This is a genomic window from Micromonospora sp. LOL_025 (genome assembly GCF_048060285.1).
Taxonomy (GTDB): Bacteria; Actinomycetota; Actinomycetes; order Mycobacteriales; family Micromonosporaceae; genus Micromonospora.
Window position 1 is genome coordinate 112,153 of the sequence record NZ_JBHMIR010000008.1, and the last position, 55,857, is coordinate 168,009.

51 protein-coding genes, 3 pseudogenes and 2 riboswitches (2 of these 56 cut by a window edge) are annotated in these 55,857 nt (G+C 74.8%); of the genes and pseudogenes, 24 read left to right on the plus strand and 30 right to left on the minus strand.

Translation table 11 applies throughout. From position 1 onward, the window contains the following. On the plus strand, positions 1-12 hold the 3' end of the coding sequence (locus ACFHW0_RS13470; protein WP_416607612.1) for a VOC family protein. It extends 402 nt beyond the left edge of the window; 12 of the gene's 414 nt are visible here — the last part of the coding sequence; its start codon lies beyond the left edge, outside the window; the stop codon is at positions 10-12. A 33-nt stretch (positions 13-45) separates the two neighbouring features. Here ACFHW0_RS13470 and ACFHW0_RS13475 read toward each other — a convergent pair whose 3' ends face one another. After that, entirely contained in the window at positions 46-879 is an 834-nt protein-coding gene (locus tag ACFHW0_RS13475; protein WP_416607613.1) for an NUDIX hydrolase, read from the minus strand. A gap of 71 nt (positions 880-950) precedes the next feature. Here ACFHW0_RS13475 and ACFHW0_RS13480 point away from each other — a divergent pair, with 71 nt between their 5' ends. Next, complete coding sequence (locus tag ACFHW0_RS13480; protein WP_416607614.1) at positions 951-1,919, plus strand: Gfo/Idh/MocA family protein; 969 nt, start codon at positions 951-953, stop codon at positions 1,917-1,919. A gap of 52 nt (positions 1,920-1,971) precedes the next feature. On the opposite strand, the gene ACFHW0_RS13485 is transcribed toward ACFHW0_RS13480, so the two are convergent. From ACFHW0_RS13485 to ACFHW0_RS13495, 3 genes are all read right to left on the minus strand, one after another. Next, a complete protein-coding gene (locus tag ACFHW0_RS13485) occupies positions 1,972-2,976 on the minus strand; it encodes an anion permease (RefSeq protein WP_416607615.1) in 1,005 nt (334 codons plus the stop codon). 4 nt (positions 2,977-2,980) lie between these two features. Further along, on the minus strand, positions 2,981-3,607 hold the full coding sequence (locus ACFHW0_RS13490) for a DUF47 domain-containing protein (RefSeq protein ID WP_088998168.1): 627 nt from the start codon (positions 3,605-3,607) through the stop codon (positions 2,981-2,983). Between the two features lie 143 nt (positions 3,608-3,750). Next, positions 3,751-4,698: a PPK2 family polyphosphate kinase gene (locus tag ACFHW0_RS13495; protein ID WP_416607723.1), complete on the minus strand. Its 948-nt coding sequence runs from the start codon at positions 4,696-4,698 to the stop codon at positions 3,751-3,753. Between the two features lie 263 nt (positions 4,699-4,961). On the opposite strand from ACFHW0_RS13495, the gene sigJ reads away from it, so the two are divergent. After that, the gene (gene sigJ, locus ACFHW0_RS13500) at positions 4,962-5,927 is read left to right on the plus strand and encodes an RNA polymerase sigma factor SigJ (protein WP_416607616.1); all 966 of its coding nucleotides are present in this window, start codon (positions 4,962-4,964) and stop codon (positions 5,925-5,927) included. A gap of 22 nt (positions 5,928-5,949) precedes the next feature. On the opposite strand, the gene ACFHW0_RS13505 is transcribed toward sigJ, so the two are convergent. Next, entirely contained in the window at positions 5,950-6,456 is a 507-nt protein-coding gene (locus ACFHW0_RS13505) for a DUF402 domain-containing protein (RefSeq protein WP_416607617.1), read from the minus strand. Positions 6,457-6,525: 69 nt separating this feature from the next. Between ACFHW0_RS13505 and ACFHW0_RS13510 the strand changes: the two are divergent. Beyond that, positions 6,526-7,946, plus strand: a pseudogene (locus ACFHW0_RS13510) (ATP-dependent DNA helicase); the annotation flags it as partial. Positions 7,947-8,066: 120 nt separating this feature from the next. Next, positions 8,067-8,762: pseudogene (locus ACFHW0_RS13515) on the plus strand (ATP-dependent DNA helicase); the annotation flags it as partial. Between the two features lie 124 nt (positions 8,763-8,886). On the opposite strand, the gene ACFHW0_RS13520 reads toward ACFHW0_RS13515, so the two are convergent. After that, positions 8,887-10,254 carry an AI-2E family transporter gene (locus ACFHW0_RS13520; RefSeq protein ID WP_416607618.1) on the minus strand — a complete coding sequence of 456 codons (1,368 nt, stop codon included), beginning with the start codon at positions 10,252-10,254 and terminating at the stop codon, positions 8,887-8,889. An 88-nt stretch (positions 10,255-10,342) separates the two neighbouring features. On the opposite strand from ACFHW0_RS13520, the gene ACFHW0_RS13525 reads away from it, so the two are divergent. Together ACFHW0_RS13525 and ACFHW0_RS13530 are read left to right on the plus strand one after the other, a co-directional pair. Then, positions 10,343-10,681, plus strand: a complete 339-nt coding sequence (locus ACFHW0_RS13525; protein WP_121400053.1) for a GroES family chaperonin — start codon at positions 10,343-10,345, stop codon at positions 10,679-10,681. Between the two features lie 100 nt (positions 10,682-10,781). After that, positions 10,782-10,949, plus strand: coding sequence for a hypothetical protein (locus ACFHW0_RS13530; protein ID WP_165947924.1), 168 nt, complete (start codon positions 10,782-10,784; stop codon positions 10,947-10,949). Positions 10,950-11,013: 64 nt separating this feature from the next. On the opposite strand, the gene ACFHW0_RS13535 is transcribed toward ACFHW0_RS13530, so the two are convergent. Next, complete coding sequence (locus ACFHW0_RS13535) at positions 11,014-12,507, minus strand: PrsW family intramembrane metalloprotease (protein WP_416607619.1); 1,494 nt, start codon at positions 12,505-12,507, stop codon at positions 11,014-11,016. Positions 12,508-12,529: 22 nt separating this feature from the next. Next, a riboswitch (SAM riboswitch) is annotated at positions 12,530-12,650 on the plus strand. Between the two features lie 47 nt (positions 12,651-12,697). Here ACFHW0_RS13535 and ACFHW0_RS13540 point away from each other — a divergent pair. Beyond that, entirely contained in the window at positions 12,698-13,999 is a 1,302-nt protein-coding gene (locus ACFHW0_RS13540) for an aminotransferase class V-fold PLP-dependent enzyme (protein WP_416607620.1), read from the plus strand. Between the two features lie 84 nt (positions 14,000-14,083). On the opposite strand, the gene ACFHW0_RS13545 is transcribed toward ACFHW0_RS13540, so the two are convergent. Next, on the minus strand, positions 14,084-15,016 hold the full coding sequence (locus ACFHW0_RS13545; RefSeq protein WP_416607621.1) for a DMT family transporter: 933 nt from the start codon (positions 15,014-15,016) through the stop codon (positions 14,084-14,086). Here ACFHW0_RS13545 and ACFHW0_RS13550 point away from each other — a divergent pair. After that, the gene (locus ACFHW0_RS13550; protein ID WP_416607622.1) at positions 15,015-16,406 is read left to right on the plus strand and encodes a PLP-dependent aminotransferase family protein; all 1,392 of its coding nucleotides are present in this window, start codon (positions 15,015-15,017) and stop codon (positions 16,404-16,406) included. The two genes, ACFHW0_RS13545 and ACFHW0_RS13550, sit on opposite strands and share 2 nt — an antisense overlap. A 20-nt stretch (positions 16,407-16,426) precedes the next feature. On the opposite strand, the gene ACFHW0_RS13555 is transcribed toward ACFHW0_RS13550, so the two are convergent. Beyond that, entirely contained in the window at positions 16,427-17,683 is a 1,257-nt protein-coding gene (locus ACFHW0_RS13555) for an FUSC family protein (protein ID WP_416607724.1), read from the minus strand. 121 nt (positions 17,684-17,804) lie between these two features. Between ACFHW0_RS13555 and ACFHW0_RS13560 the strand changes: the two genes are divergently transcribed. Then, on the plus strand, positions 17,805-18,392 hold the full coding sequence (locus tag ACFHW0_RS13560; protein WP_416607725.1) for a metal-dependent phosphohydrolase: 588 nt from the start codon (positions 17,805-17,807) through the stop codon (positions 18,390-18,392). A 42-nt stretch (positions 18,393-18,434) separates the two neighbouring features. On the opposite strand, the gene ACFHW0_RS13565 is transcribed toward ACFHW0_RS13560, so the two are convergent. Beyond that, positions 18,435-18,815, minus strand: a complete 381-nt coding sequence (locus tag ACFHW0_RS13565; RefSeq protein ID WP_416607623.1) for a DUF4031 domain-containing protein — start codon at positions 18,813-18,815, stop codon at positions 18,435-18,437. Between the two features lie 67 nt (positions 18,816-18,882). Between ACFHW0_RS13565 and ACFHW0_RS13570 the strand changes: the two genes are divergently transcribed. Beyond that, positions 18,883-20,283 carry an FAD-binding oxidoreductase gene (locus tag ACFHW0_RS13570; RefSeq protein ID WP_416607624.1) on the plus strand — a complete coding sequence of 467 codons (1,401 nt, stop codon included), beginning with the start codon at positions 18,883-18,885 and terminating at the stop codon, positions 20,281-20,283. 25 nt (positions 20,284-20,308) lie between these two features. On the opposite strand, the gene ACFHW0_RS13575 is transcribed toward ACFHW0_RS13570, so the two are convergent. After that, positions 20,309-20,839, minus strand: a complete 531-nt coding sequence (locus tag ACFHW0_RS13575) for a hypothetical protein (protein WP_416607625.1) — start codon at positions 20,837-20,839, stop codon at positions 20,309-20,311. 90 nt (positions 20,840-20,929) lie between these two features. Beyond that, positions 20,930-22,747, minus strand: coding sequence for a glycerol-3-phosphate dehydrogenase/oxidase (locus ACFHW0_RS13580; RefSeq protein ID WP_416607726.1), 1,818 nt, complete (start codon positions 22,745-22,747; stop codon positions 20,930-20,932). 78 nt (positions 22,748-22,825) lie between these two features. Here ACFHW0_RS13580 and ACFHW0_RS13585 point away from each other — a divergent pair, with 78 nt between their 5' ends. Then, positions 22,826-25,429 carry a S8 family serine peptidase gene (locus ACFHW0_RS13585; RefSeq protein ID WP_416607626.1) on the plus strand — a complete coding sequence of 868 codons (2,604 nt, stop codon included), beginning with the start codon at positions 22,826-22,828 and terminating at the stop codon, positions 25,427-25,429. Positions 25,430-25,450: 21 nt separating this feature from the next. Here the strand turns inward: ACFHW0_RS13585 and ACFHW0_RS13590 are convergent, their stop codons facing one another. After that, on the minus strand, positions 25,451-26,041 hold the full coding sequence (locus ACFHW0_RS13590) for a dienelactone hydrolase family protein (protein ID WP_416607627.1): 591 nt from the start codon (positions 26,039-26,041) through the stop codon (positions 25,451-25,453). Between the two features lie 63 nt (positions 26,042-26,104). Between ACFHW0_RS13590 and ACFHW0_RS13595 the strand changes: the two genes are divergently transcribed. The 3 genes from ACFHW0_RS13595 (at position 26,105) to ACFHW0_RS13605 (ending at position 28,130) form a co-directional block, all read left to right on the plus strand. Further along, positions 26,105-26,773 (plus strand): helix-turn-helix domain-containing protein, encoded by a 669-nt coding sequence (locus ACFHW0_RS13595; protein WP_416607628.1) that lies wholly within the window; start codon positions 26,105-26,107, stop codon positions 26,771-26,773. 138 nt (positions 26,774-26,911) lie between these two features. Further along, the gene (locus ACFHW0_RS13600) at positions 26,912-27,841 is read left to right on the plus strand and encodes a GNAT family N-acetyltransferase (RefSeq protein WP_416607629.1); all 930 of its coding nucleotides are present in this window, start codon (positions 26,912-26,914) and stop codon (positions 27,839-27,841) included. A 91-nt stretch (positions 27,842-27,932) separates the two neighbouring features. After that, a complete protein-coding gene (locus ACFHW0_RS13605; protein ID WP_416607630.1) occupies positions 27,933-28,130 on the plus strand; it encodes a hypothetical protein in 198 nt (65 codons plus the stop codon). Positions 28,131-28,186: 56 nt separating this feature from the next. Here the strand turns inward: ACFHW0_RS13605 and groL are convergent, their stop codons facing one another. From groL to ACFHW0_RS13620, 3 genes are all read right to left on the minus strand, one after another. Then, positions 28,187-29,809, minus strand: a complete 1,623-nt coding sequence (groL, locus tag ACFHW0_RS13610; RefSeq protein ID WP_416607631.1) for a chaperonin GroEL — start codon at positions 29,807-29,809, stop codon at positions 28,187-28,189. A 274-nt stretch (positions 29,810-30,083) separates the two neighbouring features. Then, a complete protein-coding gene (locus tag ACFHW0_RS13615) occupies positions 30,084-31,172 on the minus strand; it encodes a hypothetical protein (protein ID WP_416607632.1) in 1,089 nt (362 codons plus the stop codon). A gap of 185 nt (positions 31,173-31,357) precedes the next feature. After that, entirely contained in the window at positions 31,358-31,561 is a 204-nt protein-coding gene (locus ACFHW0_RS13620) for a cold-shock protein (RefSeq protein WP_121400069.1), read from the minus strand. A 210-nt stretch (positions 31,562-31,771) separates the two neighbouring features. Here ACFHW0_RS13620 and ACFHW0_RS13625 point away from each other — a divergent pair, with 210 nt between their 5' ends. Further along, a complete protein-coding gene (locus ACFHW0_RS13625; RefSeq protein ID WP_416607633.1) occupies positions 31,772-32,305 on the plus strand; it encodes a GNAT family N-acetyltransferase in 534 nt (177 codons plus the stop codon). A gap of 52 nt (positions 32,306-32,357) precedes the next feature. Here ACFHW0_RS13625 and paaN read toward each other — a convergent pair whose 3' ends face one another. From paaN to ACFHW0_RS13645, 4 genes are all read right to left on the minus strand, one after another. Next, complete coding sequence (paaN, locus tag ACFHW0_RS13630; RefSeq protein WP_416607634.1) at positions 32,358-34,031, minus strand: phenylacetic acid degradation protein PaaN; 1,674 nt, start codon at positions 34,029-34,031, stop codon at positions 32,358-32,360. 52 nt (positions 34,032-34,083) lie between these two features. Beyond that, complete coding sequence (locus ACFHW0_RS13635; protein WP_416607635.1) at positions 34,084-35,103, minus strand: GNAT family N-acetyltransferase; 1,020 nt, start codon at positions 35,101-35,103, stop codon at positions 34,084-34,086. Positions 35,104-35,480: 377 nt separating this feature from the next. Then, the gene (gene thrC, locus ACFHW0_RS13640; protein ID WP_416607636.1) at positions 35,481-36,767 is read right to left on the minus strand and encodes a threonine synthase; all 1,287 of its coding nucleotides are present in this window, start codon (positions 36,765-36,767) and stop codon (positions 35,481-35,483) included. A 10-nt stretch (positions 36,768-36,777) separates the two neighbouring features. Further along, positions 36,778-36,913, minus strand: a riboswitch (SAM riboswitch). Positions 36,914-37,034: 121 nt separating this feature from the next. Then, entirely contained in the window at positions 37,035-37,463 is a 429-nt protein-coding gene (locus ACFHW0_RS13645; RefSeq protein WP_311411749.1) for a DoxX family protein, read from the minus strand. A gap of 174 nt (positions 37,464-37,637) precedes the next feature. Between ACFHW0_RS13645 and ACFHW0_RS13650 the strand changes: the two genes are divergently transcribed. Continuing rightward, the gene (locus ACFHW0_RS13650; protein ID WP_416607637.1) at positions 37,638-38,396 is read left to right on the plus strand and encodes a hypothetical protein; all 759 of its coding nucleotides are present in this window, start codon (positions 37,638-37,640) and stop codon (positions 38,394-38,396) included. Positions 38,397-38,416: 20 nt separating this feature from the next. Here the strand turns inward: ACFHW0_RS13650 and ACFHW0_RS13655 are convergent, their stop codons facing one another. The 3 genes from ACFHW0_RS13655 to ACFHW0_RS13665 form a co-directional block, all read right to left on the minus strand. Then, complete coding sequence (locus ACFHW0_RS13655) at positions 38,417-39,319, minus strand: hypothetical protein (RefSeq protein ID WP_416607638.1); 903 nt, start codon at positions 39,317-39,319, stop codon at positions 38,417-38,419. Positions 39,320-39,461: 142 nt separating this feature from the next. Further along, positions 39,462-40,337 carry an ABC transporter permease gene (locus ACFHW0_RS13660; RefSeq protein WP_416607639.1) on the minus strand — a complete coding sequence of 292 codons (876 nt, stop codon included), beginning with the start codon at positions 40,335-40,337 and terminating at the stop codon, positions 39,462-39,464. After that, on the minus strand, positions 40,334-43,201 hold the full coding sequence (locus ACFHW0_RS13665; protein WP_416607640.1) for an alpha/beta fold hydrolase: 2,868 nt from the start codon (positions 43,199-43,201) through the stop codon (positions 40,334-40,336). Before ACFHW0_RS13665 ends, ACFHW0_RS13660 begins: the two co-directional genes overlap by 4 nt. 363 nt (positions 43,202-43,564) lie before the next feature. Here ACFHW0_RS13665 and ACFHW0_RS13670 point away from each other — a divergent pair, with 363 nt between their 5' ends. The 7 genes from ACFHW0_RS13670 to ACFHW0_RS13700 are packed head-to-tail and all read left to right on the plus strand — an operon-like array spanning position 43,565 to position 51,872. Further along, positions 43,565-44,749, plus strand: a complete 1,185-nt coding sequence (locus ACFHW0_RS13670; RefSeq protein WP_416607641.1) for a hypothetical protein — start codon at positions 43,565-43,567, stop codon at positions 44,747-44,749. Beyond that, the gene (locus tag ACFHW0_RS13675) at positions 44,736-47,285 is read left to right on the plus strand and encodes a nitrate- and nitrite sensing domain-containing protein (protein WP_416607642.1); all 2,550 of its coding nucleotides are present in this window, start codon (positions 44,736-44,738) and stop codon (positions 47,283-47,285) included. Before ACFHW0_RS13670 ends, ACFHW0_RS13675 begins: the two co-directional genes overlap by 14 nt. Further along, entirely contained in the window at positions 47,282-47,752 is a 471-nt protein-coding gene (locus tag ACFHW0_RS13680) for a roadblock/LC7 domain-containing protein (protein WP_366640084.1), read from the plus strand. Before ACFHW0_RS13675 ends, ACFHW0_RS13680 begins: the two co-directional genes overlap by 4 nt. Next, positions 47,749-48,222, plus strand: coding sequence for a DUF742 domain-containing protein (locus tag ACFHW0_RS13685; RefSeq protein ID WP_416607643.1), 474 nt, complete (start codon positions 47,749-47,751; stop codon positions 48,220-48,222). Before ACFHW0_RS13680 ends, ACFHW0_RS13685 begins: the two co-directional genes overlap by 4 nt. After that, positions 48,200-48,937 carry a GTP-binding protein gene (locus ACFHW0_RS13690; RefSeq protein ID WP_416607644.1) on the plus strand — a complete coding sequence of 246 codons (738 nt, stop codon included), beginning with the start codon at positions 48,200-48,202 and terminating at the stop codon, positions 48,935-48,937. Before ACFHW0_RS13685 ends, ACFHW0_RS13690 begins: the two co-directional genes overlap by 23 nt. A gap of 45 nt (positions 48,938-48,982) precedes the next feature. Further along, complete coding sequence (locus ACFHW0_RS13695; RefSeq protein WP_416607645.1) at positions 48,983-49,531, plus strand: hypothetical protein; 549 nt, start codon at positions 48,983-48,985, stop codon at positions 49,529-49,531. A 22-nt stretch (positions 49,532-49,553) separates the two neighbouring features. After that, the gene (locus ACFHW0_RS13700) at positions 49,554-51,872 is read left to right on the plus strand and encodes an AAA family ATPase (protein WP_416607646.1); all 2,319 of its coding nucleotides are present in this window, start codon (positions 49,554-49,556) and stop codon (positions 51,870-51,872) included. An 84-nt stretch (positions 51,873-51,956) separates the two neighbouring features. Here ACFHW0_RS13700 and ACFHW0_RS13705 read toward each other — a convergent pair whose 3' ends face one another. From ACFHW0_RS13705 to ACFHW0_RS13735, 7 genes and pseudogenes are all read right to left on the minus strand, one after another. After that, on the minus strand, positions 51,957-52,271 hold the full coding sequence (locus tag ACFHW0_RS13705) for a gas vesicle protein K (RefSeq protein WP_416607647.1): 315 nt from the start codon (positions 52,269-52,271) through the stop codon (positions 51,957-51,959). A 1-nt stretch (position 52,272) separates the two neighbouring features. Next, positions 52,273-52,620, minus strand: a complete 348-nt coding sequence (locus ACFHW0_RS13710; RefSeq protein ID WP_416607648.1) for a gas vesicle protein — start codon at positions 52,618-52,620, stop codon at positions 52,273-52,275. Then, positions 52,580-53,086: a gas vesicle protein GvpG gene (locus ACFHW0_RS13715; RefSeq protein ID WP_416607649.1), complete on the minus strand. Its 507-nt coding sequence runs from the start codon at positions 53,084-53,086 to the stop codon at positions 52,580-52,582. Before ACFHW0_RS13715 ends, ACFHW0_RS13710 begins: the two co-directional genes overlap by 41 nt. A 3-nt stretch (positions 53,087-53,089) precedes the next feature. Further along, positions 53,090-53,845: a GvpL/GvpF family gas vesicle protein gene (locus ACFHW0_RS13720; protein ID WP_416607650.1), complete on the minus strand. Its 756-nt coding sequence runs from the start codon at positions 53,843-53,845 to the stop codon at positions 53,090-53,092. 212 nt (positions 53,846-54,057) lie between these two features. Continuing rightward, a pseudogene (gvpJ, locus tag ACFHW0_RS13725) lies at positions 54,058-54,186 on the minus strand (gas vesicle protein GvpJ); the annotation flags it as partial. 83 nt (positions 54,187-54,269) lie between these two features. Continuing rightward, the gene (locus tag ACFHW0_RS13730; RefSeq protein ID WP_416607651.1) at positions 54,270-55,517 is read right to left on the minus strand and encodes an SRPBCC family protein; all 1,248 of its coding nucleotides are present in this window, start codon (positions 55,515-55,517) and stop codon (positions 54,270-54,272) included. A gap of 2 nt (positions 55,518-55,519) precedes the next feature. Then, on the minus strand, positions 55,520-55,857 hold the 3' portion of the coding sequence (locus ACFHW0_RS13735; RefSeq protein ID WP_416607652.1) for a hypothetical protein. 154 nt of this gene lie beyond the right edge of the window; 338 of the gene's 492 nt are visible here — the last part of the coding sequence; the start codon falls outside the window, past its right edge; its stop codon occupies positions 55,520-55,522.

Consider the following 55,857-nt stretch of genomic DNA (forward strand, 5'->3'; position numbering starts at 1 on the left):
TTCGTGGCCTAGCCTCGCCGGCCCGCGCGCACGGGGCGACCACAGTCAGCCCAGCACGAACCGGGGCTCGCCGGTCCCGGGCACGTCCAGGCGGGGCGTGACCGGGGTGGCCGCGTCCCGGGTCGCCGCCGCGCGGGCGACGCCGGCCACGTCGCCGCCGGCCGCCACCTGGGCCAGGTTCACCAGGGTGGGCGGGAGCATGGTCAGCTCGCCGGCCTCCGCCCGGGCCAGGGCGTCCGCCGGGCGGGCCCACAGGGTGTGGTCGGCCTCCCCGGAGACGTCCCGGGTCCGCTGTCCCTCCGGCAGCAGGGCCACGAAGAAGTACGTGTCGAAGCGGCGCGGCTCGAACTCCGGCGTGATCCACCGGCTCCACGGCAGCAGCAGGTCCGACCGGAGGGTGAGCCCGCGCCGGGCGAGCAGGTCGGCGAAGCCGCCCCGGCGCTGCTCCAGCGCCACCCGGTCGGCCTCCCAGTCGTCACCGCTGACGTCGCCGACCACGGTCTGCGCGTCGGGGCCGGCGAGCAGGACCCCGGCCTCCTCGAAGACCTCCCGGGCGGCGGCGCAGACGACCGCCTGCGCGGCCTCGGGGGTCAGCCCCAGCCGCTCACCCCACCCGGCCGGCGTCGGGCCGGCCCAGTCCAGGTGCGCCTGCGAGTCCGAGGGGTCGACCCCGCCACCGGGGAAGGCGTACATCCCGCCGAAGGCCATCGCGGCGACCCGTCGGATCAGGTACACCTCGAAGTCGTCGTCGGCGGGGCGGAGCAGCAGCACGGTGGCCGCGACCCGGGGCGCCGCCGGGGTGCCGCCCTCGGCGCGGAAGCGGCGGGCGTGCTCCACGAGCGCCGGGGGTGCGGGGAAGCCGTCGGCGTCGATCGTCATGCGCCGAGCCTAGTTCCCGACGGGTGGATCGCCCCCGCCGCCGTCGGGTGATCTTCGCTAGCGTGGCCGGCATGACTCGATGGGGCATCCTGGCCACCGGCAACATCGCCGCCCGTTTCGCCGAGGACCTGCGCCTGGTCCCGGGCGCCGAACTCGCGGCGGTCGGCTCCCGCACGGCCGAGAGCGCGGAGCGGTTCGCGGCCCGGCACGGCGTGCCGCGGGCGTACGCCTCCTGGGCGGAACTCGCCGCGGACGACGAGCTGGACGTCGTCTACGTCGCCACCCCGCACGCCGCACACCACGAGGCGGCCATGACCTGCCTCGCGGCCGGCCGGGCGGTGCTGCTGGAGAAGCCGTTCACCCTCGACCTGGCGACCAGCGTCGAGCTGGTCGACACCGCCCGCGCGGCCGGGGTCTTCCTCATGGAGGCCATGTGGATGCGGACGAACCCGCTCGTCCGCCGGCTCTGCGCGCTGGTCGCGGACGGCGCGATCGGCACGGTGACCGGCGTGCGGGCCGACTTCGGGTTGGCCGGGCCGTTCCCGCCGGAGCACCGGATGCGGGCCCGTACGCTCGGCGGCGGCGCCCTGCTCGACCTCGGCGTCTACCCGGTCAGCCTGGCCCACCTGCTGCTCGGCGTGCCCGACCACGTCCGGTCCTGGGCGAGGCTGAGCCCGGAGGGGGTGGACGAGAACACCGGCGTCGTCCTCGGGTACGACTCGGGCGCGGTCGCCACCCTCAGCTGCGGCATGGTCGGGGCGACCCCGCTGGTCGCCTCGGTCACGGGCACCACCGGCCGGATCGACCTGCCCGAGCCGTTCTTCCGCCCCGGCTCGCTGACCCTGCACCGGGCCGGCGCCGAGCCGGAGACGATCAGCGGCGAGCTGGTCGGCGGCGGCTACCAGTACGAGGCGGCCGAGGTCCAGCGCTGCCTCGCCGAGGGCCTCCTGGAGAGCCCCCTGGTCCCCCACGCCGCCACGCTGGAGGTGATGGCGCTCCTCGACCTCGTCCGCGCCCAGATCGGCGTCTCCTACTCCTGACGGAAGAACGCGAAAGGGGCCCCTCGTCGCCGAGGGGCCCCTTTCGCGTACGTCAGCTGAACAGGGGGCGGACCAGGAAGTACATCAGGGCGCCGATCGAGCCGGCGGCCGGGAAGGTGAGGATCCACGCCCCGACGATGTTGCCGGCCACGCCCCACCGGACGGCGGAGAGCCGCTTGGTGGCGCCGACGCCCATGATCGCCGAGGTGATCGTGTGGGTCGTCGAGATCGGCGCGCCGAGGACCAGCGCGTTGAAGTAGAGCACGCCGCTGGCCACGGTCTCGGCGGCGAAGCCCTCCGGCGGCCGGAGGTCGATGATCTTACGACCCAGGGTCCGGATGATCCGCCAGCCACCGGCGTACGTGCCGGCGGCGAGCACGGCGGCCGACGTCCAGAACGCCCACTCCGGGATGAAGCTGGGGTCGTCCTGGTAGCCGCCGACGTAGAGGGCGAGCACCACGATGCCGATGGTCTTGGCGGCGTCCTGCATACCGTGGCCGACCGACATGGCGGCGGCGGACGCGGTCTGCGCCCAGCGGAAGCCGCGGTTGAGCCGGCCCGGGTGCCCCTTCCGGAAGATCCACTGCACGGCGATCATGACGACGTAACCGAGCACGAAGCCGACCATCGGCGAGAGGATCATCGGGATGATCACGTTCTCCCCGATGCCGGTCCAGAGCACCGTGCCGGACGCGGCCACGGTCGAGCCGACCAGGCCGCCGATCAGCGCGTGCGACGAGGACGACGGCAGGCCGAAGTACCAGGTGACCAGGTTCCACACGATCGCGCCGATCACGCCGGCGAAGACGATGCCGAGGCTCGCCGTGCCGGTGGGCAGTTTCACCAGGCCGCTGCCGACGGTCTTGGCCACCTCGGCGCCGAAGTGGGCGCCGATGAAGTTGCCGACCGCCGCCATGGCCAGGGCCACCCGGGGTGTGAGCGCCCGGGTGGAGATGCTGGTCGCGATCGCGTTGGCGGCGTCGTGGAAGCCGTTGGTGTAGTCGAACGCCAACGCCACCGCGATCACCGCCAGCACGGCGATGAGTTCGGGACTCACAGGATCAGGACTCCTTGACCGCGATGGTCTCGACGGTGTTGGCCACGTGCTCGAAGGCGTCGCAGGCGGCCTCCAACTCGTCGGCGACCTCCTTCATCTTCAGCACCGTCAGCGCGTCGTACTCGCCGGAGAAGAGGCGGACCAGCAGCATCCGGTACACCTGGTCGCCGTCGTTCTCCAGCCGGTTGCACTCGATCCAGTAGTCCTCGAGGTCCTTCATCGACTTCAGGCGCGGCATGGCGTCGGCGGTCAGCTTCGCCTGCGCGTCCAGGACGTTGACCATCTCGTGCATCTCGCGGGGCAGCGAGGGGAGCTTGGTCAGGCCGTAGAGGTAGAGCAGGTTGCCGACCGCCTCGAGGTGGTCCATCACGTCGTCGAGCAGCGACCCGAGGCGGTAGATGTCCTCCCGGTCGAACGGCGTGATGAAGGTCGAGTTGATCTTCTTGTACAGCTCGTGGGTGATCTGATCGCTGTCGTGCTCCACCTCGGTGAGCCGCTCGCTGACCGACTGCACCTCCACCCCGGGGAGGGCCAGCTCGTTGAGCAGCTCGGTGCCCTTCACCAGATTCTGCGCGGCCCTGGTGAAGAGCTCGTAGAAGGCGCCCTCGTTCGGGCGGAAGGAAAACTTCACAGCACGGACCTCGTCGTGTCGGTGGAAGGGTCGCGGTCGCCCGGAGGGTGCCCGCCTGGGAATGCTAGAAAACGACGGAACCGGGAATTGCGCGGCCTCCCCCTGGTCAGGCCACATTCACCGGTCGTTCACCTGCCGTTCATCTACGCCGTTCTCGCGGGTCCCAGCAGCCGCTCCCGTTCCCGCCGGACGTCGAAACCGGCAGGCGGATACCCGAGATCGAGGGTGTCGAACGTCTCGCGGAGCAGGTGCGCGACGGCCCAGTCGCGGTACCACTTGCGGTCCGCCGGCACCACGTACCAGGGCGCGGCGTCCGTGCCGCACCGGCTGAGGGCCTCGGCGTACGCGGCCTGGTAGTCGTCCCAGCGGGCGCGGGCGTCGACGTCCGAGGGGTCGTACTTCCAGTGCTTGCGCGGCTCGTCCAGCCGCTCCAGCAGCCGCCGGCCCTGCTCGGCGTACGAGATGTGCAGCATCACCTTCACCAGGGCCACCCCGGCGTCGACCTGCTCCCGCTCGAAGGCGTTGATCTCGTCGTACCGGGCCTGCCAGATCGACTCGGGCACCAGCGAGTCGACGCGCGCCACGAGCACGTCCTCATAGTGCGAGCGGTTGAAGACCCCCACCTGGCCGGGCGGCGGGAGCGCCCGCCGGATCCGCCACAGGAAGTCGTGCCGCAGCTCCTCGGGGGTGGGCGGGCCGAACGAGCGGACGTGCAGGCCCAGCGGGTTCATCGCGCCGGCCACGCGCTTGATGGTGCCGTCCTTGCCGCCGCAGTCCATCGCCTGGAGCACCAGCAGCACGCGGCGCCCGGCAGCCGCACCCGGCCCGTCCGCGCCAGCGCCCCGGCCGGCCTCCCGGGCCTTCGCGTCGGCGAAGAGCATCTCCTGCTGCCGGCCCAGTTCCGCGCCGACCAACCCGACCTGGTGGCGGGCCCACTCCTTGCGCCGCCGGCCGGTCACCTCGGGCCCGGGCAGACCGGGCGTCGACCGGGGATCGACCGCCCCGAGGTCGGCCGCCGCGCCCGGCCTCACCCGGAGCAACTCTCGCGTGCTCCCCCCGACCGGTCCCACGACCCCGTCGACCCGCTCCACACCCGCGCCGCCCACGTCCGGCTCATCAGTCGCTCGCACCCCCGGATCATCACCCACCCCCACCCCTCCCGCCCCCCGGGTCTCGCGATCATGGACTTGTGGTGGGCGAAATCCGCGCCTTGGCGCCTTATGCGGGGCACCACAACTGCATGATCGGCCCGCTCGGGGCGCGGGGGCGGGGGGGGCGGGGGGCGGGGGCGGAGAATGGGCGGGAGGGGTGGGGTGGGTGGGTGGGGTGGGTGGGAGCGGGCAGGGAGGGTGGCGTGGGGGATCTGGTGGGCGAGTTCGAGGTGGAGCGGGGGCGGCTGCTGGCGGTGGCCCACCGGATGCTCGGCAGCCGCAGCGAGGCGGAGGACGCCGTCCAGGAGACCTGGCTGCGGTACGCCGCCGCGCTCGCCGACCCGGCGGCCCGCGCCGAGATCCGGCACCTCGGCGCCTGGCTCACCACCACCTGCGCCCGGATCTGCCTGGACGTGCTCCGCTCGGCGCGGGTACGGCGGGAGGCGTACCCGGGCCAGTGGCTGCCGGAGCCCGTGGTGACGCCGCTCGACCAGGGCCCGCGTACCGACGGCTTCGCGCCCGACCCCGCCGAGCGGGCGGTCCGCGCCGACCAGGTCGGCACCGCCCTGATGGTGGTGCTGGAGCGGCTCGCGCCGGAACAGCGGGTCGCCTTCGTGCTGCACGACGTCTTCGCCGTGCCGTTCTCCCGGATCGCCGAGGTGCTCGGTACGACCGACGCCGCCGCCCGCCAGCTCGCCTCCCGGGCCCGCCGGGCGGTGCACGCGTCCGACGCGCCCCGGCACACCGCCGACGCCGCCGAGCAGCGCCGGGTGCTCGCCGCCTTCGTGGCCGCCGTCGAGTCGGGCGACCTGGACGCGCTGGTGCGGGTGCTCGCCCCGGACGTGGTCGCCATCGGCGACAGCGGCGGCCACTTCCCCGCGGCCCGGCGCCCGGTGGTCGGTGCCGACTCGGTGGCCCGCTTCGTCCTGGGCCTGTTCGGCCGCGCCGGCCGGTACGGCGGCACGCTGCGCGCCCGTCGGGTGCTCGTCGACGGCGTGGAGGGCCTGCACATGGAGAGCCCGCACCCGGACGGCCGGACGCTGCGGGTGGTCGCCGCCCTCGCGGTCGACGGCGGCCGGGTCACCGGGTTGTTCCACCAGCTCAACCCGGAGAAGCTGGGCGACCTGCCGCCGCTGGCGGCCGAGGACGGCTGGCCGCCGCGCTGGTGACGACCCCGGCCGGTGCCGGCGGTCAAACCACCAGGGCCAGCCACTTCCGGTACGACGTGGCGAACGGTTCGACGCCGTCGCCCAGCGCCCCGAGGAGCCACCGGGCCGCCGCCTCGGCCTGCGCCACCACGTCGTCGGGGTAGCCGAAGCGGGCCCGGTGCTCGGCGAACTCGTCCTCGTCGCGCAGCTCCACCAGGCCGGTGGCCCGGCGACGCACCACGTCGAGGTCGAGATCGACGAGGTGGACGGTGTCGCCGTTCTCCCAGCGGGCCGGGCTGGCGATGTCGCAGTAGACCTCGCTGGTCCGGGGCGGCGGGTTGAACATGCCGGTCCACCAGGCATGGTGCGGCACCAGGAGGACGAACGGGATCTGCTCCACCGACGGCCGGCCGTGGTAGACGGACTTCGTGCCCTCGGTCACGCCGAGCCAGACGCCGAGCTCGTCCTCGGCCAGACGGCGGGCCGGGTAGTCACGGTGGGCGCTGCCGTCGTACTTGCGGTAGATCACGCGGACCACGTCGCTCGGCATGAGTCGCACCCTAACCGATACCGCCCATCGCTCGCCGTACGGAAGTAACCGGACGCGGTCGGCGGGAGACCGTACCGTGACGACGCCACACCCGGATCGGCGCGGCCGGTGTCGGGGACGGCGGGTACCGTCGCACGGTGACTCCGCGCCTCGCCACCGGTTCCGCCGCCCCCTCGCCCCGCACCGGAGGCCGGCGGCGGGGCGCCCGGCCGAGCGGGGTGGAACTGCTCGCCGCCGCCGTCGGCGCGGTGCCGGGCGGGGCGGCGCGCCCCGGTCAGCAGCAGATGGCGACCGCCATCGAGGAGTGCGTGCAGGCGCGGGAGCACCTGCTGGTGCAGGCCGGCACGGGCACCGGCAAGTCGCTGGCCTACCTGACGCCGGCGCTGACCGTGGACGGCCCGGTGGTGGTCTCCACGGCCACCCTGGCGTTGCAGTCCCAACTGGTCGACCACGACCTGCCCCGGCTCGCCGACGCCGTGGAGCCGGTGCTCGGCCGGCGGCCCACCTTCGCGGTCCTGAAGGGACGGCACCACTACCTCTGCCTGGCCCGGCTGGACAACTCCACGGAGGACGAGCCGGAGGACACCCTCTTCGACGCCCCGCCCGCACGCCCCGGCGGCGGCACCAGGTGGCTCGGCGAGGCGGGTCGGCTCGGCAAGCAGGTCCAGCGGCTGCGCGACTGGGCGGAGAAGACCGACACCGGCGACCGGGACGAGCTGGACCCGGGCGTCGACGACCAGGCCTGGCGGCTGGTCTCCATGCCGGCCAGGGAGTGCGTCGGCGCGTCCCGCTGCCCGTTCGGCGCGGAGTGCTTCGCCGAGGCGTCCCGGGCCCGCGCCCGGGAGGCCGACATCGTGGTCACCAACCACAGCCTGCTCGCGGTGGACATGCTCGCCGGCCGGCACATCGTGCCGCCGCACAAGCTGCTCATCGTCGACGAGGCGCACGAGCTGGCCGACCGGGTCTCCTCTGCCGCGCAGGCCGAGCTGGTGCCGGAGCTGATCGACCGCTCCGCGAAGCGGGCCCGCCCGCTGCTGCGGCCGGACGTCGCCGAGTCGCTCACCGCGGCCGGCGACGCCCTGGCGGTCGGGCTGGCCGAGGCGCCGGCCGGGCGGATCACCTCGGGGCTGCCGTCCGCGCTGCGCGAGGCGTGCACCCTGCTCGACGCGGCCACCCGGGCGGCGCTCGACGCGATCGGCGAGGTCAAGTCCGACGACCCGGACCCGGTGCGCAAGCAGCAGGCCAAGGCCGTGCTCGACGAACTCTCCGCCACCGCGCAGCGGCTGCTGGAGGAGGCCGACCACGACGTCGCCTGGGTGGAGAAGAACGACAACACCGGTCGCCGGGCGCTGGTGGTCGCGCCGCTCTCGGTCGCCGGCACGCTCGCCACCCACCTGTACGAGGAGCGCACGGTGGTCGCCACCTCGGCGACGCTGACGCTGGGCGGCCGGTTCGACACGGTGGCCCGGGCGCTGGGTCTGGAGGCGCCCCCGGCCGACCCGCCGTCGCCGGCCGCCGCCGCCCTGGCCGCCCGTTCCGCCGGGCGCACCGGCGGCACCGGGCCGGCAGAGGGCAGCGGCGCGACCGGGGGCGGCGCGGTGGCCGGCACGGCGGGGGCGCCGGCCACCTCGGGGCCGGGGTGGCGCTCCCTCGACGTCGGCTCGCCGTTCGACTACCCCCGGCAGGGCATCCTGTACGTCGCCGCGCACCTGCCCCGGCCCAGCGTCTCCGGGCTGCCCGACGCGGCCGGCGAGGAGCTGCTCGCGCTGGTCACCGCGCTCGGCGGGCGTACGCTCGGCCTCTTCTCCTCCCGGCGGGCCGCGCAGCAGGCGGCGGAGCTGCTGCGCGCGCGGACCGACCTGCCGGTCCTGCTCCAGGGCGAGGAGACGCTGCCGCTGCTGGTACGCCGGTTCCGGGAGGAGAAGTCCAGCTGCCTGTTCGGGGTGATGTCGCTCTGGCAGGGGGTCGACGTGCCGGGCGACTCCTGCCAGCTGGTGGTCATCGACCGGCTGCCCTTCCCCCGGCCGGACGAGCCGCTGGCGGCGGCGCGGGCGGCGGCGGTGGACGCCGGCGGCGGGTCGGGTTTCGCGGCGGTCAGCGTGCCGATCGCCGCGATCAGGCTGGCCCAGGGGATGGGGCGGCTGATCCGGTCGACGGGCGACAAGGGCGTGGTGGCGGTGCTCGACTCGCGCCTGGAGACCGCCCGGGGCTACGGGCCGTTCCTGCGCCGGTCGCTGCCGCCGTTCTGGTACACCACCCGGCCCGAGGTCGCCCGCGGCGCCCTCGAACGCCTCGCCAAGTCCTGACCCCGCGCGCGCCGGTCCCGGCACCGCCTGCCGGGGCCACGCGACGCCGAGAGGGTGGCCCCCCGGCTAGGGAGGCCACCCTCTCGGTGCGGCTGCGCGGATCGTGGCCGCGTTGTCGGGTGGGTCAGGGCGCCTGGGAGGCGACGACGACGGCGTCGGGCGGGGTGTCCGGAACGGTGCGGGCGGCGAGCCGGCGCACGGCCGTGTTGAGCACGGCGATCAGCGGCACCGAGACCAGCGCGCCGGTGATCCCCGCGAGGACCACGCCCGCCGCGATGCCGATGATGACCGCGAGCGGGTGGATGGCCACCGCCCGGCCCATGATCAGCGGCTGGAGGAGGTGCCCCTCCACCTGCTGCACCCCGATCACCGCGCCGAGGATGATCAGCGCGGTCACCGGACCGCTGTCGACCAGCGCGACCAGGACCGCGACGACGCCCGACAGGGTCGCCCCGACGATCGGGATGAACGCCCCGAGGAAGACCAGCGCGGCGAGCGGGAAGGCGAACGGGATGTCGAAGATGACCAGGAAGACGCCGATGCCGACGGCGTCGATGAAGGCGACCAGCACGGTCGCCCGGACGTAGGCGACCAGGGTCGCCCAGGACGCCCGCCCGGCGTCGTCGACCTTCCAGCGGGCGGCCACCGGCAGCAGCCGGACCAGGAAGCGCCAGATCTTGTTGCCGTCCCGCAGGAAGAAGAAGGTGGCGAAGAGCACCAGCAGCGTGCCGGTCAGCACCTCAGCCAGCGTGGCGGCCGTGGAGAGGGCGCCGCTGGTGAACTTCTCGGTGTTGTTGTTGATCCACTTCTGGCCCTCCTCGATGTAGTTGTCGAGTTGTCCGTCGGAGAGGTGCAGCGGGCCGGTCTTCAGCCAGTCCTGGATCTGCCGGACGCCCTCCGATGACTTCTTGCTCAGCTCCGGCACGCCCTGGATGAACTCGTTCACGACCAGGGTCAGCGTGCCGATCACCCCGGCCAGGCCGCCCACCAGGACCACCGCCGTCGCCATGGACCGGGGGAACCGGGCCCGCAGCAGCCAGCCGACCGCCGGCGCGAGCAGCGCCGAGAGCAGCAGCGCGACGGCCAGCGGGATGACCACGATCCGGACCGTGCCGACGATCTTCAGCAGCGCCCAGGCCACGACGCCGATCACGATCAGCCGCCAGGACCACGCGGCGGCGATCCGCAACGCGTGCGGCACGTCCGCGTCGTCCCGGCTGGAGGTGGAGTTGTGCATCGCCCCGGGCGGCGGGGCGCCGACCACGGTCGCGGACGGCGCCGCCGCCGGTCCGGGGGACGTCGGCGAGGCCACGCCGGCCGGTTCGGGGCCGTCGGCCGGGTCCGTACGGCGTGCCCGCACCGACTCCCGGCCCGACTCGTACGCGCGACGGAGCCGTCCGCGTATCTGCTCGAAGCGGCTCAAGCGCACCTCCTGGCAAGAGACCGGCCCGCCCACGCCGGTGGGCGGACAGGATACGTCCGACGACGCCACCGTAGGGCAGGTCCGCCACACATTGCCCCCGGCCCCCGGCGTGTAACCGCCCACGGCCGGCCGACCGGGACACGGTAGCGTCTCCGGCGTGACCGCCGACCAGAATCTCGACTCCAAGCTGCCGATCCGCCTGCTGCACGACCGTGTGCTGGTGCGGATGGAGGGGAGCGAGGGTGAGCGACGCTCGACCGCCGGCATCGTGATTCCGGCGACCGCCGCCGTGGGCAAGCGCCTGGCCTGGGCCACCGCCGTGGGCGTGGGGCCGAACGTACGCGCCATCGTCTCGGGCGACCGGGTCCTCTTCGACCCCGACGACCGCTCCGAGGTCGAACTGCACGGCCGCGGGTACGTGCTGCTGCGCGAGCGCGACGTGCACGCCGTGGCCGCCGAGCGGGTGGAGAACGACTCCACCGGCCTCTACCTCTGAGCCCACCCCCGCCCCACCCGCCCGGATGAGGGCGCGGGTGCCGTTTGCGTCGCTCCCCGCCGGGAAGCCAGCCGCATCACCGGCCCTGGGGAGGGACGCGATGCCGGTACTAGTGAAGAAGATTCTGCTCTGGGGGAGCGTCGCGTTCCTGATCTACTTCATGGCCTTCCGGCCGGAGGGCGCGGCGGAGATGTTCAAGGCGATCGGGGCGGGCCTGATGGCGATGGCGCAGGGCCTCGGTGACTTCCTCACCAGCCTGATGACCTGACGACAGGGCCGACCATCACGGGCGGCCCCGGTCCCGGGGTCGGGGGGCGGCCGGCGTACGCGCGTCAGTGGTGGCCGGGGGGCCACGGCGCCGGCGGCTGCTGGCCGTACCAGCCGGGCGGGCCGAAGCCGGCCGGGTGCGCCGGGGGCGGCGGCGGGACGAGCACCACCGGGATCGGCACGACGGGCTCGTCCGGCGCCTCGACCGACCGCTGCGTGCCGTCCGGGAACCGCAGGTGGTAGCGGTGCCCGTCCCAGATCCCCACCGGCACCTGCGGGTCCCGGCCCACGAAGAACGACCGGTACGCGCCGATCGCCTCCAGCAGTTCCCGTTCCTCCCGCGCGGTCCGCTCCCGGTCCACCGGGCGGCGGTCCAGGCCGCGCAGCGCGCCGTCGCGCAGCAGCGCCAGCCGGGTCGCCGCGAACTGGTAGCCGCGCATCGCCTTCAACCCGCCGTCGCCGGCCACCCGCTTGGCCCACACCCGGGCCGCGTGCCGCCGTCCCAGGCTGCTCAGCGCCGCCACCTCCGGCGGGGTGAGCCAGCCCGCCCGGACGTAGTCGGGCAGGGTCCGCTCGGTGAGCCGCCCCTCCCAGGCCCGTAGCCACACGGCGAGCCCGACCATGCCGAAGAAGACCGGCACCATCACGCCGATGAAGCCGTACAGCATGATCAGCGTCTCGCCGGTGGCCTGGGTGAGCGTCGGCAGCAGGTTCCAGAGCCCGTGCAGCATCATCGCCAGGAGCAGGCCGGCGAGCGGCGCGAGCACCCGCACCCACCGGCTGGCGGCGCGCGCGGCGATACCCAGTCCCACCCCCGTCATGGAGGTGAACAGCGGGTGGGCGAAGCCGAAGAGCAGGATCCGGACGATGAAGATGGCGATGACCTGCTGGGTGCCGGTCGCCGGCCCGTACCGCTCCACGCCGGTGGCGTAGCCGTAGCCGCCCAGGTAGAGGATGTTCTCCACCATGGCGAACCCGATCGCGGAGAGCCCGCAGTAGACCAGGGCGTCGGTGATCCCGGAGAACTCGCGGCGGCGGAAGATCAGCAGCAGGATCGGCCCGAGGGCCTTGGTCAGCTCCTCGATGAACGGCGCGACCAGCACCGCGGTCAGCGCGGTCGGCAGCCCCCAGTCCTCGAACAGCCCGGCGGAGAACTCGTTGACGGTCAGCGAGGCAGCGGTGGAGACGAACGCGCCCCAGGCGAAGCAGAAGACCAGGTACTTCAGGGGCTCCGGCTCGTAGCGGTCGAGCCAGAGGAAACAGCCCACCAGCACCGGAACCGGGAGGATCGCGGCGACCACGCCGATCAGCAGCGCCTCGACGCCCAGGTTCTCGCCCAGCGTGAAGACCATGAACAGCGCGCAGGCCGCGATGAACAGGACGGTGCCGGCCAGCACCAGGGCCCGACGCCACCCCAGCCGACGCAGCGGCATCCGGGGCCCGCCCCCGCCGGGCGACGGAACGGCGGGCGCGGTCGGCGACGGCGGCAGGGGTGCGCCGGGCGGGGTGTCGGCCATGCGGTCAGCGTAGCCATCCCCGGCCGCCTGGTCCGGCCGCATTCACCCGGCTATGCTGCCCGCAGGTCACGAGCGCCAGCGTCAAGCCCCGGCTTGCTGGCCGGCAACCCTCGTCGAGTTCGCGGTGGGGTGCCCCGGGTGATGACCGGGCCCGGCCCGATCCGCGTGCCGGGCAAGCGCGGACCCCGCCCGCTGTGCGCCCACCCGGGGTCCCTGGACCCGGAGGTCGGCCATGACCGTCACCCTCGTACCCCCGCCCGCGCCCGCGCCGCAGCCGCCCGCCGTCGCCGCCCCGCTCGACGTGCTCGGCGTACCCGGCCAGGTGAACCTCGACTACGCGGCCACCGCGCCCTGCGCGCGGGCCGCGGCTGACGCGGTGGCCGAGCTGCTGCCCTGGTACGCCAGCGTGCACCGCGGCGCCGGGGCGCTGTCGCGGCGCTGCACCCTCGCCTACGAGCGCGCCCGGCAGACGGTCGGCGACTTCCTCGGCGCCCGTGCCGACGACCACGTGGTCTTCACCCGCAACACCACCGACGCGTTGAACCTGCTGGCCCGGGCGTTGCCCGCCGGCACGACGGTGGTCACCTTCGGCGGGGAGCACCACGCCAACCTGTTGCCCTGGCCGCGGGGCTCGGTCCGGCTGCCGGTGCCGGAGGATCCCGCCGGGGCGGTCCGCGCGCTGGACGCCGCGCTCGGCGAGCTGCGCAGGCCGGACGCGAGGGGCGGTTCGGGGCCCGCCCGCCCCGGCGCCGGGCAGGGCCCGCCCGTGCTGGTCGCGGTGACCGCCGCGAGCAACGTGACCGGCGAACGCTGGCCGGTGGCCGAGCTGGCCCTGGTGGCCCGGCGGCACGGGGCCCGGATCGCGGTGGACGCCGCGCAGCTCGCCCCGCACGCGCCGGTGGACGTCGCCGCCCTCGACGTCGACTACCTCGTGCTCTCCGGCCACAAGCTGTACGCGCCGTTCGGCGCGGGGGTGCTCGTCGGGCGGGCGGACTGGCTGGACGCCGCGCCGCCGTACCTGGCCGGCGGGGGCGCCACCAGCCACGTCGGGGCGGCCACCCACGACGTACGGTGGGCGACCGGCCCGACCCGGCACGAGGCGGGCACGCCGAACCTGCTCGGCGCGGTCGCCCTGGCGGCGGTCTGCGCCGCGCTGGCCGACGCCGACCGGGCCGCCCTGCACGACGCCGAGCAGGCTCTGCTGACCCGGCTGCGCGAGGGCATCGCGGCCCTGCCGCACGTGCTGGAGCTGCGCATGTTCGGGCCAGCGGCGCCCCGGGTGGGGATCGTGTCGTTCGTGGTGGCCGGCCGGGACTCCGCGGAGGTGGCGGCGGAACTGGCGGCGACGTACGGCATCGGGGTGCGCGACGGCCTCTTCTGCGCCCACCCGCTGGCCCGGCGACTGCTCGACGAGGCGGCCGCCCGCAGCGGCCGGCGCGACCTGCCGCCGACCGCCCTGCGCGCCAGCATCGGCCTGGGCAGCACGGCCGGGCACGTGGACCGGCTGCTCGTCGCCCTCGCCGCGTTGGCCTGACCGGCCCGCGCCCGTTTCCTCGTACCGGAGCCGGCGGGGCGACCGGCTCCGGTACGGGTCCCGCAGGCGGCGGCGGGTGCCCCGTCAGGCCTCCCCCACCGCCGGCGCGCGGTCGCGGGTGCGCTGGATCAGCACCACACACGCCAGCACGGCCACCGCCGCCGCGATCGAGGCGGGGGTGACGGCCTCGCCGAGCAGCAGCGCCGACCAGAGCAGGGTGAGCACCGGCTGGGCGAGCTGGATCTGGCCGACCTGCGCGATGCCGCCCCGGGCCAGGCCCGCGTACCAGGCGAAGAAGCCCAGGAACATGGAGACCACGGTGAGGTAGCCGAACGCCGACCAGGCGACGGGGTCGGCGCGCGGAGGAGCCGCCACGGCGGCGGCGACCATGACGGGCACGGTGACGGGCAGCGAGAGCAGCAACGCCCAGCAGATCGTCCGGGCGCCGCCCAGCTCGCGGGCGAGCGCACCGCCCTCGGCGTATCCCAGGCCGCAGAGCACGACCGCGGCGAGCAGGAACAGGTCGGGCGGGGCGAGGGCCCCGCGTACCGCGCCGCTCGCGCCGAGGAAGGTGAGCACCGCCAGCAGCCCGCCGGCGCTGGCGACCCAGAACAGCAGCGGCGGTCGCTCGCCGGCCCGCAGCACCGCGAACACGGCGGTCATGGCGGGCAGCACGGTGATGACGACCGCGCCGTGCGCGGAGGTCTGGGTGATGAGCGCCAACGAGGTGAACAGCGGGAAGCCGACGACGACGCCGAGGGCGACGACCGTCAGCCGCCGCCACTGACCGCGCGTGGGCCGCGGGGCGCCGGTGGATCGCAGGTACGCCCATGCCAGCAGCGCCGCGCCGACGGCCCGGCCGAAGGCGACGAACCACGGGTCGAGCTGCTGCACGGCGACGCGGGTCGCGGGTAGCGACATGCTGAAGGCGAACACGCCCAGCGCGCCGAGGGCGAGGCCGACCGTGCGGTCCGCCGTTACCGTGGTCCTGACAGTAGCGCTACTGTTCCCGTTCATGAATGACGGTAACGCAGCCGACCGCGTCGTCCAAGACCTGCGCGCGCTCGCGGCTGTCGCGGAGCCCGGCACGCGGCTGCCCTCGGTACGCGAGTTGATCGCCCGGCACCAGGCCTCGCCGGTCACCGTCGCCGAGGCCATCCGTCAGCTCGTGGCCCAGGGCCTGGTCGAGACACGGGCCGGCAGAGGCACCTTCGTGGCCGCCCCGCCGCGCGAGTGGCGCGCCCCCGACCTGTCGTGGCAGACCGTGGCGCTCGGTCCCCGCCGGCCGGGCGAGGACGAGATGCAGGCGCTACTGGCGTTACCGCCCGCAGGAGCGATTCCGCTGTCCGGGGGCTACCTCGACGCGGAGCTGCAACCCGCCGCCGCGCTCGGGGCCGCGCTCACCCGCGCCGCCCGGCAGCCCGCGTCCTGGCAGCGCGGGCCGGCCGAGGGGCGCGAGGACCTGCGCGCCTGGTTCGCCCGCGAGGCCGGGGCCGGGCTGCGCGCCGAGGACATGGTGATCTGCCCGGGCGGACAGGCCGCGCTGTCGTCCGCGCTGCGGGCGCTCGCCGCGCCCGGCGACACCCTGCTCGTCGAGTCGCCGACCTACCTGGGCGCACTGGCCGCCGCCCGGGCAGCCGGCCTACGGGTGGTGCCGGTGCCCGCCGACGCCGACGGGGTGCGGCCCGACCAGCTCGCCGCCGCGTTCGCCCGCACCGGCGCCCGACTGTTCTACTGCCAGCCGCTGTACGCCAACCCGCACGGCGCGACGCTCGCGGATCACCGCCGGGCCCGGGTCGCCGAGGCCGTACGCGACGCCGGGGCGTTCCTGATCGAGGACGACTACGCCCGCGACCTCACCATCGACGGCCAGGCCCCGCCGCCGCTGGCCGCCGACGACCCCGACGGGCACGTCGTCTACCTGCGCTCGCTGACCAAGTCGACCGCTCCCGGATTGCGCGTCGCGGCGATCGGCGCCCGGGGCCCGGCCGGCGCCCGGCTGCGGGCGGCCCGGCTGCTGGACGACTTCTTCGTCGCCGGCCCACTGCAACAGGCCACGCTCGACTTCGTCACCGCCCCGGCCTGGACGCGACACCGCCGCGCCCTGCGCACCGCGCTGCGGGCCCGCCGCGAGGCGCTGCTGACCGCCCTCCGCCGGCACCTGCCGGAACTGGCCCGGCAGCCGGTCCCGCGCGGCGGCATGCACCTCTGGGTACGCCTGCCGGAGGGCACCGACGACGTCGCGCTGGCTGCCGCCGCGGCCGCCGAGGGCGTCGTCGTCTTCCCCGGCCGCCCCTGGTACGCCGCCGAACCCACGGCCCCCCACCTTCGCCTCACCTACGCCGCCGCCCCACCCGACCTCATGGACGAGGCCGTCCATCGTCTCGCCCGCGCCCTGCGGGCCTGACCCGGCCGACGGGGTGCGGGTCAGCCGAGCGGCGGGGCGGCGGGCGGCTTCGGGGCGTCGTCCCGCTCCCCCTCGCCGCGCGGTCGGTCCTGGTCGCCGAAGGACTGCCGGACCCCGCGGTTCGCCTCCTCCTGGGTTATGCCGGAGGCCACCATCAGGTCGCTGGCGGTGGTCCGCACCTGCGCGATCACGACGCTGCCGGAGAACCCGACCCCCTCGGCGTACGCCCGGCCGGCCTCGCTGACCGCGCGCAACGCCCGCTCCCGTGCCTGCTCCGGCTCCTCGCCGACGGCGAACTCGTGCCTGAGCAGGCGTACCGACTCGGCGAGATGGGCCACCGCGTCGAGCATCGTCTCCGGGATGGGCTCCTCGTCCTCGATCAGGGTCACCGCGCGCCGGGTCAGCGTGCCGGCGTTGCGCATCGCCCGGTCGATCGGCTCGGCGGCCCCGGCGTAGTGGGTGAGCTCGTCCCGCCGGTGCCACCGGGCCGGCGAGAGCAGGGCGGTCTCCTTCGCCCCCTCGATGGCCTCGGTGAAGGCCGACAGCTCCTGCTGGTTGTTGCGCAGCCGGTCCAGGGCCCGCTGGCCCTTCTCCCGGTCCCGTTCCCGCAGGGCGTCCGCGGTGGCGTCGAGCTGGTCGGCGAGCAGGTCCAGGGCCGGCCGGGCGGCCCGGTTAAGGACCCGCAGCGGATTGAGCGGCAGCAGGACCGCGGTGACCAGCAGCGCGATCCCACCGCCGACGAACGCGTCGATGAACCGGGGGATCTCCAGGTTCTCGGTCGACGGGCTGAGCGTGACGATCAGCACCGCCGTGGCCGCCGCCTGGATGACGATGGCCACGCTGGCACCGGCGAAGATCGTCAGCACGATGGCCAGGGTGACCACGAGGCCGAGCTGCCACGGGCCGGTGCCGAGCAGGTAGATGAGGAAGTCGCCGACGGCCACCCCGATCGCCACCCCGACGATCAGCTCCACGGTGCGGCGGAACCGCTGGCCGACCGACACGGCCAGGGTGCCCACGGCGGAGATCGGCGCGAAGACCGGCTGCGGGTTGCCCAGCAGTTCGTGGGCCGCCAGCCAGGACAGCCCGGCGGCGAGGCCGGCCTGCACAGCGAGCCCCAGCCCCAGCCGCAGCCGGTGCAGGCGGTCGTGCAGTGTGGTCTTACTGCGGTGCCGCAGGGTCTCCACGGCCTGGGCGACCCGGGCCGTGTCGAGCTCCTTGCCCCGGTCGCGCAATATGGCGCGTCGCACCAGTGAGGATCGACGGTCCCGCGCCACGGCCATGGCGGGGACTACCCGCGCCGCACCGGGTGAATCCTCGGCGCTGCGGCGGTACGGCAGACTCGGTCGGGTGGTCGACCTTCTCGACCGGTGGCGGGCCGCGGCCCGGGGCGCCGGAATGACCGACGCGGCGGAGCTGACCCGGGTCGGCGAGGATCTGCTGGCCCGCTGGCGGGAGCCGCACCGGCACTACCACGACACCGACCACCTGGCGGCCGTCCTCGACGTGGTCGACGCGCACGCGCCGGCCGCCGGGCGGCCGGACCTGGTGCGCCTCGCCGCCTGGTGCCACGACGCCGTCTACGACCCGCGCGCCGGCGGCGACGTAAACGAGCGCGACAGCGCGGCGCTCGCCGGCACGCTGCTCACCCGGGCGGGTCTGCCGGCCGACGCCGTGGCCGAGGTGCGCCGGCTGGTGCTGCTCACCGCCGGGCACGCGGTGGAGCCGGGCGACGCCGACGGGGCGCTGCTCTGCGACGCCGACCTCGCCGTCCTGGCGGCACCGCCCGAGGCGTACGACCGCTACGCCGCGGCGATCCGCCGGGAGTACGCGCACGTGCCCGAGCCCGCCTTCCGGGCCGGCCGTGCCCGGGTGCTCACCGGGCTGCTCGCCCTGCCGGCACTGTTCCGCCTACCGCCCCTGACCCGCCGCTGGGAGTCCCAGGCCCGAACCAACCTGACCCGCGAACTATCCACCCTCCACTAACCCCCGCCCTCCCCCGCCGCGTCCCTCCCCCCGCCGCGTCGATCATGGAGTTGTGGTGGGCAGGAAGCGCCCCTTGGTGGCTTTTGCGGGGCACCACAACTGCATGATCGACGCGGGAGGGGGCGGGGGTGGGAGGGCGGGGTGGGGTGGGGTGGGGTGGGGGCGGGTCAGGTGCTTGGGGCGGCGCAGCCCGGACTGTCGGAGCAGGCGGACCAGCTCCCGGCTCGGCACCACCCGGGCGCCCAGCCAGACCGCCATCGCGAACCGGTCGGCCGGGATGTCGTAGTGGTCCCGGTCGAACCCCCGGCGGGGCACGCCCAACGTCTCGGCGAAGGCGTGCAGCTCGGCGGGGGAGACGTCACTGATCAGGTGGGACCAGAGCCGTCCCCGCCACGGCCAGACGGGCCGGTCCAGATAGAGCATGTCGGCCAAGCTACCCCGCACGGGTACCGGTTGGTGATCGCGCGGGACCGACCGTAGCCTCGGCGACATGGCCGGTTCCCCCCTCCTCGACGACCTGCGGGCGGCGCTCGGCGACGACGCCGTCCTGACCGATCCGGACCTGCTGCGGATGCACGAGCGGGACGAGGCCGATCTCTGCGCCGCCGGCACGCCCCTGGTCGTGGTCCGTCCCCGCACCACCGCACAGGTGGCCGCCGCGCTGCGGGCGGCCGCGCGGCACGGCGTACCGGTGGTGCCGCAGGGGGCGCGCACGGGGCTGGCCGGCGCGGCCAACGCCGTCGACGGCGCGATGGTGCTGAGCACCGTCGCGATGGACGCGGTGCTGGAGATCGACCCGGTGAGCCGGATCGCCGTGGTGCAGCCCGGCGTGGTCAACGCGACGCTCGCCGCCGCCGTGGCGAAGCAGGGGCTGTGGTACCCGCCCGACCCGGGCTCGTGGGAGTCGTCCACGATCGGCGGGAACGTCGCCACCAACGCCGGCGGCATGTGCTGCGTCAAGTACGGCGTCACCACCGAGTACGTGCTGGGGCTGGAGGTGGTGCTCGCCTCCGGCGAGGTGCTGCGCACCGGCCGGCGTACCGCCAAGGGCGTGGCCGGATACGACCTCACCCGGCTCTTCGTCGGTTCCGAGGGCACCCTCGGCGTGATCACCGAGGTGACCGTGGCGCTGCGCCCCGCCCCGGCGCAGTCGCTGACCATGGTGGCGGTCTTCCCGTCCACCGCCGCCGCCGGCGCGGCCGTCGCCGAGATCGCCGCCCGGGGGCTCTCCCCCAGCCTGCTGGAGCTGCTCGACCGGACGCACCTGCGGGCGATCGAGGCGTACCGGCCGATGGGGCTGCGCACGGACGCCCAGGCGCTGCTGCTGGCCGCCGCCGACACCGGCTCCCGCGCGGCCGACGACCTGGCCGGCCTGGCCGCGGTCTGCGAGGCGGCCGGCGCCGACGAGGTCTACGCGGCCACCGACGCCGTGGAGGCGGCGGCCCTGTTGCAGGCCCGCCGGCTCGCGCACCCGGCGATGGAGAAGTTCGCGGCGGAGACGTACCCGGGCGGCAACGGCGGCCTGGTCATCGACGACGTTGCGGTGCCCCGGGGCGCATTGGCGGCACTGCTCGACGGGGTGGCCCGGATCGCGGCGGAGTGCGACGTGACGATCGGCGTGGTCGGCCACGCCGGGGACGGCAACATGCACCCGAACATCGTGGTGGACCGGGCCGACCCGGCGAGCCTCGAACGCGGCCGGCGCGCGTTCGACGAGATCATCCGCCTCGGCCTGGAGCTGGGCGGCACCTGCACGGGCGAGCACGGCGTGGGCCTGCTCAAGCGCGACTGGCTGGCCCGCGAGATCGGCCCGGTGGGCATGCGGGTGCACCAGGCGATCAAGGCCGCCCTGGACCCGGCCGGCCTGCTCAACCCCGGCAAGGTCCTCTGACCGGCGGGGTCCGGGCCGGGCGCCGTCAGGCGGTCATCTCGGCCGGGGTGGCCTGGGTGAGCAGCAGCAGGATCTCGTTGGCGATGGGCGGGTGCTCCTCGCCCGGGCAGTCCTGCGACGTGACCAGGCCGGTCGAGGTGAGCAGGCTGGAGGTCAGGGCGTCGATGCAGGTGACCTGGTAGCGCCGGGCCTGGTCGGTCTCCTCCGCCAGCCCCGGGTCGGCGAGCAGCCCCTCGAGCCGGGTGACGTGTTCCGGGCCGAGCATCCCGGTCGACGTCACGCCGTCGCCGGCGCAGTCGACGCACTCCCACCTGCCGTCCGGTTCCACGTTGAGCGTGCGCAGCGGGCCGTCCGTGCCGACCCGCTGGAGGAGGCTGACCTCGCCCTTCCCGGCGGTCGCCGCACCGCCGGGACCCGGCTGCGACAGCCCGGTGCCGATTGGCCCCGGCGCCGGGCCGTCGTCGGCGTTACCGGGCAGCGAGCAGCCGGCGAGGGCGGCGGCCAGCAGGGCGGCGACGGACACGCGGACCGGACGCGGCCAGGAAGCGGAGGGCACGCGCCGGAACCTACCCCACCGTAGGTAAGGGCCGTAACCGCTCACCGGGGTCGGGCGGGCGAATGTAGGGGGTGACCGGGGCCGGGCCGGTCAGCGGGACGAGGACGGCAGTTCGGCCTGGTCGTCGTCCGCGCCGCGGTCCGCCGCGAAGCCCCGTACGTCGGGCGCGCCGAGCCGGGCGGCGTCGGCGGTGGCGTCGTCGGGCATCAGCTGGGACTCGCGTTCCGCCTCCACCCGGGCCCGGTAGTGCTCCACCTCGCGGGCCCGGGTGGCCTCGTCCCAGCCGAGCACCGCGCCCATCAGCTCGGCCGTGTGGCCCGCCGACTCCAGGCCCCGGTGCGCCGTCTCGAAGGAGATCCGGGTCCGCCGGGTGAGCACGTCCTCCAGGTGCAGCGCCCCCTCGGCACGGGCCGCGTACGTCACCTCGGCGGCAAGGTACTCCGGGGCGCCGGCCAGCGGGGAGGCCAGCAGCGGGTCCGCGTCGATCAGCGCGAGCAGGTCGCGGGTGAGCGTGCCGTAGCGCTCCAGCAGGTGCTCGATCACCCCGACCGGCATCCCGTGCCGCCGGGCCAGGTCCGCCCGGTCCCGCCACATCGCCGGGTAGCCGTCGGCGCCGAGCAGCGGCAGGTCGGCGGTGCGGGAGGGGCGTACGGCACCGAGCCGGTGGGCGGCCCGGTCGACCACGTCGGAGGCCATCACCCGGTACGTCGTGTACTTGCCGCCGGCGACCAGCAGCAGACCGAGCATCGGCTCGAAGACGGCGTGCTCGCGGGACAGCTTGGAGGTGGAGTCTGCCTCGCCGGCCAGCAACGGCCGCAGCCCGGCGTAGACGCCCTCGATGTCGGCCGTCGTGAGCGGCCGGTCGAGCACCGTGTTGACCTGCTCCAGCAGGTATTCGATGTCCCGCGCGGAGGCCGCCGGGTGGGACCGGTCCAGCCGCCAGTCGGTGTCGGTGGTGCCGATGATCCAGTGCCCGCCCCACGGGATGACGAAGAGCACGCTGGTGGCCGTACGCAGGATCAGCCCGGCCTCGCCGGTGATCGCCGAGCGGGGCACCACCAGGTGCACGCCCTTGGAGGCCCGGACGCGGATCCCGGGGCGCAGCCCGACGTCGTTCAGCATCCGCGACATGTCGTCGCTCCACACCCCGGTGGCGGCGATGACGGTGCGGGCACGTACCTCGAACTCGGCGTCCGGGGAGCCGGGGGGCGCCTCCAGGTCGCGGATGCGGACGCCGGTGACCTCGCGGGCCTGCCGGATGAGCCCGACCGCCCGGGTGCTGGTCACCACGGTCGCGCCCAGGCTGGCCGCCGTGCGGGCCAGGGTCACCACCAGCCGCGCGTCGTCGACCTGCCCGTCGTAGTAGCGGATCGCGCCGGCCACCGCGTCGGCGCGCAGGCTGGGGAAGACCCGGCGGGCGCCCTCGCGGGTCAGGTGCCGGTGCAGCGGCATGCCGCGCCCGCCGCCGAAGACCCCGGCGAAGGCGTCGTAGGCCGCCACGCCAGCGCCGTAGTAGGAGCGGCGGAACAGCCGGGCGGGCAGGCCGCGTACGCCCCGCCCGTCGGGCAGCGGAACCAGGATGGGCACCGGTCGGACCAGGTGCGGCGCCAGCCGGGTGGCGAGCAGCCCGCGCTCGGTGAGCGCCTCGTGCACCAGGTGGAACTCCAGCTGCTCCAGGTAACGCAGGCCCCCGTGGATGAGCTTGCTGGAGCGGCTGGAGGTGCCGGCGGCGTAGTCGCGCGCCTCCACCAGGGCCACCTTCAACCCCCGCGAGGCCGCGTCCAGGGCGGCCCCCGCCCCGGTCACGCCACCGCCGATGACCAGCACGTCGAAGCGTTCGGCGCGCAGGCGGCGCAGGTCGGCGGCCCGGCGCTCGGGGGAGAGCTGGCCGGCCGTCGTTCGGGACACGTTGGGGTCACGCACCCGTCCACGGTAACCGCCGCCGCCACCCGGCGGGACACGCCGTCCGCGCCGTACTGTCTGGGGATGGAGGTCGGCCCCCCGTTCCCCGCTGGTCAACCCTTCCCACGCCCGCCGGCCACGCCGGGCCGGCCGAGCCCCTGGGCGGTGGTGGCGGCGGCGGTGACCGGCTGCTGGACGGTCGGGCTCGTCGTCGTCGGCCAGCTCGGCGGCTGGCTGGCCGACCAGGTCCTGCTGGCCTCCGGGCTGGACCGCGTGGTCTTGCTCTGGCCGGCGACGGTGCTGTTCACCGTGCTGCTGGTGGGCGCGCCCGCGCTGGCGCTCGCCCTGCTGCCCCGCTCGGCGACGGTCCGCACCGCCGGCCGGACCTGGCTGGCGGCGGCGCTCGCGCTCGGCGCGCTGGGGCTGCTCCGGGCGTTGCCACCGGTGCACCACGAGGCGTACCTCGCCGCGCTGGCCGCCACGGCCGCGCTGGCCGCCCTCGTCCTGCGGGCGCTGGCCCGCCGCTCGGCGGTCACGACGCCCCGGGTGCCCGCGGCTGTCGCGCCGCGTCGGGTGCCCGCGGCTGTCGCGCCGCGTCGGGTGCCCGTGTCGGCCGTCACGCTGCTCGGGGTGGCCGGCGGGCTGGCGCTGCTGCTGCCCTGGGCCTGGTTGGGGGCGCTCGGCGGGCTGCTGGAGACGGTGCTCGCCGGGCTCGCCGCCGCCGCGCTGGGCGTGCTGGCCGGGGCGCTGCTGGACGGCGCCTTCTGGTCCCGCTTCACCGTCGGCGAGCCGGCCCGGCCGACCCGGTTGGTGCTGGTCGGCGGGCTGGTCGCCGGGGTCGCGCTGCTGCTGCTCGCCGCCGGGGTGGGGCAGTCCGGGGCCCAGCTCCCCCTGCTGCTGACCCTGCCGCCGGCCGGCTTCGCGTTGGCGGCCCTGCACGCGGCGGCCCGCCGTCCGACCCCGGCCGGCCCGCCGGGTGCCGCCTCCGCCGGCTCCCCGGGGGCCGCTCCGGCCGACCCTTCGGGCCCGCTCCCGGCCGATCCCGCCGGGGCCGTCCGCACCGACCCCACCGGCCCCGACGGCCGGGAGCCGGCCGGGCCGGTGACGGGTGCCCTCCGGCCCGCGGCCCGTTGGCTGGTCGGGCTCGGCGTGCTCGGCCCGCTGGCCTTCGCCGACCCCGAGGAGATCACCCTCCTCCTGGCCGGCACCCGCGACGTGCCGTTCTGGGTGGCTGCCGCCGCCGGCGCCGGGCTCGCCGTCGCGGCCGTCCTCGCCGTGGCGTACGGGGTGCTGCTCACCCGTCGTCGGCGGCCGAGCCGGTGGGTCGCCGGGGTGACCGCCGCCGCCCTGCTGGTCGCGGTCGGCGTGGTGGCCGTCGGCGCGGGCCAGCCCGGCCTGCACGGCGAGCGGCTGTTCGTGGTGCTCCGCGAGCAGGCCGACCTCGGCGGCGTCCCGGCGACGACCGGCCGGGCCGGCCGGGACGCCCGGGTCGCCGAGGTCCATCGGCGGCTGGTCGCGACCGCGCAGCGGACCCAGGCCGACCTGCGCCGGGACCTGCGCCGGCTGCGGCTGGACCACACCCCCTACTACCTCGTCAACGCAGTCGAGGTGGACGGTGGGCCGGTGGTACGGGCCTGGCTGTCGCGCCGCCCCGAGGTCGCCCGGGTGCTGGTCAGCCAGCGGGTACGACCGCTGCCCGCGCCGGCCGGCCGCAGTCGCGGCACCGCGTCCGCGCCCGCCGGCCCCGAGTGGAACGTCCGGATGCTCGGTGCGGACCGGGTCTGGTCCCAGCTCGGGGTGGACGGTTCCGGCACCGTGGTGGGCAGTTCGGACTCGGGCGTGGACGGCGGGCACCCCGCGCTGGCGGGCGGCTTCCGGGGCGGCGACGACTCCTGGCACGACCCGTGGGCCGGCACCCGGGCGCCGACCGACCAGGGCGGGCACGGCACCCACACGGCGGGCAGCGCGGTGGGCCGGGGCGGCATCGGGGTGGCCCCGGGCGCCCGGTGGATCGGCTGTGTCAACCTGGACCGCAACCTCGGCAACCCCGCCTACTACCTGGACTGCCTCCAGTTCATGCTGGCGCCCTTCCCCCCGGGCGGGGACCCGTTCACCGACGGGCGCCCGGCGCGCGCCCCGGACATCCTCACCAACTCGTGGGGCTGCCCGGCGATCGAGGGCTGCGACCCGGGCGTGCTCCGGCCGGCCACCGCCGCCCTGGACGCCGCCGGCATCATGGTGGTGGCCGCGGCCGGCAACACCGGGCCGTACTGCGGGTCGATCGACGACCCGCCGGCCCCGTACGCGGACGTGCTGACCGTGGGCGCGGTGGACCGGCAGCGCCGGGTGACCACCTTCTCGTCCCGGGGTCCGGTGCGGGGGGCGGTCAAGCCGGACCTGGTCGCGCCGGGCGACGAGGTGCTGTCGGCGATGCCGGGCGGCGGGTACGCCACCCTGAGCGGCACCTCGATGGCGACGCCGCAGGTGGCCGGCGTGGTGGCGCTGATGTGGTCGGCCGATCCGACGCTGGTCGGCGACCTGCCCCGTACCCGGCAGATCCTGCGGGACACCGCGACCCCGGCCGTGGCGACGTACGCCTCCCGGACGGACACCTGCGGCGGCGACGCGAACGTCACCGGCGCCGGCCTGGTCGACGCGTACGCCGCCGTCCGGGGGGCCCGGGGGTGAGAGCCCGGGCGGCCCGCCGGGTCAGCTCAGCCGGTCGAGGAACTCCCGCGACCGCCGCACCACCAGGGTCGTCGCGTCCGCGTCGTACGACGGCAGCGTGCTGTCGGTGAACAGGTGCTGATCCCCCGGATAGACGAACAGCTCGGCGAGGTCGGAGCCGACGATGCCGACCAGCTCGCGGGCGGCGTCGATGTCGCCCTCCAGGGCGAAGAACGGGTCGGCGTCCATGCCATGGATCTGCACCGGGACCCCGGCGGGCCAGGGGCCGACGGCCCATTCGCCGGTGACGGGCAGGCAGGATTCGTAGAGCAGCGCACCCCTGGCGCCGGGCCGGGTCTGGGCGAGCCGCTGGGCGGTGGCGGCGCCCCAGGAGAAGCCGCCGTAGACCAGGCCCCCGGGCAGGTCGGCCACGGCGCGGTCGGCGCGCTCGCGGAGCACCTCGCCCCCGATGCGCTTCGTCAGCGCGAAGCCCTCGTCGAGGGTCGCCGGTCGCTCGCCGTCGAACAGGTCCGGCGTGTGCACGGTGTGACCGCCCGCCCGCAACTGTTCGGCGAACTCGTGCACCCCGTCGGTGGCCCCACGCAGGTGGTGGAACAGGACGACGTCGGCCATCTCTACACTCCTGTCAACAGACGACAACGATCGAATGATCCATGATTCTAGAACGGTCGATAAATGTCGAGCAATGAGCGGATCCCGGACTACGACCTCGACGAGATGCTCGTGGTCACCGCGCCCGCGCAGCTCCGCGCGCTGGCCGATCCCCTGCGCGCGACCCTCCTGGAGCTGCTCCTGGAGCGGGCCGCCACGGTGACCGAGCTGGCCCGGGCGGTCGATCGACCCAAGAGCAGCGTCGCCTACCACGTGAACGCGCTCGTCGACGCCGGCCTGCTCCGGGTGGTGCGGACCCGGCGGGTGCGGGCGATCGACGAGCGGTACTACGGCCGGGCCGCCCGCACGCTCTACATCGGCGCGCTCACCCGCCCCGAGGACGAGCGGGTCGCGACCGCCGTCAACGGGCTCGCGGAGGCGGTCGCCGAGTCCGCCGCGGCCCACGCCGCCGACGACCTGCGCTGCACCCTCGTCCACGCCCGCATCCCGGTCGAGGAGGTACGCGCGTTCTGGGCCGAGGTGCAGGCGCTGGCCCGCCGCTTCGCCCAGATCCCCCGGTCCGGCGATCAGGTCTACGGGTTCGTGGCCGGCCTCTACCCCACCGACGCGCCGACCCTCCCCGAGCCCGACCAGGAGCCGGAGCCGGAGCCGGAGGCGAAGCCGGAACCGGAGGCGAAGCCGGAACCGAAGCCGGACGCAAAGGCGAAGCCGGAACCGGAGCCGGCCGGCTGACGCGACGCCCGGCTCCGCAAGGCCGCCCAGGAGGCGCTGGCCAGGTCGGTCGCGGCACGCCACGGCGGCCCGCCGGCCGGGCGACGCCGACAAGGCCCCCTCCCGGCAGCACGCTCCGGTGATCTAGGGTCGGCGTCCATGGACCTGGAGATCGTCGAGCTGGGGCCCGACCAGCGGCCCGCCGTGGTGGAGCTGTGCGGGCGGGCACTCGACCTGCCGGAGGACGCGGCCGAGGCGCCGGCCATCGTGGACACGCTTTGGGCACGGGCCGCCACCCACCGTCCGGTGGTCACGTGGGGCGCGTACCGGGAGGGGCGCCTCGTGGGCGCGCTCGTGGGCTCCCTCGCCGCCGGCGGCGGCGCCGCCCGTGGCCACGTCGACCTGGTCGCGGTGGACCCCGCCCACCGGCGGCGGGGCGTGGGGCGGGCGCTGCTGTCGACCGCCGAGCGGACCCTCGCCGGCCTCGGCGCGGCCGAGGTGCTGCTCGCCGGGAATCCGCCGTACTACGCCTGGCCGGGCATCGACGTGCGCTACACCCCGGCGGTCTGCGCCGCGCTGGCGCTCGGCTACCGGCAGGACCGGACGGCGTGGAACATGACCGCCGACCTGTCGTACGACGGCTCCCCCGCGCTGCGCCCGACGGAGCCCGCGGAGGCGCGGCTGGCCGGGCGCGGGGTGACGGTCCGCCGCGCCGGAGCGGGCGACCTGCCGGCGCTGGCGGAGTTCGCCCGCGCCACCTTCGGCGGGGCCTGGGACGCCGAGTTGGCCGGCTCGGTGGGCCGGGAGGGGGCGGGTTGTCACCTGGCCGAACGCGACGGCGAGGTGCTCGGCTTCGCCGCGTACGGGTCGTCGCGGCCGAGCTGGTTCGGCCCGATGGGTACCGCCCCGGCGGCCGAGGGCTCGGGGATCGGCGGGGTGCTGCTGCGCCGGTGCCTGCGCGACCAGCGGGCGGCGGGCGTGACGGCGGCGCAGATCGGCTGGGTGGGGCCGGTCCCCTTCTACTCGGGCAGCGCGGGCGCCCGGATCGAGCGTGTCTTCTTCCTGTACCGCAAGGCACTCGGAGGCTGAGAACGGGGCGAAGGGGATATAGACCCTCATAACGCCATTCGCCCGCATTGGTGATCGTCGCGCCCTACCGTTTCCGGTAGAGGAGGCAGCCATGACCACGGACGACGAACGCCCCGTCCCGTTGCCGTTCGACCGGCTCGACTACGGCGACGCCGAGCAGCAGGCGGAGATGGCCGGCGTCGACGAGCCGGCCGACGAGCCGGTGACGCTGGTCGACGAGCCGGTGCAGATCCCGCAGCCGTACGACCGGGCCCAGAAGAGACGCAACCAACGGCCACTGCCGACGTGACAGCGAAAGGGGCGGACCGCTGACGCGGCCCGCCCCTTTCGGCGTTGGAGCTGGACTCAGAAGTCCATGTCCCCGCCACCCGGACCCGCCGGGGCGGCCGGGGTCTTCTCCGGCTTGTCCGCCACGACGGCCTCGGTGGTGAGGAAGAGCGCCGCGATCGACGAGGCGTTCTGCAGCGCCGAACGGGTCACCTTGGCCGGGTCGATGATGCCCGCGGCCAGCAGGTCGACGTACTCGCCGTTGGCGGCGTTGAGGCCGTGACCCGGGTTGAGGTTGCGGACGTGCTCGACGACCACGCCACCCTCGAGACCGGCGTTGACGGCGATCTGCCGCAGCGGAGCGTCCAGCGCGATCTTGACGATCTGCGCGCCGGTCGCCTCGTCGCCGACCAGGTCCAGCTTGTCGAAGGCGGTCTTGCCGGCCTGCACCAGCGCGACGCCACCACCCGGGACGATGCCCTCCTCGACGGCGGCCTTCGCGTTGCGGACGGCGTCCTCGATACGGTGCTTGCGCTCCTTCAGCTCGACCTCGGTGGCCGCGCCGACCTTGATCACCGCGACGCCGCCGGCCAGCTTGGCCAGCCGCTCCTGCAGCTTCTCGCGGTCGTAGTCGGAGTCGCTCTTCTCGATCTCGGCCCGGATCTGGTTGACCCGGCCCTGGATCTGGTCGGCGTCGCCGGCACCGTCGACGATGGTGGTCTCGTCCTTGGTCACCACGACCTTGCGGGCGCGGCCCAGCATGTCGAGGCCGACGGCGTCCAGCTTGAGGCCGACCTCCTCGCTGATGACCTGGCCACCGGTGAGGATGGCGATGTCGGTCAGCATGGCCTTGCGGCGGTCACCGAAGCCCGGCGCCTTGACGGCGACCGACTTGAAGGTGCCCCGGACCTTGTTGACGACCAGGGTGGCCAGGGCCTCGCCCTCGATGTCCTCGGAGATGATCAGCAGCGGCTTGCCCGACTGCATGACCTTCTCCAGGATCGGGAGCAGGTCCTTGACCGACGAGATCTTGCTGTTGACGATCAGGAGGTAGGGGTCGTCGAAGACGGCCTCCATGCGCTCCGGGTCGGTCATGAAGTAGGCCGAGATGTAGCCCTTGTCGAAGCGCATGCCCTCGGTGAGCTCCAGCTCCAGCCCGAAGGTGTTGCTCTCCTCGACGGTGATGACGCCTTCCTTGCCCACCTTGTCCATCGCCTCGGCGATGATCTCGCCGACGCTGGTGTCACCGGCGGAGATGGAGGCGGTGGAGGCGATCTGCTCCTTGGTCTCGACGTCCTTGGCGAGCTTGGCCAGCTCCTCCGAGACGCTGGCCACGGCGGCCTCGATGCCCCGCTTCAGGGCCATCGGGTTGGCACCGGCGGCCACGTTGCGCAGGCCCTCGCGGACCAGGGCCTGGGCCAGGACGGTCGCCGTCGTCGTGCCGTCACCGGCGACGTCGTCGGTCTTCTTGGCGACCTCCTTGACCAGCTCGGCGCCGATCTTCTCGTAGGGGTCCTCGAGCTCGATCTCCTTGGCGATGCTCACACCATCGTTGGTGATGGTGGGGGCACCCCACTTCTTCTCGAGCACGACGTTGCGGCCCTTGGGGCCGAGCGTCACCTTCACGGCGTCGGCGAGCTGGTTCATGCCCCGCTCGAGGCCGCGGCGCGCCTCTTCGTCGAACGCGATCATCTTGGCCATACGGCGTTGTCCTCCTGGACACTCACGGGCCACCCGGAGTGTGTGTCCCGGATGGGCCGCCTGGTGTACGCACCTTGGGACGTCGCCACCTGGCGACGACGACGTCTCCTCGGTCGGGCCGGATAGCCCGCGACGACCGGCCATGTGCCGCAGCCGCGTCTGGACGCCGCTACGACCGTGGCCCTACCGCCCCGACCATTGGCACTCACGGTATGCGAGTGCCAATGACTTGTTTAGCACTCTCCCCTGCCGAGTGCAAGCACGATCGCCCCGGTCAGCCGAGTTCGCCGGCCAGCCGCGCGCTGTCCACCGGCCCCTCGTGGGCGCGCTGCTCGGCGTACGTGACGACCAGGCCGACCAGCTGGGCGAGGTGGGTGGGCAGGGCCAGCACCGCGGCCACCAGCGTCACCGCGAGCACGCCGGCCGCCGTGCCCGGCGACTCCAGCGGGGTGGTGCCGAACGGCAGCGTGCCGATGCCCTCCACCATGCCGGCGGCCCCGCTGCCGACGATGACCGCCGCCGCCACCAGCGCCACCCGACCGAGCAGCAGACCGAGCCGGTCGTGGAACATCCGGAAGGAACGGCCGATCGGGTGCTGCCGCTCGAACAGGTAGACCGGGCCGGCCATGCTCAGCGCGAAGGCGAAGTAGATGCCGGGGATCACGCAGAAACAGATCCCGAGCCCGATGATCACGCTCATCAGCAGGGTCCAGCCCCAGAGGCCCAGTGCCCGGCGCACCCCGTAGGAAAGGGCCGCGCCCACGCTCACCGGCTGACCGGCCGCCTGCCGGGTGACCACCCAGGTGCCGGCCGCCCAGCCCAGGCCCTGCACGAAACCGAAGACGAGGGCGCTGCCGAGCACCACGGACAGCAGGACGCCCGTGTCGGCCAGGAAGGTGTCGGGCAGCGCGGCGGGGTCATCGGCCATCGACTCCTCCCACTTCGCGGACGGGTCGACGACGAGCGAGAGCACCGACACCACCAGGGCCGGCAGCACCTGGGTGAGCAGCAGGATCGGCAGCAGCAGCCGCCAGCCCCGGCGCACCGCGCCGACGCACCGGCCGAACCAGCCGTTGACGCCGGCGCCGGGCGGGGTGACGAGCAGGTCGGCCGGATCGAGGCCGTGCCCCGGCGGGTACCACCCGTGGGCCGGCTGACCGGGATAGGCGACCGGGGCGCCCGGGTACCACGGCTGCCCGCCGTACGGGCCGGAGCCGACCGGGTACCCGCCGGTGGGCGGGAAGACCCAGCCCTGCGGCTGTTGCGGGCCCGCCGGCGCAGCGCCGCCCGGGCCGACGGGTGGCGTCGCGGACGGGTCGGGATCTCCCGGGGGCGGCGCGGCCTGGGGCGGCTGGTCGGACATGAACCCTCCTCAGCGATGGCTGGAACGGCTCACGATCCTCCCCTGCCGACGCAACCGGGCCGAAGCCCGCCCCCGTGGGGCGGGCCGGCCGACGGCTGCCCGGCCCCGCCGGACCACCCCCGGTCGGCGCCGCGCGACCGATGGTCGGGGAGCCGGTCGGTGCGGGGGCGCGGGAGAGACGCCCGTCAGGCGATGACGCGTACGCGCTCGGCCTGGGGACCCTTCTGGCCCTGGGCGATCTCGAACTCGACCCGCTGGCCGTCGTCCAGCGCCTTGTAGCCGTCCATCTCGATCGCCGAGAAGTGGACGAAGACGTCCTGCCCGCCGTCGACGGCGATGAAGCCGTAGCCCTTTTCGGAGTTGAACCACTTCACGGTGCCCTCTGCCACGGTGCACTTCCTCACTCTGCCCGGCGTTCCACGACCCCGGAGGCCGGGCGGGCCGGCACCGGAGGACCACCGGATCGGCGATCGACGAGGGCCGCTGAAACGGTGACCGAAATCGCACGCTACACGAAGCGTGACGACGGCGCACGACCACAAATCGGACATACTTCGATCGCCTGCCATCGGCGGTCATCGCTGTGATAGGGATTCGTCATGACAAGCACGCCCGGCGGTTCGGGGCCGGCGCGGCGGGCGGAGATCCGGCGGGTCCGGCCCCGGGACGCGGCCCGGATGCGGGCGCTGCGGCTGGAGATGCTCGCCGACGCGCCGCTGGCCTTCCTGGAGACCCTCGCCGACGCGGCGGCCCGGTCGCACGCGGACTACGCGGCCCGGATCGCGTCCGTCTCCGTGGGGGCGGGCACCGCACAGTTCGTCGCGGACCCGGGCGGCCGGCTCGTCGGGCACGCGGGCGGCACGGCGGCCCCCGCCGAGCCGGGGCTGACCGTGGTGTACGCCGTCTACGTCACCCCGCCCTGGCGGGGCACGGGCCTCCTCGGCGAGCTGGTCGACGCGGTAGCGGCCTGGTCCCGCGCCTGCGGGCGCCCCGAACTGATGCTGGAGGTCGTGGTCGGCAACGACCGGGCCTACCGCGCGTACCGGCGGCTGGGCTTCGTCGACACCGGCGTACGCGTCCCGCACCCCACCGTTCCGGCGCTCACCGAACTCCAGATGCGCCGCCCGGCCTGACCCGGCCACCCGGACCGACCCGTTCAGGGGCCGGTCCGGGCAGCCGGCCGGATCACGCGTGCCGGCGGGACTGCACGATGCGGAACCGGTTGGCCACGTAGGCGCCGTCGGTCAGCGCCGAGTTGGCCGCCGCGTTGGCGCCGCTGCCGTGGAAGTCGGAGAAGGCCGCCGACTGGTTCACGAAGACCCCGCCGGTCAGGTTGCAGGACAGGTGCACCCCGACCTCGATCGCCGCGGCCTCGGCCGCGTCGAGGACCGCCTCGTCGGTGGAGTAGACCGCCGCCGTGAGCGCGCCCTTCTCGCCGACCGTGGAGCGCAGGATCTCCAGGCTGTGCGCGGTGGAGTCCGTGGCGATGGCGAACGAGATCGGCCCGAACCACTCCTTCGAGTAGGTCGCGGTGTCGTCGGCCGCCAGCCTGACCACCGTCGGGGTGCGGACCACCGCGCCGGGGAAGGCGGGGTGCTCGACCGTACGCGACTCCAGCACCGCCTCGCCGACCTTGGTGACCTCGTCGAGGCGCTCCAGCACCCCGTCGTTGACGATCGCGCCGGTCATCTCCACCCCGCGCGCCGGGTCGGCGGTGATCTTGGAGACCGCCGCGGCGATCCCGCCCGCCACCTCGTCGAAGCTCTTGTGCCCCTGGTCGGTGGCAATGCCACCGGCGGGGATCAGGATGTTCTGCGACGTGGTGCACATCTGGCCGCTGTAGAGGCTCAGGGTGAAGCCGAGGTTGCGGCACATTCCGGCGAAGTCGTCGGTGGAGTCGATCACCACCGTGTTCAGCCCGGCCTTCTCGGTGTAGACCGCCGCCTGCCGGGCGTTGGCCTCCAGCCAGTCGCCGTACTCGGTGGAACCGGTGAAGTCGATGATCTTCACGGCCGGGTGCAGGGCCAGCGTGGAGGCGAGCTTCTCGCCGGGGGCCTCGGGGGCCAGCAGCACCAGGTTCGGGTCGAAGCCGGCCTCGGCGAGCACCTCCCGGGCGTACTTCACCGTGATCGCCAGCGGCAGCACGGCGCGCGGGTGCGGCTTGACGACCACCGGGTTGCCGGTGACCAGCGAGGCGAACAGTCCCGGGTACGAGTTCCAGGTCGGGAAGGTGTTGCAGCCGATCACCAGCGCCACGCCACGGGGCACCACGTGGAAGGTCTTGGTCATCCGCAGCGGGTCGCCCTTGCCGGCCGCCTTCTCCCAGCCCGCCGTCCCCGGGTGCCGGGTCATCTCGGCGTACGCGTAGGCGACCGCCTCCAGCGCGCGGTCCAGCGCGTGCGCGCCGCCGGCCTGGAAGGCCATCACGAATGCCTGGCCGCTGGTGAACTGCACCGCGTTGGCCAGCTCGAAGATGTGCTTGTGCAGCCGGTCGAGAATCTCCAGGCAGACCCCCGCCCGGGCCTGCGGGCCGGCGTCGCGCCAGCCGGGCAGCGCGGCGGAGGCGGCGGCGACCAGCTCGTCGGCGCCGGCGTGCGGGTAGCGGACGTTCAGCTCGACGCCGAACGGGCTGGTCTCGGTGGCGACCCGGTCGGCCGCGCCCGGCTGGTCGAGGGGAAAGTCACCGCCGAGGTACGCCTCGAAGGCGGCCTTGCCGTCGGCGGCGGCGGTCTCCCCGTAGACCCGGGGGCTGGGCGACTCGGGGTAGGCGGACCAGTACCCGCGCTCCGTGATCGCGGTCAGCGCACGGTTGAGGGTGTCGGCGTGCCTGTCGTACAGGGGGTGCGGGGTCTCCGTCATGCCCGCCATCATGCAACAGAAAGCCCCAGGATCAGTAGAGCCGTGTCACAACTCAGATCGTGAGCTGCCAGTCGGTCCAACCGTCGACGGGGCGGAACCCGAGCTGCTCGTTGATCCGCACCATGTGGGCGTTCTCGGCCGCGTTGAAGGTGTCGATCGCGCGTACCGCCGGCTCGTGGGCCAGCAGGTGACGCAGGTTCTCGACCTTGGTGAGCAGGCCGAGCCGATGGCCGCGGTGCTCCGGGTCGACGATGGTGATCTGCTGGAACGCGTGCCACTCGGCCGAGGCGCCCACGTCGAGCAGGGTCCAGGCGACCACCCGGCCGGACGCCTCGTGGCGCGCCGCCGTGTGGTAGCGCCGCCGCCCCCGCGCCGCCAGCGCCCGCTCGATGCCACGGACCCGTTCGACGTCGATCCGCTCCGGCTCCCACTCCACGTCGCCCAGGGGCGCGTCGGTCATCAGCCGGCCGTCGAGGTAGGCGATGTCGGCGGCGTACTCCTCGGGGGTGTTCCCCTGCCAGCGCAGGAGGCGGTAGCCGGCGGCCCGGCCCCGGGCCTCGGCCAGGGCGGCGTCCAGGCCGTCCTGGTCGAGCCGGGTGGTGTCGAGCCGGCGGCGGACCTCGGCCAGGGCGGGCCGGGCGCCGGTCGACGCGGCGAAGGCGGCGGCGGCCCCGGAGCGGGCCGGGCCGCCGGGCAGCGCGGAGACCGCCATCGCCAGCACCCGCTTGCGGCCCCGCTCCCGCAGCAGGCGTACGCCGTGCTCGTGCAGCGCACGGCCGACGCCGCGACGCCGGAACTGCGGGAGCACGACCACCTCGGCCGTGGCGTTCTCGGTGTTGTCGAGCTGTGGAAGGTCCAGCGCGAGGTAGCCGGCCGGCACGCCGTCGAGCCGGGCCAGCGCCCAGAGCGGCTCGTTGCCCGGCATCGGGTGCCGGATCGCCGCCTCGAAGCGCCGCCGGCAGAAGGGCGGGAAGTCCGGCAGGTCGACGTCGTTGGCCGCCGCGCCGATCCGGTACGCCTCGTCGATCGCGGCCTGGTCGGCGGCGTCGAGCGGCGCGATCGTGATGCTCATCGACCGAGGGTGCGCCACACGACGACGATCGGGCCAGCGAATTAACTCGCTGGCCCGATCGGAAGTTGGTCGGGAGGGACGCTCGCACAACGCCTCCGGCGTTGGGTCGCAAGAACTGAAAGTCTCCGGCGAAACGCCCTCCCGCACGGAGCATCTTGCGCCGTCCGGTTCCTGCCGTCAAGTCCTTGTCAGCACGTTTTCCGCACTCACAGCGAAAACCCAGTTACCCCCCGAATCCCCCAACCCGGCCCCGAACCCCGAGGTCCCGGCGCGTCGATCATGAGGTTGGCGGCACTGTTCGCGATCGACTTCGCCGTCAACCTCATGATCGACGCGGGGAGGGTGGGAGGAGGGGTGGGGAGGGGTGGGGAGGAGGGTCAGCCTAGGAGGCCGGCGTCGCGCGCGGCGCGCAGGGAGGGCTTGATGCGGTGGGTGGGGCCGACCTCCCCGGCCACGGCGTCGAGGGTCTTGAGGCCCTCGCCGGTGTTGAAGACGACGGTCTCCGCGGTCGGGTCGAGGCGGCCGGACTCGACCAGCTTGCGCAGTACGGCCACGGTCACCCCGCCGGCGGTCTCGGCGAAGACGCCGGTGGTCCGGGCCAGCAGCCGGATGCCGGCGCGGATCTCGTCGTCGTCGACGTACTCCATCCAGCCCCCGGTGCGGCGTACCGCCTCCAGCGCGTAGACGCCGGCCGCCGGATCGCCGATGTTGAGGGACTTGGCGATGCCGGTCGGCTTGACGGGCGTGATGGTGTCGGTGTCGGCGTGCAGGGCCGTGGCGATGGGGTTGCAGCCGGCCGACTGCGCGCCGAACACCTTCCAGCCACCGGCCGGCGCCTCGACCAGGCCGATCTCCACCAGCTCGGCGAACGCCTTGTCGATCTTGGTGAGCAGCTCGCCGGAGGCCATCGGGATCACCACCTGCGCGGGGATCCGCCAGCCGAGCTGCTCGGCGACCTCGTAGCCGAGCGTCTTCGAGCCCTCGGCGTAGTAGGGGCGCACGTTGACGTTGACGAAGGCGGTGTCCTCGAACTCGTCCGTCTCCACCAGCTCGCCGCAGAGGCGGTTCACGTCGTCGTACGAGCCGTCGATGGCGACCAGTTCGCCACCGTAGACGGCGGTGGTGATGACCTTGCCCTGTTCGAGGTCACCGGGGATGAAGACCACCGACGGCGCGCCGGACCGGGCGGCGTGCGCGGCGACCGAGTTGGCCAGGTTGCCGGTGGACGCGCAGGCGTAGCGGCTGAAGCCGAGCGCGCGGGCGGCGGTCAGCGCCACCGAGACCACCCGGTCCTTGAACGAGTGGGTCGGGTTGGCACTGTCGTCCTTGACCCAGAGCGGGGCGGTGATGCCCAGCTCGGCGGCGAGGTGCGGGGCGGCCACCAGCGGGGTGAAGCCCGGGTCGAGGGTGACGCGGGTGGCCGGGTCCTGGCCGGCGGGCAGCAGCGCCGCGTACCGCCAGATGTTCTGCGGGCCCGCCTCGATCTGCTCCCGGGTGACCGTCGCCAGCGCGGCGGCGTCGTAGTCGACCTCCAGCGGGCCGAAACACTCGTAGCAGGCGTGCTGGGCGGCGAGCGGGTAGCGGGCCGAACAGGCGCGGCAGACCAGGGCGCGGGCGGGGCTGGCGGCGGTGTCGATGCCGGAGGGGGCGAACGTCGACGTCATGTCGAGGGTCCTCTCATCTTTCCCCGCATCGCACCCTGCGGCGGGGACGGAATTGGCACCTGCCCCGCCGGTCGCTCTGCGGTGAGCGCGCGGGGTGGTTGCCGGGGCGTCGTCGGGCCGTATCCCTCAGCCCCTCTGGATGAGGTATGCAGTTGTGCCGTCGAGTCTAAGCACCGACGCCGCCCGGATCGACGGGAGATCCCACGCTGTGAGCGATTTCGCAGCCACCGCCGGGCGGGCGGGCGGACCTTCCTCGACGGTACGGATTCAGGCGGTCACCGAGCGGGAGCCGGCGGGGCGCCGGGCGCGCAGCGCGGTGTCGACCGCCCACGCGCCGGGACCGAACACGGCGATCAGCAGGAACGACCAGCAGAACAGGACGGCCAGCTCACCGCCGTTGCGCAGCGGGAGCAGCGCGTCGGGCTGGTGCACCACGAAGTACGCGTAGGCCATCGAGCCGGAGGCCAGCAGGGCCGCCGCCCGGGTCAACAGGCCGACGAGCACCAGCCCGCCGCAGACCGCCTGGATCAGGGCGGCCCACCAACCCGGCCACTCGCCGAGCGGGACCGCCTCGCCGGTGCCACGGCTGCCACCGAGCACCCCGAGCAGCGAGGCCAGGCCGTGGCAGAGGAAGAGCAGGCCGACGACGGCGCGGAACAGGGACAGGGCCGGGCCACCGATCCGGTCAGCGAGCATCAGGGCACCTCCGGGCAGGACGACGGGACGACACCAGAATGCCGCCGGACATTTGACTGTGTCGATTGGATCCCCCTCCTTGGGAACGCTCCCACGCTCACTCGACGCACTGTCCACAAGGGCGCTGGCGCGGGCCCGTTACGGTGCGGGCACATCGACGGAAAGGAACGCGCGATGCGTCGCAAGCTCGTCCCGGTGGTGGCACTCTCCATGGCCTGCCTGCTGGCGCTCACCACCGCCTGCTCCACCGGCAACCGCAAGAAGCGGAACCGGTCCGCCGACCGGCCCGCCGGCACCGCCGCTAAGCGGGACGACGTCGACACCGCCCCGGCGACCACCCGGGCGACCCCGAGCCCCCGCCGCACCGGCGACCGGCTCACCTGCCTCGAACTGCGCGACACCCGGGTCGGCAGCAGGAAGGTCCGCTACCGGGAGTACGCCACCCCGATCCGCCTCACCGACGGCCGGTGGGCCGACCGGGACGGCACGACGGTGGAGTTGCAGAGGCCGTGCGCCCTCGGCGACCTGGACGGCGACGGCGCGGGCGACGCGATCGGCGTGGTCATGCTCGACGGCGGCGGCACCGGCCGCTTCTTCACCCTCGCCGCCTGGCGCAACGTCCGGGGCGAACCGGACTACCAGGCCCAGGTCGACCTCGGCGACCGCACTCCGGTGGAGAGCGTCAGCGTGCGCGACGGCAGGGCGACGGTGGTCTACCTGACCCGGCCGGCGGACGGCCCGATGGCGGAGCTGAGCATCCGGCGCACCGCCGTCTACCAGCTCAGAGGCACGACGCTGGCCGAGCTGAGCCACACCGACGCCCGGGTGACCGGGGCGCCCGGCGACGGGGGCACCGCCGACGCCCCGGGCGCGGGGGACACGGTCCCCGACGCCGACTCCCCCACGCGCAAGCGCAGGTCCCGCTCCCGCTGACCTCCCGCAACCGCGCCGCCTCAGCCCGGGACCGGTCGGTGGGTCGGTGGCGTCGGCAGCTGTACGAGTTCGGTGGCCGGGCAACCCTGCCGGCTCACCGTGCCGACGCAGCCCCACCCCGAACCCGGAACGCGTTCGAAGTACTGGACGGGCTGCGACGGGATGGCCTCGGTGGTGAACGTGCCGGCACCGCTCGGGATGCGCTGCTCGTGGGAACCGGTCGTGTCGGTGTACGAGGCGACGATGTGCCACCGGCAGGTGTGGGTGGTGACCTCCGGCTGGATGCGGAACGCCATGTTCGACTGACCGTTGCCCAGCTCGACGACGTTGCGGCGGAAGTAGAGCTGGCCCTCGTGCGGCTCGCCCTCGTCGAGGACGTACGGACCGTGCGGCTTGTCCGTCGGCCCGCCGGTCAGGTCCCACAGCAGCCCCTGCCGGGGCTCCGCACCCGCCGGCGGAATGGTGACCACGGTCTGCGCCGTGGGGGCGTGGCACGAGTCCTTCACGGCGGTCATGTTGTTGATCGTGAGTCCGGCGGCGCGGTCACTGTTCAGGTTCAGGTCGAACGTCTGGGCATGGCCGCGATTCTCGTTGCCGTCCTCGAAGGGCTCCACATAGGACGCGTGCTCGACGACCCGGCCGCCGAGCGGCTCCAGGAACTCCCACACCCGCTCCCTGTGACCGTTCAGGGCGGTGAGGGTGGCCTGCTCGCCCCCGGTCAGCGGCCGGTCCAGCAGCACGGTGAAGGCCTCGGGCAGGTACCGGTCGTAGTCGAGGGGAGTGACGGTGGACACGAACGCGGACTGCTCACGGTCGACCGCCTGCTGAGCCTGCTTGTCCGAGCGGGCCCGATCGGTGGCCGTCGACCGGTCCAGGAAGAGGTTGGCGTGGTAGGCGAAGAGCACGCCGGCCACGACGACCACGGCGGCGACGGTCGCTTACACCGCACGCTGCTTCGGCGGAAGGCCGCGAAACCCGGGGAGGCGTTCATCCGCCAGCACGGCCCAGGCCTTCGGCCCGGACGGCTGCGCCGGTGGCGGCACGGGCGGGGATGTGGACGACGGCTCAGCTGGTGACGTCCTTGCGGGTGAAGCGCCAGAACGCCAGCCCCCAGAACAGCGTCGCGTAGCTGATCGCCGAGATCGCGCCGCGTACCACGTCGTCGGTCTGCACCGGCGTCGACAGCAGCCCCAGCCAGGCGGTGCTGTAGTGCGTCGGCAGGAACGCGCGCAGCGCGCCCAGGGCGGTGATCTGGTCGAGGATGCTGGAGAGGATCCAGAGCAGCACCGCGCCACCGACCGCGCCCAGCGCGGCGTCCGTCACCACCGACAGCAGGAACGCCAGGCCGGCCACCACCAGGAGTACGACTGCCAGGTAGCCGAGCACGCCCAGCAGCCGCAGCAGCCCCTCGCCCGGTTCGAGCTGGGCCGCCACCGTGCTGCGCAACGGCTCCCAGCCGTAGCGCAGCGTGCCGATCAGCAGGGCGGTGCCGGCGAGCAGCAGCAGCGCCAGGGCCGAGTAGACGAGCGCGACGACCAGCTTCACCGTCAGCAGGCGGGCCCGGGGCACCGGCACCGCCAGCAGGTAGCGCAGGCTGCCCCAGCTCGCCTCGCTGGCCACCGTGTCCCCGCAGAACAGCGCCACCACCACGACCATCAGGAACGACGCCGAGACGAAGATGGTGAAGAGCGTGAAGTTCAGCCCGCCCGACGTGGCGAACTCCACCAGGCTGCCGAACTCCCCGCGCCCGTTGTCGTCGTCGTCGCCCGTGTCGAACTGGAACGCGATCAGGATGATCAACGGCAGCAGCACCATGAAAGCCAGCGCGAGCTGCGTACGCCGCCGGGAGGCCTGCCGCCGGAACTCGGCGCCGAACGGCAGGGTCGCCGAGGGCCGGTAGCCGGCCGCCGCTCCCACCGTGGGTGACGTGCCCGCCATCATCGGTCCCCGCTTCCCCGAGAGTTCTCGCCCACCAGGGCGAGGAACGCGTCCTCCAGGCGGCGCCGTGGCACCACCCGGTCCACCCCGATGCCGGCCCGGACCAGCTCGGCGACCACCTCGCTGCGGGCGGTGCCGTTGGTGTCCACCACGAGCTGCCCCTCGCCGTCGGGAAGCACCCGCACCCCGTCCAGGCCGTCCAGCACCGCCCGGGCGGCCTCCGGGTCGGTCACGTCGAAGAGCACGCTGGGCGACTCGCCGACGATCTCCTCGACCGGGCCCGAGGCGACGATGCGGCCCTTGTTCACCACCACGGCGTGCGTACAGGTCTGCTCCACCTCGGCGAGCAGGTGGCTGGAGACCAGCACCGCCCGTCCGTCGGTGGCGTAGCGCTGGAGCACCCGGCGCATCTCCGCGATCTGCGGCGGGTCGAGCCCGTCGGTGGGCTCGTCCAGCACCAGCAGCTCGGGCAGGCCCAGCATCGCCTGCGCGATGGCGAGGCGCTGTTTCATGCCGTGGCTGTAGTTCTTGATCCGCCGGTGCACGGAGTCGCCCAGGCCGGCGATCTCCAGGGCCTCCTCGAAGTGCGCGTCCTCGGCGGGCCGCCCGGTGGCCCGCCAGTACGCCTTCAGGTTGTCCAGACCGGACAGGTGCGGCAGGAAGCCCGGCCCCTCGACCAGCGCGCCGATCCGGGACAGCACCGGCGAACCGGGCACCAACCGGTGCCCGAAGACGTAGATCTCGCCGGCCGTCGGCTGGGTCAGCCCCATCAGCACCCGCAGCGTGGTGGTCTTGCCCGCGCCGTTCGGGCCGAGCAGGCCGACGACCTGACCGGGGTGCACCTCGAAGTCCACGTTCGAGACGGCGACGAAGCCGTCCGCGTACTCCTTGCGGAGCTGCCGCACGGCCAGCGGGACGCCCGCGTACGCCGGGTGCACGGAGCTGTCCTGGCGGCGGTGCCGGCGGCGGACCACGGCGACGACCACGACGAGCCCGACGGCGATCGCCGCGACCAGGCCGGCCAGCACCCAGCGCCACACGGTGGCGGAGGTGGGGATCGGGTCGCCGGCGACGGTCGGCAGGCTGACCGTGCTTCCGCCGGCCGAGACGGTGTACACGGCCGGCTCGACGGGGGTGGCGTACGCCTGGTCGGAGGTCGCCACCACCACGCGCAGCCGGTGCCCGGCCTCGAAGCGCCGGACGATCGCCGGCAGGGTGACGGTGACCGGCCGCGCCGCGTCGATCGTCGGCGGCAGGCCGGTGAGCCGGACCGGGGCGACCAGGCCGTTGGGCAGGGTGGCCGCCCCGTTGGGGTCGACGTCGTAGAGCTTGACGAAGAGCACGGCCTCCCCCGTCGGCGACGCCGCCCGGACGTCGACGGTCGGGGCGCCCACCACGTCCACGGCCGCGGCCAGCGGCTCGGACTCGAACCGGGCGTGCTGGCCGGGGATGTCCCCGGCCACGCCGCCGAGCAGCGACGACAACTCACCGGCGAAGGGCACCGAGGAGATGGCGGCCGGGTTGCGCGACGGCGGGTTGGCCACGGGCTGGGCGGGGCCGGCCACCGGCACGTCCCGGCGGGCCGTGCCGGCGACGCCGGGGTAGTCGGCGTAGCGGTAGCCGGTGGCCACCAGCCCCCGGTCGAGGGCGTCGAAGCCGGCGATGCGGGACCAGGTGAAGTCGTCGCCCGGTGCGTCGCCCTCGCCCTTGACGTAGTGGTCGAGCCACTGCACGGTCAGGAACTTCACCCGGTCCGAGTCGGTCTTCGGGCCCTCGCCGCCGTCGTGCCCGCCGGTGAACCAGGCCACCCGGACGGGCGTGCCGGCGGCGGCGATGCCGCGCGCGTTGGCATCGGCCTCGCCGAGCGGGAAGAGGGTGTCCGCCTCGCCCTGCACCAGCAGGGTCGGCGCCTTGATCCGGTCGAGCACCCCGGCCGGGCTGGAGCGGCGCAGCAGGTCCACGGCGGCCTGGTCGGCCTTGCCGGTGGTGGCGATCCGCAGGTACGCGGCGCAGATGTCGGCGGCGAACCGGCCGCACGCCGGGTCGGCGGCTCCGGCGGGCCCGCGTCCCGGTCCGGTGCCCGGACCGGCGCCCGGCCCCGGGCTGGGCGGGCCGGCGGAGGCGGGCGCCCCCTCGGGCTGGGCGGTGCTGGTCCCGGAGAGCCCGGCCGGCCCGGAGCCGACGTTGCCGCCGCCGCCGAAGAAGAGGCCGGCCCAGCCGGACTTGAACACGCCCTCGGTGGGCTCCTTGCCGGTGCTCTCCGGCAGGAACGAGCGGGACAGGTCGTTCCAGGTGATCATCGGCACGATCGCGTCGACGCGCTGGTCCTGCGCGGCGAGCAGCAGCGCCAGGCCGCCGCCGTACGAGCCGCCGACGACGCCGACCTTCGGGTCCCCGGCGGCGTCGGTACGGATCTCGGGCCGGGCGGCGAGCCAGTCCAGCAGGCGTTCGGCGTCCCGGACCTCGTAGTCCGGGTGGTCCAGGTGGATCTGCCCGCCGCTGCGGCCGAAGCCCCGCGCGGTCCAGGTGAGCACCGCGTATCCGCGTCCGGCGAACTCCTCGGCGTCGGCGCGGACGGACTCCTTGGTGCCGCCGAAGCCGTGCGCCAGCAGCACCGCCGGCACCTTGTTCGCCGCCGAGGCGTCCTCGGGCAGGTAGAACGTGGTGTCCAGGTCGACGGACCGGTCCCCACCCGGCCCGGAGGGGACCTTCACGAACGCCGCCTCGGTGCGGACGTCCGGCCCCTGCGGCAGCACCGCCCAGGTCACGGCGGCGGCGAGCAGCACGACGACCACCGTCGCGGCGACGGCGCGTCGGCGGGTGGGCAGGGCACGCCGGATCCACGCGGCCGACAACGGCGATCTCATTCGGCACACGGTACGGCCCGGATCCTGAGCGTTGGCTGAGATCCTCCGTACGTCCGTCCGGTTGATCCGATCGGCGTCGCACCGGCGCGGTCCAGACCGTCTCACGGAGATGAATTCGGATCACGTGAATTCCGATGTTCGTCGGAAATCCACTCCGATCCATCCTTGTCACTCTCTGGCCCGGCACGCACGGTGCCCGGCAGATGACCGACCGGTTACTTCGGGCTTCATGACGCAAAGCTGACCGTCCGGCGGCCGGAACGGCCCCCGCTGGTCGGTTAGTTTTCCGGTCCGGTGCACGGGACTTCAGCGTCGACCCCCGACACCCCCACCGATCCCGTGCTCCCGCCGGAGGAGACAGACATGACCGTCCCCGCACCGCCGGCCCGCCGGCGGCCCACCGCGGTGGGCCGCGTACTGCCGCTGCTGCTCCTCGTCGCGCTGCTCGCGCCGATGACCCTGCTCTTCGTCCAGACCTGGCAGCTCACGGCCGACGACCGGGACCTGGCCGGGCGGGAACGGCTGGGCGTGGAGTACCTGCGCGCCCTCGCCCCGGTCACCCACGCCCTGGTCGACGCCCAGTCCGCCGCCGTCGCCGCCCGGCCCGTCACCAGCGAGGCGCTGACCCGCGCGGTCGAGGCCGCCGCCTCCGTCGACGCGCGGATCGGCGACGAGTTGCGCACCCAGGAACGCTGGGCGGGCCTGCGGGCCAGGATCGAGGCGCTGGGCGCCCGCGGCCCCGCCGACCCGGAGGCGGCCTTCACCGCGTACGGCGAGGCCGCCGACCTGCTGCTGGCCCTGCACGGCAAGGTCCGGGAGACGTCCGGGCTCGTCCGCGACCCCCGGCCGGACTCCTTCTTCCTCCAGCACGCGAGCCGGGACCTGCCCGAGACGGTCGTGGCGACCGGACGACTGGCCGACCTGGCCGTGCTCGCCGCGCGCCGGCCCGCCGCCGACCGGAACCGCACCGCCGTCGAGATCGCCGCCCTCCGGGTGGGCCTCCTCACCCCGGCCGGCGACCTGGTCACCGACCTCCGGGCCGCCGTGGACAGCTCGGAGAGCGCCGACCTCGGCCCGAGCGTGCTGAACCCGCTCGACACCTACCAGCGGGCCGTCGAGGCGTTGGCGGCCCATTCCGCGCCAACCGGTCGCGACGCGGAGACCGACCAGGCGCGGATCGCCGGCGCCCGGCTGAACGCGCAGACCGCCGCCGAGCAGCTCCAACCCGTCATCCTGGACGAACTCGACGCGCTGCTCGCCGCGCGCTCCCGCGACCTGGACCGGGACCGCTGGCTGACCGTGGCGGCCGGGGTGCTGGCCGTCCTGCTCTGGGCGGCACTGGGCGCGGTGTGGCTCGCCGCCGTGCGGCGGGCCTCCGGGCGCGCGGCACAGGCCCGGCGGGGGCGGTACGGCGCCGACGCCCCGCCGGAGGACACGCCGTGGCAGCCGGGCGCCGCCCGGGTCACGGAACCGCGTCAGCTCCAGCCGGCGGGGGCGACCCGCGAGCCCGGGAGCACGCAGTGGGGGACCTTCGATGCTGCTCGCTAGGCTCCGCATCCGGGGCAAGCTCGCACTGCTCGTGGTCATCCCGCTGCTGAGCATGGTGGCGCTGGCCGTGCCGGCGGTCCTCGACCGTGTGGCTGCCGCGCAACGGGCCGGCGACATCGCCGACCGGGTCCGCGTCGCCAGCCGGATCGGCAGCCTCGTGCAGGACCTGCAACAGGAGCGCGTCCTCTCGGTCGGGCTGCTGCTCGGCCGGGTCACCCGGACCGAGCTGATGCAGAAGACCGCCGGCGTGGACGACCGGGTCGCCGACCTGCGGGCCGCCCCGGCAGGCCTGCTGCCGCCGGAGGTCACCGAGGCCCTGCACGGCGTACGCGGGCTCACCGACCTGCGTGCCGCGGTGCTCGCCGGCACCGCGACCCCGGACCAGATCATGGCCGCATACGGGCCGGTCAGCACGGGACTGATCGACGCGCTGCGGCTGCCGTTCGGGGTGGACACCGGCACGGCGGCCGGGCGGCAGGTGCTGGCCCTGGACGGGTTGCTCCGCGTCGACGAGGCGATGGGCGCCTGCGCCACCCTCATCGTGCTCGTCAAGGCCACCGGCTCCCCCCGGGCGAGCGCCTCGTACGTCGCCTGCATGGCCGGGCTGCGGGCGGACAACCAGGGGTTCCGCAGCCTGATCACGCCGGAGCAGTTGAAGCTGGTGACGCTCAACGACGCGGCCGTGGCCGCCCGGACCAGCGCGGACTTCCTCACCAGGAGCGCACTGGACCCGGCCGGCGCGACCAGGGACATCCCGCTGGACGCGCTCTTCCCGTCGGTCCGCTCGATGATCACCTTCGGGCAGTTCATCGAGAAGAAGCTCGTCGCCGACGTCATCGCCGAGGTGAGCGGGCAGCAACGCCGGGCGCTGACCGAGGCGTACCTGGTGGGCGGGATCGTCACCCTGATCCTCGCCCTGGTGGTGCTGCTCAGCGCGGCCGTCGCCCGGACGGTGGCCCGGCCGCTGACCCGGCTCACCCGCTCCGCCGACCGGGTGGCCCGGGTCGCCGAGGCGGAGCTGACCCGGGTCGCCGACGACGAGACCGAGGGCGCCGCGCCGGTACGCCTCGACCCGGTCGACGTGCGCGCCCGCGACGAGATCGGCGACCTGGCCCGCGCGTTCGACCGGGTGCAGAGCACCGCCGCCCGGCTCGTGGAACGGCAGGTCGCCGGCCGGCGCAACGTGGCCCAGATGTTCGGCCACGTCGGCCGCCGTACGCAGAACCTCGTCGGCCGGCAGATCGCGCTGATCGACCGGCTGGAACGGCAGGAGACCGACCCCGGTCGGCTGGAGCACCTGTACCGGCTCGACCACATCTCCAGCCGGCTGCGCCGCAACGCCGGCAGCCTGGTGGTGCTCTCCGGCTCGGCCGGCGCCGACCCCCACGTGGCGCCGGTGCCGCTCGGGGACGTGGTCCGGCTGGCGCTCGGCGAGATCGAGGACTACACCCGGGTCGACGTGCAGGTCCCGCCCGGCGTGTCGGTGGCGCCCGGCGCCGTCGGCGACCTCGTCCTGGCGCTGGCCGAGCTGATGGAGAACGCGACCGTCTTCTCCCCGCCGCACACCCGGGTCACCGTGGGCGGCGAGCCGACCGGCTCCGGCGCCCGGCTGACCGTGGTGGACCGGGGCATCGGCATGGCCCCGGAACGGCTGGCGGAGGAGAACGCCCGGCTCACCCGGCGGGAGCGGCTCGATCTCGCGCCGACCGAGGTGCTGGGGCTCTTCGTGGTGGGTCGGCTGGCCCGCCGGCACGGCTGGGAGGTGCGACTGACGCCGACCGCCGGCGGCGGGGTGACCGCGCACCTGGACGTCCCGGAGACGTCGCTGGTGGTCCACCGCGCCGAGCGGGCCGGCGTGACCGTGGCCCGGGCCGCCGTACCCGCCCGCGACCGGCGCCCGCCCGACGCGCCGGAGGCCGTCCGGCCCCGCGCGGTGGTCGGCGCGACCCCGGCCGGGTCCGACGCGGTGGTCGGGGCGGCCCCGGAGGCTGCGCCGTCCGGGTTCGACGCGGCGCTGCTGAGCCGCGCCACCCGCAGCCTGGAGTCCGGCGCCTCCTGGGACGCGTTCAGCTCCGGTGGCGGGCCGACCGGCGTCGAGCTGCGGGCACCGGCCGGCACCGAGCCACGGGCACCGGCCGCAGTCGCCTCGCGGGGCATCCGGCAGCGGGTACCCGGCGCCACGCTGCGCCCGGCCGGGCCGCCGGCCGCCCCGCCGCAGCCCGGACCGGTGGAGGCCGCCGACGCGGACCCGGCCGCCGCCCGCGCCCTCGTCGAGGCCGTCGAGTCGGGCGTACGCCGGGCCGAGCTGGGCCGGCACACGCCGGACGGCAGCGCGCCGGCCGGCAGCGCGCCGGCCGGGCTGACCCGGCGGGTGCCCGGGGCGAACCTGACCGCCACGCCGGCCCGACAGCCCGACAGCCCACCGGAGAACCCGGACGAGGTCCGCGACCTCCTCACCGCGTTCGAGGCGGGCGTCGCCCGCGCTCTGCGTGAAGTCAACCAAGACCGCCGCTACGAAGAGGGAACATCACGGTGACCAGCCCCTTCCCGCACGACAACGTCGACCACCAGAACCCGGGCGCAGGGGACCTGAGCCCGGAGGCGCGCACCTTCAACTGGTTGCTGGACTCCTTCACCTCCAGCACGGCCGGCGTGCTGGAGGCCATCGCCGTCTCGTCGGACGGGCTGCTGATGGCCATGTCGGCGATCAAGGACCGCTCCAACGCGGAGCGGCTCGCCGCGGTGGTCTCCGGCATGACGAGCCTCGCCGGCGGCGCCGCGAGCTGGTACGCCCTCGGCGGGCTGAACCGGGTGGTCGTGGACATGGCCGAGGGCTACCTGCTGATCAGCGCGATCAGCAGTGGCTCCGTGCTCGGGGTGGTCGCCGACCGCTCGGCGAACCTCGGCACCGTCGCCTACGAGATGACGCTCTTCGCCGGGCGGGCCGGTGGCGCCCTCACCCCGAGACTGATCGCCGAACTGAAGAACGCCGCCCAGCAATGACCCCCGAGGTCGCCGGCGAGGGGCCGGACCCGGAACCCACGGTCCGGATCCGGCCCTACCTGCGCGCGTCGTCCCCGCACGACGCCCGGCCCGGCCTGCCGGCCACCACGGCCGCGCCGACGACCGAGGACGGGCCCGCCGGCCCGCGCCCGTTCGTGCTCACCGCCGGGCGGGTGACCGGCGCCGACCCGGCGATCGGGCTGGAGACGCAGGTGACAGCCCGGCCGGCGGCCGACCGGGCGGCGCCGCTGACCTGGCTGGCGCCCGAGTTGCAGGCGATCGTCTCGCTCTGCGACGAGCCGATCTCGGTCGCCGAGATCTCCGCCCGTACCCGGTTGCACTTCGGCGTGACCCGGGTGCTGGTCGGCGACCTCCGCGCCGCCGGCCACCTGGACGTGCACGAGGGCGCCGACGCCCTCGATCCCGACATCATCCTGCGAGTGATTGATGGACTCCGTGCGATCTCCTGAATGGCCGGTCGCCCCGCTGGGCGGGATCGCCGCCAACAGCGCCGCCGCCCGGTACGGCTCCCCCACGGGGCCGCAACCCGCCGCGTCCGCTCCGCCGCCGCACCGGGCGTCGGCCACCGGGGTGGCCGCCGTGCCCCGGCCGGCACCGGCCGCCGCACCGCCGATCCCGGTCAAGATCCTCATCGCCGGCGGCTTCGGGGTCGGCAAGACCACCACGGTCGGCGCGATCTCCGAGATCGCCCCGCTGACCACCGAGGCGGAGATGACCACCGCCGGGATCGGCGTCGACGACCCGGGCGTACGCTCCGCGAAGACCACCACCACGGTGGCGATGGACTTCGGCTGCGTCACCATCGACCGCAGCCTGAAGCTGTACCTGTTCGGCACGCCGGGGCAGGCCCGGTTCGGTTTCATGTGGGACGACCTGGCCCGGGGGGCGCTCGGCGCCCTCGTCGTGGTGGACAGCGCCCGGCTGGACGACTGCTACCCGGCGATCGACTTCTTCGAGCGGGCCGGCCTGCCCTTCGTGGTCGGGGTGAACGCCTTCGACGGGCGGCTGGCGCACGACCTCGACGCGATCCGGTGGGCGCTGGCCGTCGGCGACCACGTGCCCCTGGTGCAGTTCGACGCCCGGGACCGGCTCTCGGTGCGGGACGCCCTGCTGGTCGTCCTGGACCGCGCACTCGAGCGGGCCACCCGGGAGGGGAAGTCCTGAACCGTTCCGGCGGTTCGACCCGTTTCACGAGAAGGGGTGGTCGTGATGAGAGGTGGACTGGACGAGACACTGGCCCGGATGGCCCGCCGCGAGGAGGCACTGCGGCGGCGGGCGGCCGACGCGGAGGCGACGGGCGGGGAGTCCGTCGCGGCGTCGGAGGCGCGGGGCGGATCCGACGCGGGGCGCGCCGACGTCCGGGGCGAGGGGCGCAACGCCGGGCCCGGCTGGGCCGACCCGCGGCGGGGCGGGGAACCCCGTGACCCCGTGCTGGAGATCGCCGAGGCGGTCCGTCGGGTGGTGGCCGGCCACCCCGGCACGGCGGTCAGCATCCGGGTCGAGCACGACGGGCAGGCGTACCCGCTGCGGGTCGCCTGGACCGACGCGGGCGTGACGGTCGACGCGGAGTCCCCCACGCCGCCGCCGGCGTGGCCGATGTCGGTCAAGACGGTGCCGGCCTGGACTCCGGCCCGGGAGGGGCTGACCCCCGACCCGGCGGCACGGCTGGCCGAGCTGATCCGCAGCGACCCCTCCCTGCTCGGGGACGGTGACGCTCCTCGCGGAGCACGGAACGCGCCGGGGGCGGGCAGGGGGTGACCACGGCGGCTAGGGTCGGGCGGTGGCGGAACCCGACCTGACCCTGACCGCGAGCCTGCGGCCGGCGGCCCTCGACGCCCGACGGGGCGTCGTCCGGCTGCACCCGGAGGTGCTCACCGCGCTGGCGCTGCGTCCCGGCGACCCGGTGCGGCTGGCGGGCCGGCGGGTGACCGCCGGCATCGTCGCGCCGGCCGAGCCGACCGCCAGCACCGCGCTGCTCTACGCCGACGACCTGATGCTGGGCAACCTCGGCATCCGCGACGGCGCCCAGGTGACGGTGAGCCGCCTGCCGGTCACGCCGGCCCGTCGGGTGCTCCTCGCCGGTCCGGCGCAGATCGCCGCCGTCGTCTCGCCCGAGATGCTCCGGCTGGCCCTGCTCGGCAAGGTGGTGACGACCGGGGACGACGTGTCGCTGCTGCCGCAGGACGTGCTGCCCGACGCCTCGGTGCGCAGCCTGGTGGAGGCCGCCCGGCGCAGCCTCTCCAACAGCGTCGGGTACGCCTGGACCAGCACGCTGCTCGCCGTGGTCGCCGCCGAGCCCGACACCGGATCGCTGGTCACGATGGACACGGTGGTCGGTTGGGAGCACGGTCAGGCGACCCACGGCTCCGCCGGCACCGGACCCGCCGCGCGGGGGCGACGCCTCGACGCCGCCGGCCCGACGGCGAACGGGGCCGCCCCGGACCGGGGGCCCGCCACGGGCGCCGGCCCGGCGGACGTACGCCCCCGGGGCGCCGTGGACGCCACCGGACGGACCGCCGGGAGCGTCGACGACGCGCCGCCCGCGGTGGACGAGCTGCCCGGGCTGCGGGCGCAGGCCGAGGAACTGACGGAGCTGCTCGACCTCGGCTTCCACCACCGGGAGGTGCTCGGCCGGCTGGGCACGACCGTCTCGCTGGGCGTGCTGGTCGCCGGGCCGGCCGGCTCCGGCAAGGCGGCGCTCGTGCGGGCCGTGGCCGCCCGGGTCGGGGCCCGGGTCAGCCCGCTCTGGGCCCCCGAGGTGGCCGCGCTGACCAACCAGGCCGCCGCCGACCGGCTGCGCGCCGCCGCGACCGAGGCGCGCGCGGACGGCCCCGGGGTGCTGCTGGTCACCGACGTGGAGGCGCTCGCCCCGGCGGACGGGCCGGGGCCGGTGGCGACCGTGTTCCGGCAGGTGGTCGCCGAGACCGTACGGGCGGGGGCGGCGGTCGTCTGCACCACCGGCCGGCCGGAGGCCGTCGACCCCGCGCTGCGCGCCCCGGACCTGCTCTCGCTGCGGATCAGCGTGCCGCTGCCGGACGCGGCCCTGCGCCGGGAGCAGTTGACGGTGCTGACCCGGCAGGTCCCGCTCGCCGACGACGTGCGGCTCGACGAGGTCGCCGGGCGTACCCCCGGCTTCGTCGCCGCCGACCTGGCCGCACTGCTGCGCGAGGCCGGGGTGCGCGCGGCGCTGCGGCAGAAGTCGGCCGAGACGCCGACGGTGGCGATGGCCGACTTCAGCGCCGCGCTGGAGGTGGTCCGCCCGACCACCATGGCCGCCTCCACCCTGGAGCTGGCCTCGGTGACGCTGGACGACGTGGGCGACCTGACGGAGGTCAAGGAGACGCTGACGGAGTCGGTGCTCTGGCCGCTGACCTACCCGGACACCTTCGCCCGGCTCGGCGTGCAGCCGCCGCGCGGAGTGCTCCTCTACGGCCCGCCGGGCTGCGGCAAGACCTACCTCGTCACGGCGCTGGCCGGCTCCGGGCGGGCGAACGTGCTCTCCGTCAAGGGCGCGGAGCTGCTGTCGAAGTGGGTCGGCGAGAGCGAGCGCGCGGTCCGCGAGCTGTTCCGCCGGGCCCGGGAGGCCGCGCCAACGCTGATCTTCCTGGACGAGGTGGACGCGCTCGCCCCGGTACGCGGCCAGGCCAGCGACGGCGGCACCACCGACCGGGTGGTGGCCGCGCTGCTGACCGAGCTGGACGGCGTGGAGACGCTGCGCAACGTGGTGGTGGTCGGCGCGACGAACCGCCCCGACCTGGTCGATCCGGCGCTGCTGCGCCCGGGACGGCTGGAACGGCTGGTCTACGTGCCGCCGCCGGACGGGCCGGCGCGGGCGGAGATCCTGCGCGCCTCGGCGCGGAACGTGCCGCTGGCGCCCGAGGTGGACCTCGTGGAGCTGGGCGGGGAGCTGGACGGCTTCTCGGCGGCGGACTGTGCCGCGCTGGTGCGGGAGGCGGCCCTGGCCGCCATGCGGGAGTCGCTGACGGCGTCCACGGTCACGGCCGCGCACGTGGCGGCGGCCCGCGCCCGGGTCCGCCCGTCCCTGGACGCGGCCCAGGTCGCCTGGCTCGCCGCGTACGCCGAGAAGCGGGGCGGCTGAGCGCCGGCGTCCCACGGCGCGGCCCCGCCGGGGGCGAGGGTGTGCCCGCCGGGGCGCTGTCGGGCTGATGTCGCGGACGATCCGTCAATCGGTGGGCAGGAGGGGGCCGAGGGGCCCGAGGTCGAGGTTCAGGTCCTCGGGGGTGAGGCCGAAGTACTCGCGCAGCCCCGTCATCTGTTCCTCGAGGGCCATCAGCGTGGTGCCGATCCGCTCGACCTGTTCCTCGGTGAGGTCGCCGAGGTCGACCCGGCGCAGCGCCTGTCGCTCCATGAGCTGCCGCAGCAGCTCGATCACGGTGAGCACGAGGCTGGCCAGCCCCCGCTCGACGGAGTCCCGGTCGACGACCAGCCGGCGGTCCAGCGGCGTCACCCGGGGCGGCTGCCACCGGGTGTCGCTCACCTCAACCCACCTCGCCCTTCCCGCGCTGGTAGCGCCGCACCCGCCGGTAGCCGAGCAGGCCGCCCTCCAGGTCCAGCTCCACCTCGTAGAGGCCGAGCAGGTCGGTGGAGTTGGGGATCCGCCGGTCCTCGATGACCTCCACCCCGACCAGCCAGCCGTCCCGCGACGACTTCAGCGAGGTGGTCCCCACCGGATCCCGGCCGGTCAACTCGACGATCTGCCGCATCCCCTCGCGCGCCGCCTCGGCGGCCGAGATCGGTTCGAGGTACTCCTCCCCGTCGTCGTACCGGTCGTCGACGGGCTCACTCCTACGCGTCCGACCGCCGTCGCCGCGGATCAGGTTCACCACCGCGCTCACCTCCCTCGCCGCCGCCGCGCGGCACCCGTCGCGCCCGATCCGTGCCGGTCTGCCGCGCCCGATCCGTACCGGCCTGCCGTGCCCGTTCCGTGGCGCCCTGCCGTGCCCGGCCCGTGCCGGGTTGCCGCGCCCGTTCCGTACCGGGCTGCTGCCGGGTCCCGCCGTTCTCCCGACGGAACCCGGGGCCGTTCCGGGCCGGGGTCCGGCCCCGGGCGGGCGCCGGCACGGATCGGGCACCGCCGGTCAGCCGCTCCAGCACCTGCTGCTGCCCCCGGTCCCGTTCCGCGGCGCTGATCTCGCCGGCGGCCGCCGCCGCGTCCAGCGCCTCCAGTTCCCGCCGGACGTCGACGGGGTTGTGCTGCCGTGACTCCGCCTCCCGGGCGATCACCTTCACCATCGCGGTCAGCCCCCGCATGGGCGCGTACGGCAGGGTCAGCAGCGTCCACAGGATGTCCACCGGTCACCCCATCAACTGGTGGGCGCTGACGAAGTCGTACGGCGCGAGCGGGCCGAGCAGCCGCATCCGGATCAGCTCGCGGCGCTGCTCGGCGTACTCCTCGACCGCCGAGACGAACTCGTCCTCCCGGTCCTGGTCGACCAGGAAGGCGGCGTTCGACGCGTCCAGCTCGTTGCTCGGCGCACGGGGCGCGCTCGCCACGACGAGCGGACCGAGGGTGTCGACCAGTTGCCGGTTCTCCGCCTCCCGACGCAGCTCCACCGCCTGGCTGATGATCTCGCCGAGCCGGATCCGCTGCGGGCGGGTGGCCGCCTCCGGCTGCCCACGCACCTGGTCCGCCAGCTCGGCGGCGGCGGGATTGTCCGCCAGCACCGCCGCGATCAGGTTCGCCTCGTCGTAGCGCCCGTGCACCGTGTACTGGATCCGGCCCTCGAACTCGTCGAGGGCGGCGGCGAAGCGGTCGTGGTGCGCGTCCAGCAGGTCGGCGACCGCGTCGGACCCGGTGACGACCGTGCCGAAGCGCACCGGCGGCACCGGCGCCACGGCCGCCGTACTGTCCACCAGTTCCTGGTACGCGGTCAGGTCCGCCGGCCGGCCGATCGGCGCGGTCAGGCTCACCTCGCTGACCAGCGCGGCCAGGTCGCCGTGCCGAACCACCGCCACCTCTCCGGGCGGGTCGCCGACCCCGGCGGCGTCCGGGGTCGCCTCCACGTCGGAGGGCACGATGCCGTAGATGAACATCCCGGTTTCCTCGGCCATGCTCAGCGCTCCTCGTCCCGGCGCCGCCGGGGCCGCTCCCGGTCCCGCTCGTCCGAGCCCAGCTCGTCGACGGCGTCCTTGACTGCGCCGCCGATCGCGCCCACCGTCCTGCCGATCCCGGACGCCGCCTTGCCGGCACCGACCGCGCCGGAGGCTCCCTCGACCAGGTCCGGCAGCCCTTTCTGGTTCTTGGGCGTGATGTCGAACCGGTCGACCGCCTCGGCGAAGCGCAGGTAGGTCTCCACGCTGGCGATGACGATCCGGGCGTTGATCTCCAGTAGCTGGATGCCGACCACGGCGACCGAGACCTGGGCGTCGATCACCACGCCCTTGTCCAGCACGGTCTACACGACATCGGCCAGGCTGGAGCCCGCACCGCCGCGTTCCAGGGCGCCGCCGGCCTGACCCTCACTCGTCGCGATCGTCACTCCCGCTCCTCCCGTCGACGGCGAACCACGGGTCGCCGGGGCGCCTCCGGGGAACGGCGGGCGCGGGGCTCCTCACGGGAACGGGGCTCCTCGCGGGGCTGCGGACGGCGGGCCCGCTCCGGGGCACGGCGGCGCGGCGAGGGCTGCTCCTCCTCCGGCTCCTCGTCCTCGTACTCGTCGTAGTCGCCCTCGTCGTACTCGTCCTCGTACTCCTCGTCCTCGGCCGGGCGACGGCGCTGGGGCGGCCGGCGGCGGCCACGCTCGGCGGGCCGGCGCTCCTCGCGCGGCTCCTCCTCGGCCTCCTCCTCGGGCTCGGGCTCACGCCGGCCGCGCGGCGCGCGCTCCTCCGGCCCCTCGCCCTCCCGCTGTCTCTCGCGCTCCTCCTGGCGCTCGCGCTCCTCCTGCTCCTCGCGCAGCGCGGTCTCGTGGTCGCGGACCACCTGCGAGTCCTCGATCTCGCCGCGCCAGCCCTGCACCGATTCCGGATCGAGGACGGTCTGGGTCATCACATGCCGGACGAAGTGCTTCAGCTCCAGCCGGACGCGGCGCCCCTGGGCCCGCCACAGGTTGCCGGTGTGCTCGAAGAGACCCTGCGGGTGGTACTCCAGCACCACCAGGATCCGGGTCAGGTCGGGCGACAGTTCGTGGAAGCTGACCGTGCCGTCGACGGAGCCCTTCTCGCCCTTGGAGCGCCAGTGGATCAGCTTGTCCGGGATCTGCCGGACGATGGTGGACTCCCAGGTCCGGTGCGACCAGAAGACCTGCGCCTTCCAGGTCAGCTTCTCGTCCGACTCGGTGTCGACGTTCTCGACCTTCTTCATGAAGCTCGGGAAGTCGCCGAACTGGGTCCACTGGTCGTACGCGACCCGGACCGGCACGCCGACCTCGATCGCCTCCACGATGTTGGTGACCTTGAGCTTCTTGCCGCCGCCCTTGCCGCCCTTGCCGCCCTTGCCGAGCGCCGACATGACCTTCTCCTTACCGCCGGCCAGCCCGGCATGGACCATCGCCTTCACCGGTGAACCGCCCTCGGCGAGCTTCTGCGTGCCGGTGGCGGCGGCGATCAGACCGGGACCGCCGCCCTGCTTCGCGTAGTCGCTGAGCCGGCCGGTCGCGCCCGTGATCCGCTCGGTCACCACCTGCATCGCGCGTTCGCCGATGGCGCTGGCCAGGTTGCGCGCCTCACCGGCGAGTTGACCCCGGAGCTTGTTCCCGAGGCCGCCGGGGTTCGTCGTGTCCGGCATGGTCACCGCCCCCGCTGCTCGTTGTCGGCGTCGGCGTCGCGCCCCTGCTGCCCGCCGTCGGCGTCGCGGTCCTGCTGCCCACCGTCGGCGTCGCGGTCCTGCTGCCCGGCGTCCGCGTCGCGCTTCTGCTGCCCGGCGTCGGTGTCCCGGTCCGGCCGGTCGCCGTCGTCGGGGGTGCCGGCCCCGCCCTTGCGACGCAGCGCGTCGGCCGAGCCGCGCAGCTTGCCGCTGATGGCATCGATGCCGCTGCCGGCAGCAGCGGTCGCGGCCGCCTTGGAGGCGGCGGCCAGCGGGGCGCCGAGGCGGCCGACGTTGCTCAGGTGGGGGGACTTATGAAGCA

Bases quoted from the DNA above. Each gene is read 5' to 3' on its own strand.
- ACFHW0_RS13565 (WP_416607623.1), bottom strand. From the start codon at position 18,815: ATGCTCTATCTGGACCGGCCCGTCTGGCCGTGGCGGGGACGGCTCTGG.
- ACFHW0_RS13665 (WP_416607640.1), bottom strand. From the start codon at position 43,201: ATGAGATCGCCGTTGTCGGCCGCGTGGATCCGGCGTGCCCTGCCCACC.
- ACFHW0_RS13635 (WP_416607635.1), bottom strand. From the start codon at position 35,103: ATGAGCATCACGATCGCGCCGCTCGACGCCGCCGACCAGGCCGCGATC.
- ACFHW0_RS13625 (WP_416607633.1), top strand. From the start codon at position 31,772: ATGACAAGCACGCCCGGCGGTTCGGGGCCGGCGCGGCGGGCGGAGATC.
- paaN (WP_416607634.1), bottom strand. From the start codon at position 34,031: ATGACGGAGACCCCGCACCCCCTGTACGACAGGCACGCCGACACCCTC.
- ACFHW0_RS13695 (WP_416607645.1), top strand. From the start codon at position 48,983: ATGAGAGGTGGACTGGACGAGACACTGGCCCGGATGGCCCGCCGCGAG.
- ACFHW0_RS13570 (WP_416607624.1), top strand. From the start codon at position 18,883: ATGGCCGGTTCCCCCCTCCTCGACGACCTGCGGGCGGCGCTCGGCGAC.
- ACFHW0_RS13605 (WP_416607630.1), top strand. From the start codon at position 27,933: ATGACCACGGACGACGAACGCCCCGTCCCGTTGCCGTTCGACCGGCTC.
- ACFHW0_RS13480 (WP_416607614.1), top strand. From the start codon at position 951: ATGACTCGATGGGGCATCCTGGCCACCGGCAACATCGCCGCCCGTTTC.
- ACFHW0_RS13600 (WP_416607629.1), top strand. From the start codon at position 26,912: ATGGACCTGGAGATCGTCGAGCTGGGGCCCGACCAGCGGCCCGCCGTG.
- ACFHW0_RS13595 (WP_416607628.1), top strand. From the start codon at position 26,105: ATGTCGAGCAATGAGCGGATCCCGGACTACGACCTCGACGAGATGCTC.
- ACFHW0_RS13685 (WP_416607643.1), top strand. From the start codon at position 47,749: ATGACCCCCGAGGTCGCCGGCGAGGGGCCGGACCCGGAACCCACGGTC.
- ACFHW0_RS13585 (WP_416607626.1), top strand. From the start codon at position 22,826: ATGGAGGTCGGCCCCCCGTTCCCCGCTGGTCAACCCTTCCCACGCCCG.
- ACFHW0_RS13590 (WP_416607627.1), bottom strand. From the start codon at position 26,041: ATGGCCGACGTCGTCCTGTTCCACCACCTGCGTGGGGCCACCGACGGG.
- ACFHW0_RS13650 (WP_416607637.1), top strand. From the start codon at position 37,638: ATGCGTCGCAAGCTCGTCCCGGTGGTGGCACTCTCCATGGCCTGCCTG.
- ACFHW0_RS13675 (WP_416607642.1), top strand. From the start codon at position 44,736: ATGCTGCTCGCTAGGCTCCGCATCCGGGGCAAGCTCGCACTGCTCGTG.
- ACFHW0_RS13505 (WP_416607617.1), bottom strand. From the start codon at position 6,456: ATGCCGAGCGACGTGGTCCGCGTGATCTACCGCAAGTACGACGGCAGC.
- ACFHW0_RS13540 (WP_416607620.1), top strand. From the start codon at position 12,698: ATGACCGTCACCCTCGTACCCCCGCCCGCGCCCGCGCCGCAGCCGCCC.
- ACFHW0_RS13550 (WP_416607622.1), top strand. From the start codon at position 15,015: ATGAATGACGGTAACGCAGCCGACCGCGTCGTCCAAGACCTGCGCGCG.
- ACFHW0_RS13615 (WP_416607632.1), bottom strand. From the start codon at position 31,172: ATGTCCGACCAGCCGCCCCAGGCCGCGCCGCCCCCGGGAGATCCCGAC.
- ACFHW0_RS13545 (WP_416607621.1), bottom strand. From the start codon at position 15,016: ATGAACGGGAACAGTAGCGCTACTGTCAGGACCACGGTAACGGCGGAC.
- ACFHW0_RS13720 (WP_416607650.1), bottom strand. From the start codon at position 53,845: ATGGCCGAGGAAACCGGGATGTTCATCTACGGCATCGTGCCCTCCGAC.
- ACFHW0_RS13670 (WP_416607641.1), top strand. From the start codon at position 43,565: ATGACCGTCCCCGCACCGCCGGCCCGCCGGCGGCCCACCGCGGTGGGC.
- ACFHW0_RS13560 (WP_416607725.1), top strand. From the start codon at position 17,805: ATGACCGACGCGGCGGAGCTGACCCGGGTCGGCGAGGATCTGCTGGCC.
- ACFHW0_RS13690 (WP_416607644.1), top strand. From the start codon at position 48,200: ATGGACTCCGTGCGATCTCCTGAATGGCCGGTCGCCCCGCTGGGCGGG.
- ACFHW0_RS13645 (WP_311411749.1), bottom strand. From the start codon at position 37,463: ATGCTCGCTGACCGGATCGGTGGCCCGGCCCTGTCCCTGTTCCGCGCC.
- ACFHW0_RS13730 (WP_416607651.1), bottom strand. From the start codon at position 55,517: ATGCCGGACACGACGAACCCCGGCGGCCTCGGGAACAAGCTCCGGGGT.
- groL (WP_416607631.1), bottom strand. From the start codon at position 29,809: ATGGCCAAGATGATCGCGTTCGACGAAGAGGCGCGCCGCGGCCTCGAG.
- ACFHW0_RS13660 (WP_416607639.1), bottom strand. From the start codon at position 40,337: ATGATGGCGGGCACGTCACCCACGGTGGGAGCGGCGGCCGGCTACCGG.
- ACFHW0_RS13535 (WP_416607619.1), bottom strand. From the start codon at position 12,507: ATGCGGCCGGACCAGGCGGCCGGGGATGGCTACGCTGACCGCATGGCC.
- ACFHW0_RS13475 (WP_416607613.1), bottom strand. From the start codon at position 879: ATGACGATCGACGCCGACGGCTTCCCCGCACCCCCGGCGCTCGTGGAG.
- ACFHW0_RS13530 (WP_165947924.1), top strand. From the start codon at position 10,782: ATGCCGGTACTAGTGAAGAAGATTCTGCTCTGGGGGAGCGTCGCGTTC.
- thrC (WP_416607636.1), bottom strand. From the start codon at position 36,767: ATGACGTCGACGTTCGCCCCCTCCGGCATCGACACCGCCGCCAGCCCC.